Annotated in this window: 69 protein-coding genes, 2 tRNA genes, 1 rRNA gene, 1 pseudogene and 1 riboswitch (1 of these 74 cut by a window edge); of the genes and pseudogenes, 5 read left to right on the forward strand and 68 right to left on the reverse strand. The window is 33.9% G+C overall.

Going from position 1 to position 56512, the window contains the following annotated elements:
* Positions 1-105: 105 nt before the first annotated feature.
* The 6 genes from J2Z43_RS14040 to J2Z43_RS14065 all read right to left on the reverse strand — a co-directional run bounded on the left by J2Z43_RS14040 (position 106) and on the right by J2Z43_RS14065 (position 4253).
* Positions 106-182: transfer RNA gene (locus tag J2Z43_RS14040), tRNA-Ile, on the reverse strand.
* Between the two features lie 11 nt (positions 183-193).
* Positions 194-282: transfer RNA gene (locus J2Z43_RS14045), tRNA-Leu, on the reverse strand.
* A gap of 3 nt (positions 283-285) precedes the next feature.
* A 5S ribosomal RNA gene (rrf, locus tag J2Z43_RS14050) occupies positions 286-402 on the reverse strand.
* 288 nt (positions 403-690) lie between these two features.
* A complete protein-coding gene (gene cwlD / locus J2Z43_RS14055; RefSeq protein WP_051599151.1) occupies positions 691-1404 on the reverse strand; it encodes an N-acetylmuramoyl-L-alanine amidase CwlD in 714 nt (237 codons plus the stop codon).
* Positions 1405-1562: 158 nt separating this feature from the next.
* Positions 1563-2909 carry an FAD-binding oxidoreductase gene (locus J2Z43_RS14060; protein ID WP_209457740.1) on the reverse strand — a complete coding sequence of 449 codons (1347 nt, stop codon included), beginning with the start codon at positions 2907-2909 and terminating at the stop codon, positions 1563-1565.
* Between the two features lie 276 nt (positions 2910-3185).
* A complete protein-coding gene (locus J2Z43_RS14065) occupies positions 3186-4253 on the reverse strand; it encodes a zinc-binding dehydrogenase (protein ID WP_209457741.1) in 1068 nt (355 codons plus the stop codon).
* A 333-nt stretch (positions 4254-4586) separates the two neighbouring features.
* Between J2Z43_RS14065 and J2Z43_RS14070 the strand changes: the two genes are divergently transcribed.
* The 3 genes from J2Z43_RS14070 to J2Z43_RS14080 all read left to right on the forward strand — a co-directional run bounded on the left by J2Z43_RS14070 (position 4587) and on the right by J2Z43_RS14080 (position 6851).
* Positions 4587-5753 (forward strand): iron-containing alcohol dehydrogenase, encoded by a 1167-nt coding sequence (locus tag J2Z43_RS14070; RefSeq protein WP_209457742.1) that lies wholly within the window; start codon positions 4587-4589, stop codon positions 5751-5753.
* 247 nt (positions 5754-6000) lie between these two features.
* Positions 6001-6444: a LytTR family DNA-binding domain-containing protein gene (locus tag J2Z43_RS14075; protein WP_209457743.1), complete on the forward strand. Its 444-nt coding sequence runs from the start codon at positions 6001-6003 to the stop codon at positions 6442-6444.
* Positions 6438-6851 (forward strand): hypothetical protein, encoded by a 414-nt coding sequence (locus J2Z43_RS14080; RefSeq protein WP_209457744.1) that lies wholly within the window; start codon positions 6438-6440, stop codon positions 6849-6851. Before J2Z43_RS14075 ends, J2Z43_RS14080 begins: the two co-directional genes overlap by 7 nt.
* 152 nt (positions 6852-7003) lie before the next feature.
* Here J2Z43_RS14080 and ribH read toward each other — a convergent pair whose 3' ends face one another.
* The 56 genes and pseudogenes from ribH to rpoB form a co-directional block, all read right to left on the reverse strand.
* On the reverse strand, positions 7004-7477 hold the full coding sequence (gene ribH / locus J2Z43_RS14085; protein WP_027700883.1) for a 6,7-dimethyl-8-ribityllumazine synthase: 474 nt from the start codon (positions 7475-7477) through the stop codon (positions 7004-7006).
* 23 nt (positions 7478-7500) lie between these two features.
* Positions 7501-8202 carry a GTP cyclohydrolase II gene (gene ribA / locus J2Z43_RS14090; RefSeq protein ID WP_209457745.1) on the reverse strand — a complete coding sequence of 234 codons (702 nt, stop codon included), beginning with the start codon at positions 8200-8202 and terminating at the stop codon, positions 7501-7503.
* Positions 8203-8298: 96 nt separating this feature from the next.
* A pseudogene (ribB, locus tag J2Z43_RS14095) lies at positions 8299-8907 on the reverse strand (3,4-dihydroxy-2-butanone-4-phosphate synthase); the annotation flags it as partial.
* 35 nt (positions 8908-8942) lie between these two features.
* Positions 8943-9611: a riboflavin synthase gene (gene ribE / locus J2Z43_RS14100; protein ID WP_209457747.1), complete on the reverse strand. Its 669-nt coding sequence runs from the start codon at positions 9609-9611 to the stop codon at positions 8943-8945.
* A gap of 69 nt (positions 9612-9680) precedes the next feature.
* Complete coding sequence (gene ribD / locus J2Z43_RS14105; RefSeq protein WP_209457748.1) at positions 9681-10772, reverse strand: bifunctional diaminohydroxyphosphoribosylaminopyrimidine deaminase/5-amino-6-(5-phosphoribosylamino)uracil reductase RibD; 1092 nt, start codon at positions 10770-10772, stop codon at positions 9681-9683.
* A 217-nt stretch (positions 10773-10989) separates the two neighbouring features.
* Positions 10990-11105: riboswitch (FMN riboswitch) on the reverse strand.
* Positions 11106-11323: 218 nt separating this feature from the next.
* Entirely contained in the window at positions 11324-11689 is a 366-nt protein-coding gene (locus J2Z43_RS14110) for a DUF4180 domain-containing protein (protein ID WP_209457749.1), read from the reverse strand.
* A gap of 63 nt (positions 11690-11752) precedes the next feature.
* Entirely contained in the window at positions 11753-12220 is a 468-nt protein-coding gene (locus tag J2Z43_RS14115) for an HAD family hydrolase (RefSeq protein ID WP_209457750.1), read from the reverse strand.
* Positions 12221-12231: 11 nt separating this feature from the next.
* Positions 12232-12966: a phosphate ABC transporter ATP-binding protein gene (locus tag J2Z43_RS14120; RefSeq protein ID WP_209457751.1), complete on the reverse strand. Its 735-nt coding sequence runs from the start codon at positions 12964-12966 to the stop codon at positions 12232-12234.
* A 2-nt stretch (positions 12967-12968) separates the two neighbouring features.
* Positions 12969-13832 carry a PstA family ABC transporter permease gene (locus J2Z43_RS14125; protein ID WP_209457752.1) on the reverse strand — a complete coding sequence of 288 codons (864 nt, stop codon included), beginning with the start codon at positions 13830-13832 and terminating at the stop codon, positions 12969-12971.
* Entirely contained in the window at positions 13816-14694 is an 879-nt protein-coding gene (gene pstC, locus J2Z43_RS14130) for a phosphate ABC transporter permease subunit PstC (RefSeq protein ID WP_209457753.1), read from the reverse strand. The genes J2Z43_RS14125 and pstC overlap by 17 nt, the downstream gene beginning before the upstream one ends.
* A 200-nt stretch (positions 14695-14894) precedes the next feature.
* On the reverse strand, positions 14895-15815 hold the full coding sequence (locus tag J2Z43_RS14135; RefSeq protein WP_209457754.1) for a phosphate ABC transporter substrate-binding protein: 921 nt from the start codon (positions 15813-15815) through the stop codon (positions 14895-14897).
* A 288-nt stretch (positions 15816-16103) separates the two neighbouring features.
* The gene (gene rpsI, locus J2Z43_RS14140; protein WP_027700873.1) at positions 16104-16496 is read right to left on the reverse strand and encodes a 30S ribosomal protein S9; all 393 of its coding nucleotides are present in this window, start codon (positions 16494-16496) and stop codon (positions 16104-16106) included.
* Positions 16497-16523: 27 nt separating this feature from the next.
* Positions 16524-16955, reverse strand: coding sequence for a 50S ribosomal protein L13 (gene rplM, locus J2Z43_RS14145; protein ID WP_027700872.1), 432 nt, complete (start codon positions 16953-16955; stop codon positions 16524-16526).
* 120 nt (positions 16956-17075) lie between these two features.
* Positions 17076-17807 (reverse strand): tRNA pseudouridine(38-40) synthase TruA, encoded by a 732-nt coding sequence (gene truA / locus J2Z43_RS14150; protein ID WP_209457755.1) that lies wholly within the window; start codon positions 17805-17807, stop codon positions 17076-17078.
* Between the two features lie 9 nt (positions 17808-17816).
* A complete protein-coding gene (locus J2Z43_RS14155) occupies positions 17817-18614 on the reverse strand; it encodes an energy-coupling factor transporter transmembrane component T family protein (RefSeq protein WP_027700870.1) in 798 nt (265 codons plus the stop codon).
* Entirely contained in the window at positions 18608-19474 is an 867-nt protein-coding gene (locus tag J2Z43_RS14160) for an energy-coupling factor transporter ATPase (RefSeq protein WP_209457756.1), read from the reverse strand. The genes J2Z43_RS14155 and J2Z43_RS14160 overlap by 7 nt, the downstream gene beginning before the upstream one ends.
* Positions 19462-20295 carry an energy-coupling factor transporter ATPase gene (locus tag J2Z43_RS14165; protein WP_027700868.1) on the reverse strand — a complete coding sequence of 278 codons (834 nt, stop codon included), beginning with the start codon at positions 20293-20295 and terminating at the stop codon, positions 19462-19464. Before J2Z43_RS14165 ends, J2Z43_RS14160 begins: the two co-directional genes overlap by 13 nt.
* 183 nt (positions 20296-20478) lie before the next feature.
* Positions 20479-21255, reverse strand: coding sequence for an AAA family ATPase (locus J2Z43_RS14170; RefSeq protein ID WP_234926421.1), 777 nt, complete (start codon positions 21253-21255; stop codon positions 20479-20481).
* 115 nt (positions 21256-21370) lie between these two features.
* Positions 21371-21712, reverse strand: a complete 342-nt coding sequence (gene rplQ, locus J2Z43_RS14175; protein WP_024621787.1) for a 50S ribosomal protein L17 — start codon at positions 21710-21712, stop codon at positions 21371-21373.
* A 22-nt stretch (positions 21713-21734) separates the two neighbouring features.
* The gene (locus J2Z43_RS14180) at positions 21735-22688 is read right to left on the reverse strand and encodes a DNA-directed RNA polymerase subunit alpha (protein WP_024621786.1); all 954 of its coding nucleotides are present in this window, start codon (positions 22686-22688) and stop codon (positions 21735-21737) included.
* A 76-nt stretch (positions 22689-22764) separates the two neighbouring features.
* Positions 22765-23388 carry a 30S ribosomal protein S4 gene (rpsD, locus tag J2Z43_RS14185; RefSeq protein ID WP_209457757.1) on the reverse strand — a complete coding sequence of 208 codons (624 nt, stop codon included), beginning with the start codon at positions 23386-23388 and terminating at the stop codon, positions 22765-22767.
* Positions 23389-23418: 30 nt separating this feature from the next.
* Positions 23419-23817, reverse strand: a complete 399-nt coding sequence (rpsK, locus tag J2Z43_RS14190; RefSeq protein WP_024621784.1) for a 30S ribosomal protein S11 — start codon at positions 23815-23817, stop codon at positions 23419-23421.
* Positions 23818-23853: 36 nt separating this feature from the next.
* A complete protein-coding gene (rpsM, locus tag J2Z43_RS14195) occupies positions 23854-24225 on the reverse strand; it encodes a 30S ribosomal protein S13 (RefSeq protein WP_024621783.1) in 372 nt (123 codons plus the stop codon).
* A gap of 149 nt (positions 24226-24374) precedes the next feature.
* A complete protein-coding gene (gene rpmJ, locus J2Z43_RS14200) occupies positions 24375-24488 on the reverse strand; it encodes a 50S ribosomal protein L36 (RefSeq protein ID WP_024621782.1) in 114 nt (37 codons plus the stop codon).
* A 37-nt stretch (positions 24489-24525) separates the two neighbouring features.
* The gene (infA, locus tag J2Z43_RS14205; RefSeq protein ID WP_024621781.1) at positions 24526-24744 is read right to left on the reverse strand and encodes a translation initiation factor IF-1; all 219 of its coding nucleotides are present in this window, start codon (positions 24742-24744) and stop codon (positions 24526-24528) included.
* A 35-nt stretch (positions 24745-24779) separates the two neighbouring features.
* Positions 24780-25049, reverse strand: a complete 270-nt coding sequence (locus J2Z43_RS14210) for a KOW domain-containing protein (RefSeq protein WP_209457794.1) — start codon at positions 25047-25049, stop codon at positions 24780-24782.
* A 20-nt stretch (positions 25050-25069) separates the two neighbouring features.
* Positions 25070-25816 carry a type I methionyl aminopeptidase gene (gene map, locus J2Z43_RS14215; RefSeq protein WP_024621779.1) on the reverse strand — a complete coding sequence of 249 codons (747 nt, stop codon included), beginning with the start codon at positions 25814-25816 and terminating at the stop codon, positions 25070-25072.
* Positions 25817-26467 (reverse strand): adenylate kinase, encoded by a 651-nt coding sequence (locus J2Z43_RS14220; protein ID WP_209457758.1) that lies wholly within the window; start codon positions 26465-26467, stop codon positions 25817-25819.
* Between the two features lie 15 nt (positions 26468-26482).
* Positions 26483-27751, reverse strand: a complete 1269-nt coding sequence (secY, locus tag J2Z43_RS14225; protein WP_209457759.1) for a preprotein translocase subunit SecY — start codon at positions 27749-27751, stop codon at positions 26483-26485.
* A gap of 43 nt (positions 27752-27794) precedes the next feature.
* The gene (gene rplO, locus J2Z43_RS14230; RefSeq protein WP_024621776.1) at positions 27795-28238 is read right to left on the reverse strand and encodes a 50S ribosomal protein L15; all 444 of its coding nucleotides are present in this window, start codon (positions 28236-28238) and stop codon (positions 27795-27797) included.
* Between the two features lie 31 nt (positions 28239-28269).
* Positions 28270-28455: a 50S ribosomal protein L30 gene (gene rpmD, locus J2Z43_RS14235; RefSeq protein ID WP_024621775.1), complete on the reverse strand. Its 186-nt coding sequence runs from the start codon at positions 28453-28455 to the stop codon at positions 28270-28272.
* A 12-nt stretch (positions 28456-28467) separates the two neighbouring features.
* Positions 28468-28977 (reverse strand): 30S ribosomal protein S5, encoded by a 510-nt coding sequence (gene rpsE / locus J2Z43_RS14240; RefSeq protein WP_024621774.1) that lies wholly within the window; start codon positions 28975-28977, stop codon positions 28468-28470.
* A gap of 21 nt (positions 28978-28998) precedes the next feature.
* Positions 28999-29367, reverse strand: coding sequence for a 50S ribosomal protein L18 (gene rplR / locus J2Z43_RS14245; RefSeq protein ID WP_209457760.1), 369 nt, complete (start codon positions 29365-29367; stop codon positions 28999-29001).
* Between the two features lie 35 nt (positions 29368-29402).
* Positions 29403-29945, reverse strand: coding sequence for a 50S ribosomal protein L6 (rplF, locus tag J2Z43_RS14250; protein ID WP_027700860.1), 543 nt, complete (start codon positions 29943-29945; stop codon positions 29403-29405).
* A 29-nt stretch (positions 29946-29974) separates the two neighbouring features.
* Positions 29975-30373 (reverse strand): 30S ribosomal protein S8, encoded by a 399-nt coding sequence (rpsH, locus tag J2Z43_RS14255; protein ID WP_024621771.1) that lies wholly within the window; start codon positions 30371-30373, stop codon positions 29975-29977.
* Positions 30374-30404: 31 nt separating this feature from the next.
* Positions 30405-30590: a type Z 30S ribosomal protein S14 gene (locus J2Z43_RS14260; protein WP_024621770.1), complete on the reverse strand. Its 186-nt coding sequence runs from the start codon at positions 30588-30590 to the stop codon at positions 30405-30407.
* A 17-nt stretch (positions 30591-30607) separates the two neighbouring features.
* The gene (rplE, locus tag J2Z43_RS14265; RefSeq protein WP_209457761.1) at positions 30608-31150 is read right to left on the reverse strand and encodes a 50S ribosomal protein L5; all 543 of its coding nucleotides are present in this window, start codon (positions 31148-31150) and stop codon (positions 30608-30610) included.
* 25 nt (positions 31151-31175) lie between these two features.
* Complete coding sequence (gene rplX, locus J2Z43_RS14270) at positions 31176-31481, reverse strand: 50S ribosomal protein L24 (RefSeq protein ID WP_024621768.1); 306 nt, start codon at positions 31479-31481, stop codon at positions 31176-31178.
* A gap of 23 nt (positions 31482-31504) precedes the next feature.
* The gene (rplN, locus tag J2Z43_RS14275; protein ID WP_024621767.1) at positions 31505-31873 is read right to left on the reverse strand and encodes a 50S ribosomal protein L14; all 369 of its coding nucleotides are present in this window, start codon (positions 31871-31873) and stop codon (positions 31505-31507) included.
* Positions 31874-31898: 25 nt separating this feature from the next.
* A complete protein-coding gene (gene rpsQ / locus J2Z43_RS14280; RefSeq protein WP_024621766.1) occupies positions 31899-32153 on the reverse strand; it encodes a 30S ribosomal protein S17 in 255 nt (84 codons plus the stop codon).
* Positions 32154-32175: 22 nt separating this feature from the next.
* Complete coding sequence (gene rpmC / locus J2Z43_RS14285; protein ID WP_024621765.1) at positions 32176-32379, reverse strand: 50S ribosomal protein L29; 204 nt, start codon at positions 32377-32379, stop codon at positions 32176-32178.
* 1 nt (position 32380) lies between these two features.
* Complete coding sequence (gene rplP / locus J2Z43_RS14290; protein ID WP_024621764.1) at positions 32381-32812, reverse strand: 50S ribosomal protein L16; 432 nt, start codon at positions 32810-32812, stop codon at positions 32381-32383.
* A 36-nt stretch (positions 32813-32848) separates the two neighbouring features.
* Positions 32849-33664, reverse strand: a complete 816-nt coding sequence (rpsC, locus tag J2Z43_RS14295; RefSeq protein WP_209457762.1) for a 30S ribosomal protein S3 — start codon at positions 33662-33664, stop codon at positions 32849-32851.
* Positions 33665-33680: 16 nt separating this feature from the next.
* The gene (rplV, locus tag J2Z43_RS14300; RefSeq protein ID WP_038298868.1) at positions 33681-34055 is read right to left on the reverse strand and encodes a 50S ribosomal protein L22; all 375 of its coding nucleotides are present in this window, start codon (positions 34053-34055) and stop codon (positions 33681-33683) included.
* Between the two features lie 33 nt (positions 34056-34088).
* Positions 34089-34370, reverse strand: a complete 282-nt coding sequence (gene rpsS, locus J2Z43_RS14305; protein WP_209457763.1) for a 30S ribosomal protein S19 — start codon at positions 34368-34370, stop codon at positions 34089-34091.
* A gap of 30 nt (positions 34371-34400) precedes the next feature.
* The gene (gene rplB / locus J2Z43_RS14310; RefSeq protein ID WP_209457764.1) at positions 34401-35231 is read right to left on the reverse strand and encodes a 50S ribosomal protein L2; all 831 of its coding nucleotides are present in this window, start codon (positions 35229-35231) and stop codon (positions 34401-34403) included.
* 29 nt (positions 35232-35260) lie between these two features.
* Positions 35261-35551 carry a 50S ribosomal protein L23 gene (rplW, locus tag J2Z43_RS14315; RefSeq protein ID WP_024621759.1) on the reverse strand — a complete coding sequence of 97 codons (291 nt, stop codon included), beginning with the start codon at positions 35549-35551 and terminating at the stop codon, positions 35261-35263.
* Positions 35551-36174, reverse strand: coding sequence for a 50S ribosomal protein L4 (gene rplD, locus J2Z43_RS14320; RefSeq protein ID WP_027700854.1), 624 nt, complete (start codon positions 36172-36174; stop codon positions 35551-35553). Before rplD ends, rplW begins: the two co-directional genes overlap by 1 nt.
* 28 nt (positions 36175-36202) lie before the next feature.
* Entirely contained in the window at positions 36203-36832 is a 630-nt protein-coding gene (gene rplC / locus J2Z43_RS14325; protein WP_209457765.1) for a 50S ribosomal protein L3, read from the reverse strand.
* Positions 36833-36930: 98 nt separating this feature from the next.
* Positions 36931-37242: a 30S ribosomal protein S10 gene (gene rpsJ, locus J2Z43_RS14330; protein WP_027700852.1), complete on the reverse strand. Its 312-nt coding sequence runs from the start codon at positions 37240-37242 to the stop codon at positions 36931-36933.
* 454 nt (positions 37243-37696) lie between these two features.
* Positions 37697-38890, reverse strand: coding sequence for an elongation factor Tu (tuf, locus tag J2Z43_RS14335; RefSeq protein ID WP_209457766.1), 1194 nt, complete (start codon positions 38888-38890; stop codon positions 37697-37699).
* 103 nt (positions 38891-38993) lie between these two features.
* Positions 38994-41066, reverse strand: a complete 2073-nt coding sequence (fusA, locus tag J2Z43_RS14340; RefSeq protein WP_209457767.1) for an elongation factor G — start codon at positions 41064-41066, stop codon at positions 38994-38996.
* 52 nt (positions 41067-41118) lie between these two features.
* Complete coding sequence (rpsG, locus tag J2Z43_RS14345) at positions 41119-41589, reverse strand: 30S ribosomal protein S7 (protein WP_209457768.1); 471 nt, start codon at positions 41587-41589, stop codon at positions 41119-41121.
* A gap of 126 nt (positions 41590-41715) precedes the next feature.
* On the reverse strand, positions 41716-42138 hold the full coding sequence (gene rpsL / locus J2Z43_RS14350) for a 30S ribosomal protein S12 (RefSeq protein WP_024621752.1): 423 nt from the start codon (positions 42136-42138) through the stop codon (positions 41716-41718).
* A 235-nt stretch (positions 42139-42373) separates the two neighbouring features.
* Complete coding sequence (rpoC, locus tag J2Z43_RS14355) at positions 42374-45859, reverse strand: DNA-directed RNA polymerase subunit beta' (protein ID WP_209457769.1); 3486 nt, start codon at positions 45857-45859, stop codon at positions 42374-42376.
* 90 nt (positions 45860-45949) lie between these two features.
* Positions 45950-49681 carry a DNA-directed RNA polymerase subunit beta gene (gene rpoB, locus J2Z43_RS14360; RefSeq protein WP_209457770.1) on the reverse strand — a complete coding sequence of 1244 codons (3732 nt, stop codon included), beginning with the start codon at positions 49679-49681 and terminating at the stop codon, positions 45950-45952.
* A gap of 798 nt (positions 49682-50479) precedes the next feature.
* Here rpoB and J2Z43_RS14365 point away from each other — a divergent pair.
* Entirely contained in the window at positions 50480-51040 is a 561-nt protein-coding gene (locus tag J2Z43_RS14365) for an LOG family protein (RefSeq protein WP_209457771.1), read from the forward strand.
* A gap of 364 nt (positions 51041-51404) precedes the next feature.
* On the opposite strand, the gene J2Z43_RS14370 is transcribed toward J2Z43_RS14365, so the two are convergent.
* From J2Z43_RS14370 to J2Z43_RS14390, 5 genes are all read right to left on the reverse strand, one after another.
* Positions 51405-52610, reverse strand: a complete 1206-nt coding sequence (locus J2Z43_RS14370; protein WP_209457772.1) for an aminotransferase-like domain-containing protein — start codon at positions 52608-52610, stop codon at positions 51405-51407.
* A 115-nt stretch (positions 52611-52725) separates the two neighbouring features.
* On the reverse strand, positions 52726-52917 hold the full coding sequence (locus J2Z43_RS14375) for a DUF951 domain-containing protein (protein ID WP_027700846.1): 192 nt from the start codon (positions 52915-52917) through the stop codon (positions 52726-52728).
* Between the two features lie 16 nt (positions 52918-52933).
* A complete protein-coding gene (locus J2Z43_RS14380) occupies positions 52934-53197 on the reverse strand; it encodes a DUF3343 domain-containing protein (RefSeq protein ID WP_027700845.1) in 264 nt (87 codons plus the stop codon).
* Between the two features lie 113 nt (positions 53198-53310).
* The gene (yedF, locus tag J2Z43_RS14385; RefSeq protein WP_209457773.1) at positions 53311-53913 is read right to left on the reverse strand and encodes a sulfurtransferase-like selenium metabolism protein YedF; all 603 of its coding nucleotides are present in this window, start codon (positions 53911-53913) and stop codon (positions 53311-53313) included.
* 116 nt (positions 53914-54029) lie between these two features.
* Complete coding sequence (locus J2Z43_RS14390) at positions 54030-55322, reverse strand: tetratricopeptide repeat protein (protein ID WP_209457774.1); 1293 nt, start codon at positions 55320-55322, stop codon at positions 54030-54032.
* Positions 55323-55591: 269 nt separating this feature from the next.
* On the opposite strand from J2Z43_RS14390, the gene J2Z43_RS14395 reads away from it, so the two are divergent.
* Positions 55592-56215: a GerMN domain-containing protein gene (locus J2Z43_RS14395; protein WP_209457775.1), complete on the forward strand. Its 624-nt coding sequence runs from the start codon at positions 55592-55594 to the stop codon at positions 56213-56215.
* A gap of 138 nt (positions 56216-56353) precedes the next feature.
* Here J2Z43_RS14395 and J2Z43_RS14400 read toward each other — a convergent pair whose 3' ends face one another.
* Positions 56354-56512, reverse strand: partial view of an aminotransferase class V-fold PLP-dependent enzyme gene (locus J2Z43_RS14400; RefSeq protein WP_209457776.1) — the end only. It continues 987 nt past the right edge of the window; only the last 159 of its 1146 coding nucleotides appear in the window; its start codon lies beyond the right edge, outside the window; the stop codon is at positions 56354-56356.

A 56512-nucleotide genomic window follows, 5' to 3' on the forward strand; every position in this document is an offset into this window, starting at 1 on the left:
CAGATACTATCGTTATCTTTAATATCTGGCTTTATATGGTTTGTTTCTTGTTTTCTTATAAATTAACCTACTGTTTAATTTTCAATGTTCTTTTTATAATTACTGTGGTGGACCATCAGGGACTCGAACCCCAGACCTACCGGTTATGAGCCGGGCGCTCTAACCAACTGAGCTAATGGTCCAATAATTATGCTGGTGCCGAAGACCGGAATCGAACCGGTACGAGAGGTAAGTCCCGCAGGATTTTAAGTCCTGTGCGTCTGCCAATTCCGCCACTTCGGCATTAACTGGCTACGTCCTACTCTCCCAGGCAGTTTCCCACCAAGTACCATCAGCGCTAAAGAGCTTAACTTCTGTGTTCGGAATGGGAACAGGTGTATCCTCTTTGCTGTAGTAACCAGATTAATTATGGCTTATTCTTTTCTTAAGACAAGTATTATAGTATCATTTATTTTATTTATTGTCAATAATTTTTTAAAATAAATTTTTTCGAGATTTTAATTATCTCAAATACTTGAATTTTCAATAAAGTACCTACAATAATGTTTCTTAAAAACCTTCTGTATTTTTGGCACTCGTATATAATATCACCTGTAATATTTAAAGTCAATACTTTTTTAAATAAAAAAAATATCTAGACCGATATCATAGATAATCAGCCTAGATAAACCTTGGAATTTCAGTAGATTATTAGTTATTAATACTTAAATATTTTTGTATTCCTACATATATAGCCCATGCTATTTTTTCTTGGTACTCTTTATCCGTTAAAAGCTTGCTTTCTTTTTCATTGGATAAAAACCCGCATTCAATCAACATAGATGGTATTTGATTATCTTTTAATAGATAGATATCATCTCTAGGCTTTACTTCTCTATTATTTGTTTTATCAACTACTCTTTTCAATTCATCTTGAATACATTTAGATAGTTGCTTACTATCCTCCTTGTCTTTAGGGTAGAAAGTTTGAGCACCGTAATATTTAGATTGTTCAAATGCGTTTAGATGTATAGATACAAACATATCTGCTTTCGACTCTTCAATTATCTTTTTTCTATTTTTCAAATTCTCATTATACTTTTGTCTTATAGTTTTATTAGCTTCTTCTTTATATAAGCTACTGTCATCATCTCTTGTCAGTATAACTAACCCCCCACTAGATTCGATTAATTCTCTTAGCTTGAGTGTGATTGCTAAATTTACTTCTTTTTCATTTGTACTGTGATCTTTAGTTAAAGCTCCAGGATCTATGCCTCCGTGTCCTGCATCTAAAATTATAGTCTTTTTTGTTATAGGAGTATATTTCATGGCTTCTTCTGATACATTTTTTATTTCAAGTATAAATACAGAAGCCAAAACTAATAGAACCCCGCTAAAAATATAATACTTTATGTACTTCTTCACTATATCACCCCGTACATATATATTATATTTAAAGTAATAATATGAACTTTATTATATAGATAACATCATAAATCACATTAGCTACCTTATGGTTAACCCGATTTAAATGTAATTCATTATTTTTTTACCAAATCTACTTAAAGGTATAGGGATCTGCTTTATCGTATACTTTGTGGAAATCTAAACACATTATGTGGATCATACGTACATTTAACATCCAAAAGCTTATATTGATTATATCCATAGTACTCTTCCATATAATCGTAAAGCTCACTATAAGGAAAATTGACATACGAACCATAGGAAATACTACGTATAATGTTAGCCCTTCTGTCGATCCAGTCGAGGTTTCTTCCCTCGTATTTATTATCTTCCCATACTGTATCTAGCCATATTATATATTCTGATTTTCTATAATAAAATGCTGTATCAGTACTCTTCTTTCTTTTTATAGCTCCTCCCATTGCATACAATGATATTCCTGCATATATTGATCCAGCTGATCTATTCTGTATAAGATCTACTATTTCTGAAATTTCTTTATTGCTATACATATCTCCTACAAATCCGCTTACTGACTCAAACTTTTCATATGCTGGATAAGAGCTTTCAATTTGCTTTATTACATCTAAAAATGGAAGGTATTGAATATTTACCTGTACCCCTAGTATATTAGTAAGAGGCTTAATTAATCTTTTTGCTTCTTCTGGTGTTCCATAAAATATTCCTCTGCTAAAAACGGCCTTTCCCTCTGATTCCGAGTTATATATTCTTGCTCCAAGTGTAATTCTACTATCTAGTCCGACTAACCACTCCTGCCATACCTTTAAAAATTGGCATTGTAATTTAGAATTTGTATTCGGATAGTATAATTGTATAAATGTAACTTTATCTACCTTTTTAGGTAACTTAAATTTCATCGATACTATTATTCCAAAATTTCCTCCACCGCCTCCTCTTAATGCCCAGAAAAGATCGGGATTTATTTGACTGTTTGCAAGAGTCCTCCTACCGTTGTAGTCAATTAATACAGCTTCAACGAGGCTATCACAACCAAGACCCAAGTGTCGAGCTGAATAACCCCAACCCCCACCTAATACATATCCGCTTAGTCCTACTGATGGGCAACTTCCACCTGGAAATGGGTAGCCTCTAGAAGAAACAAACCTATATAGTTTCTCATTATTTACTCCCCCACCCACTACAAGGTATCCTTCTTCTTCATCCAACTTCAGTGTATTCAAATTACTCACATCTATAACTAATACATTATTTCCTGTAGAATACCCCGCATAATGATGCCTCCCATTTCTCACTCTGAAGCAAATATTATTTTCCTGACACCAGCAAACTGCGTTTACAACATCTTGATCACATTTGCAAAATACGATTGCAAGAGGAAATGTCTGTATTGCAAGGTTTCTTTCATGTCTTGCTTTTAAATAACCTTTATCACAATGAGTTACAACATTCCCGGTAAGTCCAGCAAAAAATCCGAAATTCATATCTATCACCTTTTCATATATTTATATTACAATATATGTTTTATAATTATTTTATTTCACTAATTTTTCATCCTATTTTAGGCTTAACATAATTCAAGATCGATTAAATGGCTGTATGTGTTAATTTTCCTAATCTTTTATCGTATTCGCAATTTATTTATTCCTTATAATATAAATAATATTTAAATGTTTTGGAGGTTTAATATATTAAAACGCATAATTAAAAACGGGATAGCATCTCTACAAATGCTATCCCGTAATTATATACATAAGATTTTATTTATCGTTCCAATCTATAAATACAACTGGTTTAATCAAATCCTTTGGTTTCTCTTCCATAAGTTTAAACGCATCTTCTATCTGATCAAATCCGTGGAAACGATGAGTTATAAGTTTAGAAGTATCTACCCTTTTATACTTAATCACATTAAGAAGTTTTTCCATTCTTACAGTACCGCCTGGAGCGAATCCGCAACGTATATCTTTATTGCTCATTCCAAGACCCCATAAGTAAGCAGGCATACTAAGTGTATCTTTTATATCAAAGAAGTTTACATTTGATATAACTCCACCTTCTTTAGTCATTGCTATAGCTTGAGGGAAAGTATTTTGATTACCCCCTGCTATTATAGTTGTATTAACTCCACCTGGTACTAGTCTTAATATTTGCTCAACTATATCTCCATCTTTATAGCTTATTACATCAGTTGCTCCATACTCTTTAGCTATTTTAACACAGTTTGGTCTAGTACCAACAACTATTATTCTTCCAGCACCACTAAGTTTTGCTCCTGCTACAGCCATAAGTCCAACAGGCCCTATTCCTATAACAACTACTGTATCTCCAAATCCAACTCTACCATTTTCTACTGCACTAAATCCTGTAGTCATCATATCTACTATCATAAGTGCTTCTTCTGGTGCAACACCTTCTGGCAATAATGCTAAGTTTGCATCTGCATCATTAACGTGAAAAAATTCAGCGAATACACCATCTTTAGAACTTAAAAATTTAAAACTCTTCATTAGACCCCAGTCATGAGCGTTGCTTACTTGCTCCTGAACTCCTGGAGCCATCCAGTCTGGTGTTGTACAAGGTACAACTACTATATCCCCTGGCTTAAAACGAGTAACTAATTCTCCTACTTCTACTACTTCCCCAATTGCCTCATGTCCTAATATTCTATCAAACTTTTCACCAGCACCACCATGTAATGCGTGTACATCAGACGTACAAGGTGCTACAACTGTAGGTCTTATTATTGCATCATATGGACCTGCAACTGGTTTTTCTTTATCTAACCAAGCAGCATTTCCTACTGAAGTCATTCCAAATCCTCTCATATCCATTCCTCCTTAATCCTAATTATTTAAAATATTTTTATTATTTTTAATTTAATATAACAATTGCATTCTATATCATATTTAACTATATATGACTAATACCATTTAATCCTCCTATTTAAACATTAGTATTCATTTTAGATATTTTTTTAAACAAATGTTAATTAATGATTTATTTATGACTTATCTCTTATAAAAATGCTTTTGTTTATTTAATCTACCTATCGAAAAGCACTTTATTAAACTTGATTTACTATGAAATTAGCGTTAAAATATTATCGATACAAGTTTTAAATACAAGCTTTACCAAAATTCTATGGAGGTGTTTTGTATATGTTTAGATTTACATTACCAAGAGATATTTACTATGGAAGTGGTTCAATTGAAAAGTTGAAAGAACTAAAGGGTAAAAAAGCAGTATTAGTACTAGGCGGAGGATCAATGAGAAGATTTGGCTTTGTAGATAAGGTGTTAGGATACCTTGCTGAAGCTGAAATTGAGACAAAGCTAATAGAAAATATAGAACCTGATCCATCTGTTGATACAGTAATGAACGGAAGCAAAGTTATGTTAGATTTCGAACCGGACTGGATTATTGCAATGGGAGGAGGATCACCAATAGATGCTGCAAAAGCTATGTGGGTCTTCTATGAATATCCAGATACGAACTTTGAAGAAATTACTCAACCATTCTCATTCCCAGAACTTAGACAAAAAGCTAAGTTTATCGCAATTCCATCAACATCTGGAACAGCTACGGAAGTAACAGCATTTTCAGTTATAACAGACTACAAAACTGAAATTAAATATCCGCTTGCAGACTTTAATATAACACCTGATATAGCAATCGTTGATTCGGACCTTGCAGAAACAATGCCAGCAAAATTAACTGCGCACACAGGTATGGACGCATTGACACATGCAATAGAAGCGTATGTTTCAACAATGGCAACAGCTTTTACAGATCCACTAGCATTAGAAGCGATAGAGATGGTAGATGAAAATGTAATAAATTCATACAAAGGCGATTCAAATGCACGTGAATTGATGCACTACGCTCAATGTATGGCTGGGATGGCATTTAGCAATGCTCTACTAGGTATCGTTCACTCTATGGCTCATAAGACAGGTGCAGTATTCCACATTCCACACGGATGTGCCAATGCAATATATTTACCATATGTAATTGACTATAATAAAAAAGAATGTGCCGATAGATATGTAAAAATCGCTAAGCGTCTTAATTTAAAAGGAAACAGTGATGATGAGTTAATAGATGCACTTACTGATAAAATTAAAGATCTAAATAAATCTATGGATATTCCAGCAACATTGAAAGATTACGGAATAGACGAAGCAAAATTCAAAGAAAAAGTTGAATTAATAAGTGAGCGTGCTCTTGAAGATGCTTGTACTGGTTCAAATCCTAGAAAAATAGATAAGGAAAATATGGTTAAGCTATTTAACAGCATATATTATGGAGAAAAGGTAGATTTTTAATATATAGATAGAAATAAATTCGAGTATATAGATTTTAAAAAAATGTGTAAAAGCCAATTGAGATTCTTATATCCCAGTTGGCTTTTTTGTATAATTCTTTAATTTTGAAATTTTAATTTAAATTATTCTTGTATATCTAACTAATCGGCTTTAAAATGTAAAAAAGTGACCAGAAAATGCAACAAAACGATAAATTATAGATAATCAGGCAATCAGATAGTATATTAATATCATGGAAGGAGGAATTATGAAAATAGATATTTTACTCGATAAACTTATGAGCAAAGAAGAATTAATAATCCAAGTTAATCCTGAAAATAGTGAACTAGCTCAAAATATAAAAGAACATCTTAATAAAGATCGCAAACTAACTGTTATTAATGCTAAAAATGATAGAAAACTTCAAGTAGACATTAATTCAGTATTAATCTTTCAATCTGAAGGCCATATGTGCTCTGTGAAAATGAAATCCGGAGAGCTATATTTAATTAACAAACGCCTTAAAGAATTGGAAAAACTCAACGAAAGTAATTTAGCGAAGATCAATAACCAAACTATTATTAATTTAGATGAAATAGAGGAATTTTCTTCTGCATCAAACGCAAGATTAGAAGTATTGCTAAGCGATCGAACGTCTTATTTTATAAGTAGAAATTATGTAAAAATAATTAAGGAGAGATTATCATGGTAAAACAACTTAAATCAAATTTTTTTCAAACTTTTTCTATAACATTTGTATGGATTTTAGGATTAATATCTATGTTTTTAAAAAATCTTACATTAACGCTTCCATATATTTGGAATTTAATAGGTATAAGCACAATATTTGCAATAATTTTCGGACTTATGTATCCAATATTATGGAATTTTTCTTCAATGAAAGTTCTTGGCAAAATTATTATTTCTTCAGTAATTAATATTTCTGGTGGAGTTGCATCAGTTTGGCTATTTTCTACTAATATGTTTGAAATTATTAAGCCTTGGATATTAATAATGATAATTATTACATTATTAGCTCATATAATTGTATTTTACTTTTATTCAAATTGGGAAAATCAGAAAAATTCTGATGAGTTAAATAAGCTTTTAAAAAAGTAACTCATTAGAAGTTTTAAAACTATAGTCTACCGAAATTAAGAAGCTCAGAATACAGCTTTATTCTGAGCTTCTTTTTTATCTTAATTTCCATAACTCATCATCTAAAAATTATAAACCCTTAGAGATAATACATATATATCAAAACCTACTAACTATTTCTGAGGTAATGATTTTATAAGATTGACCATCTCTATTGCCGCTGTTGCACTTTCAAAACCTTTATTTCCAGCTTTTGAGCCTGCTCTTTCAATTGCTTGTTCAATATTCTCGGTTGTAAGTACTCCAAATAATACTGGAATATCGCTCTTTAAAGATACATTCGCAATTCCTTTAGATACTTCGCTGCAAACATAGTCGTAATGGGTTGTAGATCCTCTAATTACTGCTCCTAAGCATATTACTGCATCATACATACCTGATTTAGCCATTTTCCCAGCTATCAATGGTATTTCAAATGCACCAGGAACCCAAGCTAAAGATATATCTTCTTCCTTTACATCATGTCGTCTCAATCCATCCAGTGCCCCTTCAATAAGCTTTCCAACAATAAACTCATTGAATCTGGCCGCTACAATACCAATTTTAATACTCTTATCTGCAACCAATCTTCCTTCATAAACGTTCATATTCATACCTCCTATTTTTATTTTTATTTATAAGTCTCTAAAATATGACCCATCTTTTCTTTTTTAACATACATGTAAAATTCGCAGTCTTTTTTATGTACAGTCTCTATAGGAACCCTCTCTACTATTTCAATTCCATACTTTTCTATTCCAGATATCTTATCAGGGTTGTTTGTTAAAAGTTTTAATTTATCTATATTCAAATCAAGTAGCATTTCAGCCCCCACAGAATAATCTCTTAAATCAGCTGGAAATCCCAAAGCTAAATTAGCTTCGACAGTATCAAGACCTTCATCTTGAAGAGAATAAGCTTTAAGTTTATTAATTAGCCCTATCCCCCTTCCTTCTTGTCTTAAATATATTAGAGCCCCTCTTCCTTCATCTGCAATAGCCTTCATAGCAGCATTATACTGATCGCCACAATCACATTTTGAGCTACCTAAGGCATCTCCAGTTAAACACTCTGAATGGACTCTAACAAGAACAGGTTCTCCATTACCTACATCTCCCATAACCAATGCTATATGATGCTCTCCATTTTCTTTATTTACATATCCATGTATATCAAATTTTCCGTATTTCGTAGGCATATTTGCTTTTACTACATGCTCCATTTTTTTGACTTCAAATTGCACATTATTTTTTTCCTTATCTGATCTTCTATATTCACATTTATCTTCTTTATCCTTATTTTCAGCTATACTGATGTTTTGTCCTGTGTTCATAATCTAATCACCACTTTACAAATATTTCATTTCTATACTTAGCAACTTATTTATTCGTCGATTATTTTTACTAACATCTTTGCTATATATTTACAAATTGTTGTTTTTTCTGTACTCGATCAAATCCTTTATAGTTACAAAAGTTAAACCATGTTCTTTAGAAAACTCTTTTAGTTCTTCGGTTCTCATCATAGTTCCATCTTCCCTCATGATCTCGCAGCATATGCCTATCTCTTTTAATCCTGCGATCTTTACGAAATCCACAGTCGCTTCCGTATGACCATTTCTCTCTATAACACCGCCATCCTTTGCTTTTAGTGGAAACATATGACCTGGTCTTCTGAAATCTTCAGGCTTTGCATCTCCTAAAGTACTCTTTACGGCTGTTACTGATCTCTCAAGCGCCGAAATTCCCGTAGTTGTATCTACATGATCTATAGATACTGTAAAAGCAGTTTCATGATTATCGGTATTTTTATCAACCATTTGTGGTAGTCCTAGCTTTTCTGTCATTCTCTCACTCATAGGCATACATATCAAACCCTTCGCGTGCGAAGCCATAAAATTTATTACTTCACATGTAGCAAACTCAGCTGCACAAATTAGATCCCCTTCGTTCTCTCGATCTGGATCATCAGTCACAACTATCATCTTACCCGATTTAATATCTTCAATCGCTTCTTCTATTGTTCCAAACACAGACATATCTCAACCTCCAAAATTATCTATTTTTATTTAAATTAAAAACCATTCATTCTTAAAAAACCTTCATCTATTTTTGTTTTTTCACAATTCCCACTTTGCTTTGCGTCCGAGCTACTTTCAAATCCAATCAACTTTTCTATGTGTTTACCTACAACATCGCACTCTAAATTGACATTATTTCCTACGCTCTTATCAAGAAGTGTTGTTTGATTTATAGTGTGCGGTATTATCGACACTTTAAAACACTCCATATCAATATGGGCTATTGTTAAACTTATTCCATCAATGGCAATTGAACCTTTATGAACTATATATTTAAGTATATTTTTATCAGTCTTTATCGTTATCCACACAGCGTTTCCATCTTCTTCTCGTCCCGTTATTGTTCCAACTCCATCAATATGACCTGAGACTATATGTCCACCAAATCTCCCATTAATAGGCATTGCCCTCTCTAAATTCACTTTCTCTCCCTGCTTTAGTAGATTTAGAGTACTTCTAGCCAATGTTTCTGACATAACATCTGCTGCAAATGTCGTCGTTGATATATCTTCTGCTGTAAGACATATTCCATTTACTGCAATACTATCGCCGAGTTTTATATCAGTTAATACTTTTTTGGCTTTGATAGTAAGTTTAAAAGAAGATCTGCTTTTAACTATACTTTTTATAGTTCCTATTTCCTCGACTATACCTGTAAACATAGTTTCCTCCTTGCCTACACAATTTTTACTTATTTGTACAATTTGCATATTTATTTAATAAATTTACCTCTAAGTCAAAACATCGTATTCAATTAATATATCCTCATCAAACATAGTTGTTTTTCTGTATTTCAACTTAAAAGCATTTTCAATATCTGATACCCCTTCTCCACCTATTGCTGATATACTCCTAGATCCTCCGAAAATCTTAGGAGCTATATATACATGTAATCTATCTACTAAACCACTTTCAAGAGCACTATAATTTAGTGTTGAGCCTCCCTCAAGCAAAATACTATCTATTTTCAGATCCCAAAGCTTTTTCATAAGATCATTTAAATCCAATCTCTCATTCAATTTTGGTACAGTTACAATTTCAACTCCAAGATTTTCTAAAATTTGTCTCTTATTTTGATCTTCGCTTGTAGTTGCAACTACTGTCTTTATATCTTTAGCAGTTTTTACAATATCAGAACTTATGGGCAATTTAAGTTGACTGTCACAAATTATTCTAATAGGGTTTTTACCATCTAGAGTTCTACATGTTAAAAGTGGATTGTCTTTCAAAACTGTTCCTATTCCAACCATTATAGCTGATAGGTCATTTCTGGTTTTATGTACGTTTTCTCTAGATTTTTCAGTAGTTATCCACTTTGATTCCCCTGTGACTGTTGCAATTTTGCCATCTACTGTCATGCCGTATTTCATAACCACAAACGGTTTATGCACCCTGTTAGAGTAAAAAAACACTTCATTTAGCTCATCACATTTTTCTCTCAGCACGCCTAACTCAACTTTTATACCATGTTTTTGTAGCTTTTCTATTCCCTGTCCGTTTACCAGAGGATTGTTGTCTACAGATCCAACCACAACTCTTTTTATTCCACTTTTTATTATTGCATCCGTGCATGGAGGTGTATTACCGTAATGGCAACAAGGTTCTAAGGTCACATAAATTGTTGAACCATAAAGATCATTTGAACAACTACTAATAGCATTTACCTCAGCGTGTAGGCCTCCATACTCTTTATGGTAACCAGAGCCTATTATTTCACTGTCTTTTACAATAACTGCGCCTACCATTGGATTTGGACTTACCTTTCCAGCTCCTTTTTTAGCTAATTCCAGTGCTTTTTTCATATAAAACAAATCTTCAACCATAAGTACCTCCTAACCTGATACTAAAATAAATTAAAAAACGCCTCAAAATAAGGGCGTTTTCATAGATATCTTAAATAAAAAAGCTCTGGAATAAAAATTCCAGAGCGTTATTATCTTATTAAAATAAATTACAGTAAATCGTTTAATACTAAATACACAAAAAGTATCCAGTATTAATAACAATTACTTAATATATCGCTTTACATAATTTATCTTAACTATTCTTCTTTCATCCAGACTATACTGTCGGCTTCGGAATCACACCGAATCATGCCATATGGCGCGTGGGCTATAACCACCGGTGGGGAATTACACCCCGCCCTGAAGAGTTTTTAATTTTAAAATCAGTATATATCCTAAATAGATAAATGTCAATAAGAGTTGTAAGTTTTAATTATTTTGATATAAATTTTATAGTTTATTATATACGATTTTTATTTATAATCTTTTTAAAAAAGCTTCTCAATCCTTTTTATCAGAAAAGTTATCCACATTGTTCACAGTTAATACACTAAAATATGCACATGCGATATATAAGTTATTTTAGACTTTTAAACACTATGTAACCTATCCAAAGCATCGTCTATATTTTCGACAAAGAAAATTTGTTTCCCATGATTACATTCATATATAAAATCTTTTAAGCTTTTGCTTTTGTATACGCTAAAATCGCCTACTACTGCGACTTTCACGCTATAATTAGTATACTTTTGAAGTATTTCTCCTGCAAGTCCAGTTTTTAAATCAAAAAATTCTTTGACAATATTCTCTTTTTTTATTACAAATTTTTGGCACTCATAATTGTAACTTATTGATGCCATAATATCCATTGCATCACCCACGTTTTTTATACACTTATCCACATTGTCCACAATTACTACTTTAGATTTATCTCTTTTATCTACTATAAATTCCATATAATCTTTATCCTTTTATTTTAACTATTTTTTATATAACACATACCATTTTCTAAAACTTATCTACCCTCTTAAATCTGCAATAATTCTAGCCGGCTTCAAAAACAAATCTAAACCATCTCCAATACATCCTACACATATATCAGCCACAGCTAATAAAGGAGCATAGATGCCCTCCTTTCCAACAACAGCTATAGATAGCTCTGATTCCATAAACATTAAGGCATCATTTCGTCCATTTCCTATACACGCGCAAACACCGCTACCTAGATTTTTTACAATATCTAATTTAGAGTTTGCTGCACATTCTCCAAGGAATGTCTTTATTGTAATTGGCAATCCCTCACATCGCTTTTCAGCATCACCATGTGTATCAGCAGTCAATATATAAATATTGAACTCTTCCGATAATTTTATCAATTTTTCTTTAATATCTTCAGGTATCGAACCATCAATTGCAACTGTTCCATTGTAATCCAATACTAAGTTTCTGATTTCTAGTGTTTTATATCCAGGAATTTCGATTTTCATATTTTTCCCCTCTACATATACTTAATATATTCTCGCGCCAAATCCGTCTTTGGTTCTTCAAAGAACATTTCTTTATCACTTACTTCGATAATTTTGCCTTTTTCCATAAATACGACTTGATCTGCAATTCTCTTTGCCTGTGCAAGATTGTGAGTTACTATAACTATTGAATAATCATCTTTAAGTTCCAATAACATGTTCTCAATCGCTATTGTATTTTTCATATCTAGGGCAGAACATGGTTCATCTAAAAGCAGCACTTCTGGCTCCACGCATAGACTTCTTGCAATAGCGAGCCTCTGCTGCTGTCCTCCAGATAATCTATTTGCAGGCATCATTAAATTCGCTTTAACTTCATCGTATAACTTTGCTACTTCCAAGTAATACTGTGTACGCTTTTGAACTTCTTGTTTACTTATATTAAAATGATAATTTAGAACATACGTAATATTTTTTTCAATACTGTAAGGAAATACTATAGGTTGTTGAAATACCAACCCTATATTTTTTCTAAGCTCCTCTTTTGGGATATCTGATGTATCTCTGCCATCTAATAAAATTTTTCCTTCGATCTTACCTCCATCTTCTTCTATAATTCGATTTATAGATTTGAGAAGAGTTGATTTACCACACCCAGATTGACCTACAACAGCTGTAATTTTCTTTGTTGGTATGTATAAAGATACATCGCTTAGAATTTGTTTCTCTCCATAGCCTACACCTAATTGTTCGATTTCTATATTCATAATTAATCCACCTTGTTCTTTCTAGACTTCCACTGCGCACCCTCTCTCAAACTTCCAATTCCTCTACAGATCAGGTGTATAAAGAGCAATAATATCATCAGTACAAATGCAGTTCCATAGGCGTATTCAAAAGAGGCTCCATCCGTGACTAACATGTATAAATGGTATGGAAGTGACATAAATGGTTTATTGAACTCCACTGGCATTGAAGATATCATAACTGCTCCTGTATACATTATAGGAGCTACTGCACCCATACCATATGCCATTCCAAGTGCTACAGCACTTATCAATTCTACAAAGCAAGATGGCAATATAACATTTAAAATTGTGTGCTCTTTTGAGATCCCTAAACATAAAGATTCATACATATACCTTGTCTCATTTTCTCTGAATACTTTTTGTACTCTTATAGCGACAAATGGTAGTATCATTACTGAAACTGTTATCCCTGCACTCAAAAGGCTTCTACCCATTCCGAATTTATAGACCAGTAATGTATATCCTACCAATCCAAAAATAATGGACGGAATTCCAGATAAAAAAGATACTGAAGCTCTAATTAAATTGGACAGTACACCCTTTGAAGCATAGAATGTTATATAAATTGCAGTCAAGATTCCAAATACACCACCTATTAAAGCAGAGAATGCTCCTAAAGAAATCGATCCTATAAGCGCTGGATATATCCCTCCCGCTGTACCAATAGGCATGCCCGATGGTGAATCTAGAATAAATGAGAGATTAACAACATCTTTTCCACGCCAAAATATATATCTAAATACAAGGAAAACTGCGCTTAGTGCTGATATACCAAGCGAAAATAATATAACTCTAACTACTATCTTACTAAATACTCTCTTCATCTATACGTAACCTCCTCTTAAATATATATCCTGTTCCAAACACAACTATTAGGATAATTATTAACACAAAATTGGCTGCGTATAGAGCCGACAGATGAAGACTTCCATATCCAACACTCCCCATCTCAAGTGCTGTAAGCGAAGGTATTGTCTGAGCTCGTCCAAATAATTTTGGATAAATCGGTGAATTTCCTATTACCATCATCACTGCCATGGTTTCGCCAAGTCCACGCCCAAATGCCATCATTATTGATGTTACGATACTAGTCTTCATAGACGGCAATAATATTTTTACAATAAATACCTCTTTAGAGAACCCTAAAGATAGTGCTGTAAGTTCGTATTTTTTCCTGGATGCCTCAATGGACTCACTGCAAGTCGATACTACAAATGGCAACAACATAATAGCTAGAAGTATCCCAGCTGCAAGTACACATTCACCCGATGTCATCCTCAAATCATTCTCAAAGAACTTAATCAGTGCTGATAAGCCTATAAATCCAAAAATTACAGAAGGGATACCAGCGATTAAATCAATAAATGAAAGGCACATATTTGATATTTTCTTAGCGGTATAAAAATTTAAAAATAATGCACATCCTATACCAAAAATTACCGCTATAGAAACAGCTATAGCTGGAACATAAATTGTTCCTGCAATTGCAGCCATAATACTGTATGATGGATTGTTGCTAAGGGGTCTCCATTCAGCATTTATATCAAAAAGTTCAAGCCCAATTTGCGAAAATGCCGGATAGCTCTCTTGAAATATATGACCTACCATAAGTATCATAAGAAAAAACGTAGATACGGCTCCAGCAAATACTACTGTTTTAAAAATAATTTTAACTGCTTTATTCACAGTTATTCCCCCTTTAAAGAATAAAACCTCCCATAACTAAATATGTCAGATAAACATGCAAAATCGGTAGGCAATCAGGTATCAATGAGCTCGATATAGCCAGCTGACTTTCATACTGGTCGATTCGAATTGATATCATATTACCTACCGTGTTTTACTACATCCATATTTTTATATTGAGACGCCTTCTTGTAATCAAATTACTTCATAGGGATGAATCCCATCTCTTTTACTACAGCTTGTCCTTCTTCTCCAAGTACGACATCAAGGAATGCTTGTTGTTCATCTGTTGCTTTTCCCGATCCAACTAAAAGTAAAGGTCTCTGAATTATGTACGAACCATCTAAAATATTAGCTTCATTAGCTTCTACTCCATCTACTTTAAGTACTTTTATCTTACCTCCGTTTTGGTTCGCAACACCGTAAGATGCGTAACCAATAGCGTATTTGTTATCTATAATTTTTTCAACTAATCCGCCCATTGTTGGAGCTTGAATAGCTTCTGATGTTACATCTGTATCCCCCATTATATTCTTTTGGAATACTTCATGAGCTCCACCACTTATATCTCTAGTTATTACAACTATCTTCTCTGCTGGAAGGGAAGCGTCAAGATCCTTCCAAGTTTTGAATTCTCCGGAGAATATTTTAACTATTTGATCTTTAGTAAGGTTGTCTAAAACACCTGTTACTGGGTTTTCTGGATTAACTGCTAGTGTTAAAGCATCAATCCCAACTTGGTACTCTTTTTCGTCTTTAATTGCCTTTTTCTCTTCGTCTTTCACTTCTCTAGCTACCATACCGAATGTAGTAGTTCCATCAATTATTGCCTTTGTACCCTGACCAGATCCACCTGCCGCTACATATATTGATATAGCTTCCTCTGGGAATTTTGAATCAACTTTATCCCACGTTCCGTGCTCCTCGTTGAAGTTGGTTGCAATTGTAGTTATTACTGGTGCTAAAGTTGAAGATCCATTAAAGTAAATTTGACTTGATGATACCGGTGCTTTTTTATTTTCTTCTTTAGAATCTGTCGATTTGTCAGGACTTGAACATCCGATAGCAAGTCCCGCAACCATCATCAAGGTCATACATAAAGCTAACAATCTTTTTTTCATAATATTGCTCTCCTTTTCCCTAAATATGTAAATTTTTGTCTTCTTCTCAATTATATCTAGAGGCTACATTAACTTCAAATTAGTATTATCTATTTAATTCATTTTATATATAGTTTTTATCTATGACACATTTAAATATTAATTTATCTAAATGTTAATCTCATTATTTATACATCTGAGTAGCAAAACATAACCTACAATATTAGATTTACTAAAAAAGTTTCTGCATAAATAAAAAATCCCAATGGAATAAATTTTCCATTGGGATCTTGAATATATCGTATATAACTATCTTTTTGAGAACTGTGGAGCTCTTCTCGCTGCTTTCAGTCCGTATTTCTTTCTTTCTTTCATTCTAGCATCTCTAGTTAAGAATCCTTCTTTCTTTAAAGCAGGTCTTAAATCAGTGTCAGCTTTTAGTAATGCTCTTGATATTCCGTGTCTTATAGCTCCAGCTTGTCCAGTGAATCCTCCACCTTCAACTTTTACTATAACATCGTATTTATTTTCATTACCAGTTAATACTAATGGTTGCTTAACATCTCTTATTAGTGTTTCGTAATCGAAATAGTTACTTAAATCTCTTCCGTTTACTGTTATGTTTCCTTCACCTGCAACTAGTCTAACTCTAGCTGTAGAATGTTTTCTTCTTCCTGTTCCATAATATTGAACGTTCGCCATGATAACTCCTCCTTTCACCGATTAACCTTATTTAAAGTCTATAACTTCTGGATTTTGAGCTGCGTGAGTGTGTTCTGCACCAGCAAATACTCTTAATCTAGTCATCATTCTGCTTCTTAATTTATTTTTAGGTAACATTCCGCTTACTGCGTGTGCTACTACTTCTTCTGGTTTAGTTTCCATCATATGTTTGTAAGATATTTCTTTTAATCCACCTACATAACCTGTATGATATCTGTACATTTTTTGATCTAATTTCTTTCCTGTTAATACTACTTTATCAGCATTTATTACAACAACAAAGTCTCCACCATCTACATGAGGAGTAAATGTTGGTTTGTGCTTTCCTCTTAATAAAGTAGCTATTTCTGTAGCCATACGGCCTAATGTTTTTCCTTTAGCATCAACTAAGTACCAATTTCTTTGTACATCAGCTGGCTTATCTATATAACTTTTCATCGTTATCCTCCTCAGCTCTTTTTCCTTAAAATTATTGTTCCGTCTATGTCAAGTCCGGGGCAAGTGGACTTATTAACACATGCTTATATATTTTAATACACTATGGGCTGTATGTCAATATTAATAGAAAACTTTTTTAAGAAATAATCCGCAAGCTGGAGCAGTGTGACCACTCATATCCCTATCTTTTGACTCTATCACTTCTGACAGAGGCTCACTGATTCTTCCTCTCCCAATATCTACTAATGTTCCAACTATAATTCTAACCATATTGTATAAAAAACCATTACCTTCAATCTCAAGAACAATCATGTCTTCATTTTTCTCTAATCTTAAATCATATATTGTTCTAACTGTGCTCTTCACCTGGGATCCGGAACTCATAAATCCTTTATAATCGTGGGTCCCTATTAGCGACTTTGATTCTCTTACCATTTTATCAAAGTCTAGATCGTATTTGACCTGATATGATATTCCACTGACAATTGGGTTTCTGTACCTGTTGTTATGAATCATATATCTATAACACTTTCTTTTTGCACTGTATCTAGAATGAAAATCTTCATCGACATCTTCAGCTTCTACAACTGATATGTCCTTAGGCAGTTTAGCGTTCAGTGCATTAGGTATTTTATCCGCACTGATGCTAGAATCTGTAGTAAAGTTTGCAACTTGTCCAAGTGCATGTACCCCAGAGTCTGTCCTTCCAGAACCTATTACTTTTATATTTTCTTTTGTAATTTCATAATAAGCATTTTCAATGGCACCTTGTATACCTACTGAGTCAGGTTGACTTTGCCAACCACAGTAGTTCTTGCCATTATACTGTACTGTTATTTTAATATTTCTCATAAAATACTCCTAAATAAATCTAGTAGCTATAATAGCTATAAGATAGATAAATTGAATAACCCACGCTATATAATCAGCCTTTGTCATTACAATCTCTCTCATTTTGGTTCTGTTCTCCCCACCTCTATAGCATCTGGCTTCCATAGCCATAGCAAGTTCATCTGCTCTTCTAAAAGCACTTACAAACAGTGGTACAAGAAGTGGAACTAAATTTTTAGCTCTATTTATTATGTTTTTACTTTCAAAATCTGCACCTCTAGACATCTGAGCTTTCATAATTTTATCTGTCTCGTCAAGTAGTGTAGGTATAAATCTGAGTGCTATTGTCATCATCATAGCAAGTTCGTGGACTGGTAGTCCCAGCTTATTAAATGGCTTTAAGAGCCTCTCTATTCCGTCTGTAAGCTCGATTGGAGATGTAGTAAGCGTAAGTATTGACGTGCCCGCTACTAAGAACACAAGCCTTGTAGCCATGAAAATCGCTTGATTTAAACCTTGTGTAGTTATCTTAAGTATCCCAAATGACCATAGTGTATCTCCCGGTATAAAGAATAAGTTTATTATAAATGTAAATAGTATAATCCACTTTAGGGGTTTGATTCCCTTGACAATTAATTTGACAGGTATATTTGATAGCTTTATCATTGCAAGCATAGAGATCAAGACTACGGAATAAGCCCAGTATTTGTTTATAACAAATATTGATACCATAAATATCAATGTTGCTATAAGCTTTATTCTAGGGTCCAATCTATGGATTGTGGAGTCAGATGGATAGTATTGTCCGATTGTTATATCTTTTAGCATTTTTCCCTTCCTCTCAACACTCTTAGTATCTCTTCTTTTGCTTCCTCTACTGTGATTATATCTTCCCTTACATCAAACCCTCTTTCTCTAAGTTTGATCGCAAGTTCAAGTACCTGTGGTATGTCTAGCCCTATTTCCTTTAGTCTTGCTGAGTTCGATTTAAATATCTCTCTAGGGCTTCCCATAAACTCTATTTGGCCTCTATTCATAACAATTATATTGTTCGCTAATTTAGCCATATCATCCATATTATGAGAAGACAGTATAACTGTCATATTGTTTTTTTTATGTAGAGTTTGTATAAGCTCAAATATCTCGTCCCTACCACCTGGGTCAAGCCCCGCTGTCGGCTCGTCCAATATCAATACTTCGGGGTTCATAGCTATAACCCCAGCTATTGCAACTCTACGCTTTTGCCCACCAGATAGATCAAACGGAGATTTATCTTTAAATTCTTCATAATCTAGTCCAACTGCCTCTATCGATTCTTTAACTCTTTTATTTACCTCTTCTTCTCCTAGACCTAAGTTATTCGGCCCGAAAGCAATATCTTTGCTTATTGTTTCTTCAAAGAGTTGGTACTCTGGGTACTGAAACACAACCCCCACTCTTTTTCTTATTTCTGTAAGGTTTAAATCCTTCTTAGTAATATCAAAATCATTTATATATATCTTTCCTGATGAAGGCTTCAGTATACCGTTAAGGTGCTGAATCAGTGTAGATTTACCAGATCCAGTATGACCTATAAGTCCAACAAAATCTCCATCCTTGATTTCAAAAGACACATCATCTAATGATTTATTAGCAAATGGCATACCTTCATCGTATATATGTGTTAAGTTCTCTACTATAATTGACATAAATTCATCACCATCTCATCCACTGTTAATATATCATCAGAAATGTCTACGCCTTCTTCTTTTAGTAGACTCGACAATTCTGTCATGCAAGGAACATCAAGACCTATTTGTTTAAGCTCTTTAATATGCCTAAACACCTCTCTTGGAGTACCTTCTAATATCTTTCTTCCTTTTTCCATAACTATTACTCTATCAGCCTCTACAGCTTCTTCCATAAAGTGCGTAATATGTAGAGTTGTTATATTTTCTTTGCTGTTCAGCTCTTTAATAGTCCTCATAACTTCTTTTCTACCAGATGGATCTAACATCGCTGTAGCTTCATCGAATATAATGCACTTTGGTTTCATGGCAATTATGCCAGCTATCGCAACCCTTTGTTTTTGGCCACCAGAAAGCAGATGCGGCTGTCTTCTTCTAAATTCATACATATTTACACTTTTAAGTGCTTTTTCAACTCTGTCTCTTATTTCTTTAGGCTCTATACCTAAATTTTCAGGTCCAAAAGCTACATCTTCTTCGACTATTGTCGCTACTATCTGGTTGTCTGGGTTTTGAAAAACCATACCCGCTGTCTGTCTTATATCCCAAAGCTGTTCTTCAGATCTAGTATCTATTCCATCTATAAGTATATTGCCTTCAGTAGGCAGTAATATTGCATTTAAATTTTTCGATAATGTCGATTTACCAGAGCCGTTGTGACCTATTATAGCTACAAATTCGCCCTCTTTAACATCTAGACTCAAATTATCTATAGCTTTGACTCTAGATTCTTCTGTAATGTATTCAAATGATATATCGTTAACCTTTACTATATTGTTCATAGCCAGCTCCTTCTGTATAAGCAGTCTCCTTAAGTATTTACAAACCTAGTTTACACATTATTATACCATATGTATACCTTAAAAAAATAAAGCTAAAAAATTATTTTTATGTAATTTCCAATTAAATTAAAAATATGCCATTTATTATTTAATTAAATCAAATTAATATTTAATTTAAACTCACTACTCATCTATAATTTTATTACAAATACTATTACTAGAAGTTATTCTTCTTAAAATATTCTTTCTATCTTCTATAAACATTTTTGTTATTTGATACGGCTCTGTCTCCTCATAATTCAACTTATCAATCTCATATCCATCAAAACTCAATATATCTGCATCTTCCATCGCTAGTAATATTGGCGAATGAGTAGCTATTATAAACTGAGATCCTTTTTTAATTAATTTATTTATAATAATCATAAGGGAGAGTTGTCTCTGAGGCGATAGTGCTGCTTCAGGCTCGTCCAATATGTATATACCTTCTCCAATAAATCTAGAATTCATTAGACTCATAAAACTCTCTCCATGCGATTGATCGTGAAGCGACTTGCCACCATATCTAGCATATTCTACTCGACTTCCGCTATATTTTTCCGTTTCCTCGATATAAGTAGCTACGTTGTAGAAACTCTCAGCTCTTAAGAAAAAACCGTCTCTAGGCCTCTTTAATCCCCTCATAATTGTAATATAGTCATGCAGCTCGGAGTGACTGTCCTTTGTATTGAAAATAAAATCTAAACTTCCACCTTCTGGGTTAAATCCAAAACTAACAGCTATAGCCTCAAGAAGCGTCGACTTACCTGTTCCGTTTTCACCTACGAAAAAAGTTATCGGCTTTCTAAACTCTATACTCGTTAAATGAGAAATTGCCGGTATACTCATAAAGTACTCTTCTGAGTCGTTTTCTTCTAATATTACTGCTTTTATGTAGTTTTCGTTTATATTCATCGACATATCGACCTCCAATTTATAGTTTTATATGAATATTAACAGGAATTTTTACATGTTTCAAGATAAAAAAAAGGAGCTACCCCTACGATATAATTCGTAGAGATAACTCCTTGGATTATTAAACTAATTCAATAATTGCCATTTCAGCGGCGTCGCCTCTTCTTGGCCCTTTTTTGATTATTCTAGTGTATCCACCATTTCTTTCAGCATATTTTGGAGCTATATCAGTAAATAAATTGTTTACTACTGTTTCGTCCATAACATAAGCTAAAACTTGTCTTCTAGCATGTAGATCTCCTTTTTTTCCTAAAGTGATCATTTTTTCAGCCATTCTACGAGTTTCTTTAGCTCTTGTAACTGTAGTTTCTATTTTACCATTTCTCAGTAAACTAGTAACTAAGTTTCTTAACATTAGGTTTCTGTGAGATGTCTCACGTCCTAATTTACGGTACTTAGCCATGCTATTTCCCTCCTTTGCGATCTTAGTCTTCGTTAGGTTTTAAACGTAAGCCAAGTTCTTCTAGTTTTTGGATAACCTCTTCTAGAGACTTCTTACCTAAGTTTCTAACCTTCATCATATCATCTTCAGATTTATTAGCTAGCTCTTCAACTGTATTAATTCCCGCTCTCTTTAAACAGTTGTAAGATCTAACTGATAGATCTAATTCTTCTATTGTCATTTCAAGAACTTTTTCTTTTTGATCTTCTTCTTTTTCTACCATGATTTCAACATTGCTTACATGCTCTGTTAAATCTATGAATAAGTTTAGATGTTCAACTAAAACTTTAGCTGCAAGAGATATTCCCTCTTGAGGGTTTATACTTCCATTAGTCCAAACTTCTAGAACTAATTTATCGTAATCTGTCTTTTGACCAACTCTTGTATTTTCAACATGGTAGCTGACCTTTTCAACAGGAGTATATATTGAATCCACAGGTAATACGCCTATTGGCACATTATCTGATTTGTTGTCTTCTGCAGAAACATATCCTCTACCTCTGTCAATATATATGTCCATATTAAGCTTAGCGTTGTCATCAAGTGTTGCAATAACTAAATCTTTGCTTATAACTTCAACATCTGGAGGGCAAATTATATCTGCACCTGTTACAGTACATGGCCCTTGAGCTTCTATTCTAATTGTTCTTCCTTCTTCAACATCTTCATCGATAGTAGCAGAAAGTTCTTTTAAAGTTAATATTATCTCTGTTACATCTTCTTTTACACCTGGTATAGTTGAGAACTCATGAAGTACACCATCTACTTTTATTGCATTAACTGCAACACCTGGTAAAGAAGATAATAATATTCTTCTTAAAGCATTACCTATAGTAATACCATATCCTCTTTCTAGAGGCTCGATTACAAATTTACCATATCTGTAGTTTTCGCCTATCTCGACGATGTCTACTTTTGGTTTTTCTATTTCTATCATGGACAAAACCCTCCTTAAAATTTAGTAATCCACTGAGGGCAAACAAAATTTTAAAATAATATTTAATATATGTTAATTATTTAGAGTAAAGTTCTATGATTAGGTGTTCAGCGATTTCAAGATCTATATCTTCTCTGTCTGGAACACCAACTACTTTTGCAGTCATTCCTTCTACATCAGCCTCTAACCATTTTGGAGCCACTCTTGTGTTTCCTTCAACTAGTGCTTTAAACTTCTCTGAAGATCTAGATTTTTCTTTAACTGCTATAACATCTCCAACTTTAACTGATAATGAAGGTATATCTACCTTATGTCCGTTTAAAGTGAAATGAGCATGAGTTACTAATTGTCTAGCTTCTTTTCTTGATGAAGCAAGTCCCATTCTATAAACTGTATTATCTAATCTTCTCTCTAATAAGCTTAATAGGTTCTCCCCTGCTTTACCTTGCATGTTTTCTGCACGCTCATAAAGGTTTCTAAATTGAGTTTCTAAAACTCCATATATTCTCTTAACTTTTTGCTTTTCTCTCAACTGTAATCCATAGTTAGAAACTTTCTTTCTCCCTTGACCATGTTGTCCTGGGGCATAGTTTCTTTTAGCTATAGCACATTTGTCTGTATAACATCTGTCACCTTTAAGGAATAATTTCATTCCCTCTCTACGACACTGTCTACATGATGCACCTGTATATCTTGCCATTTATATTACACCTCCTATTATCTATATCAATTAAACTCTTCTTCTCTTTGGTGGTCTACATCCATTATGAGGAATTGGAGTAACGTCTTTTATCATTGTTACCTCTAGTCCTGTAGCTTGTAAAGCTCTTATTGCAGCTTCTCTTCCAGAACCTGGACCTTTAACAAATACTTCAACACTCTTTAAACCGTGTTCCATTGCAGCTTTAGCAGCAGTCTCTGCAGCCATTTGAGATGCAAATGGAGTTGATTTTCTTGAACCTTTGAACCCTAATTGTCCTGAACTAGCCCAAGATAAAGCGTTCCCGTGAACGTCTGTTAGAGTTATTATTGTATTGTTAAAAGTAGATTGTATATGCGCATGACCGCGTTCTATGTTTTTACGTTCTTTTCTTCTAACACGTGTAACTTTCTTTTTTGGTTTAGCCATTTTTCATTTTCCCTCCTTCATCCAGTTATTGTTTAATTATTTTTTCTTTTTACGAGATACTGTCTTCTTAGGACCTTTTCTAGTTCTAGCGTTAGTCTTAGTCTTTTGTCCTCTTAGCGGAAGACCTTTAGCGTGTCTTATACCTCTATAGCATTTGATATCTCTTAATCTCTTTATATTTAAAGCAATTTCTCTTCTTAAGTCACCTTCAACTAAGAAATCGTCATCAATTATTTTTCTTAAGCTATTAACTTCGTCTTCAGATAAATCTTTTATTCTTGAATCAGGATTTATTCCAGCCTTAGCTAATATTTCATTAGAAGTCGCTCTACCTATACCGTATATATAAGTTAAGCCAATTTCTGCTCTTTTTTCTCTAGGTAAATCTACCCCAGCTATTCTTGCCATTAATCGCACCTCCTACACTTAGTTTTTAATGTTAAAATGTTTATCAAATAATCTGAAATCATATTTTTTTAAACGCTTTAGCACCATTTCGCAAACATCACAATAAAATATTATACTATATGTTTTAACAAAATGCTAGAAACAATTTATTAACCTTGTCTTTGCTTATGCTTTGGATTTTCACAGATTACCATCACTTTACCATTTCTTTTTATTAATTTGCATTTTTCGCATATTGGTTTTACTGATGATCTTACTTTCATTATTTAATCCCTCCTTAGACTAATATCTAATAGTCTACTACTTCTTACGCCAAGTGATTCTTCCTCTTGTAAGGTCATATGGAGATAGTTCAACATTAACCTTATCGCCTTCAAGAATTCTTATAAAGTTCATTCTTAATTTCCCAGATAAATGGCAAAGTACTTCGTGCCCATTCTCTAGTTTTACTTTAAACATAGCGTTAGGTAAATTTTCTACGACTGTACCTTCTAATTCTATAACATCTTTTTTGGCCATTAAATAACCAGACCTCCATTTCAATAAGTCAAACATTAGTTTAACTTAGTAAGTTCAGCTCTTAAAAAACAATCTGTTATTTCCTGATCAGATATTATTTTTCTTTTAACCTCATCATTTATGAAGTTGTATTTTTTTAAGTGCTTTACTTTCTTTAGTTTAGGTTTGACAAGTTTTCTTTTTTTCCCATCAGCAATCAAAACATATTCATCATCGACTATCTTTACTATAAAGAATAATCTACCTTTGTCTCGCCCAGATGAAACTTTTACAACTTGACCTACACTTAAATCTTCTGATAGCACTATTTTCACCTACTTTTAAACTACAGCTTCGTCAATATTAAAGGTTCATCAGAAGTCAATGCTATCGTATGCTCATAGTGAGCTGATTTCTTTCCATCTACTGTTATAGTCGTCCACCCATCTGCTAGAGTCTTAACTTGGTAACGGCCGGCATTTACCATAGGCTCTATAGCTAAGACCATTCCTTCTTGAAGTCTTGGTCCTTTTCCCGGTGGTCCATAATTAGGAACTTGAGGATCCTCATGTAGGTCGGTTCCGACTCCGTGACCTACTAAATCCCTAACCAATGAATACCCATGCTTCTCAGCATGAACCTGAACAGCATGTGAAATATCGGATAATCTATAGCCAACTCTGGCAAATTTAATTCCTTCATAGAAGCTTTCTCGAGTTACTTCTATTAGTTTCCTATCTTCTTCAGATATCACTCCTACTCCGTGAGTCTTTGCAGAATCACCGTGATATCCTTTATAATAAGCTCCGATATCCAAACTTATAATGTCTCCATCTTTTAGTACTCGATTACCAGGAATACCATGCACAACCTCTTCGTTTATAGATGCGCATATACTTCCTGAAAAACCTCCGTATCCTTTGAAAGACGGTGTAGCATTATATTTTTTTATGTTTTCTTCAGCTATTTTATCTAGCTCCATAGTTGTTATGCCAGGAGCAACAGCCTGTCTAAGGACTTCATGAGTGTCAGCGACAATCTTGCCTGCTTCTCTCATAAGCTCTATTTCTTGTTTTGATTTAATTATAATCATTTATTTTTCACTTCCTAAAGAATTAGAAATATCTTCAAATACTTTATCTATCGACTGATCGCCGTTTATAGAGGCTACTACTCCTTGTTTAGAGTAATAGTCTACTAGAGGCTTAGTTTCATCTAGATAAACTTGTATTCTTTTAGAAACAGTTTCTTCATTGTCATCTGCTCTTTGATATAATTCTCCTTGGCATACATCACATACGCCATCCTCTTTAGGAGGATTGAACTCAACATGAAAAGTTGCACCACATGATTTACATATTCTTCTTCCCACTGCTCTAGAAACTAAAAGCTCTTTATCAACTTCTATGTTGATCACTTTTGAAAGCTCTATGCCAGTTTGTTTTAAGAAATCATCTAGTTGTTCAGCTTGTGCTAGATTCCTTGGAAATCCATCTAACATAAACCCAGCTTTACAATCATCTTGAGATATTCTGTCTGTCACCAAACCTACAGTCAACTCATCCGGAACTAACAGTCCTTGATCCATAAACTCTTTAGCTTTTGTTCCAAGTGGAGTTCCTTCTTTGATATTCATTCTGAATATGTCTCCTGTTGATATATGAGGTAGATTGTAATTCTCTACTATTTTAGCCGCCTGAGTACCTTTACCAGCACCAGGAGGTCCAAGTAATATTATTCTCATTTACCCATCTCCAATTTATTTAAGAAAACCTTGGTAACTTCTCATAACTAAATTTGATTCAAGTTGTCTCTTAAGCTCTAAGGCAACCCCAACAACTATTAGTAATGATGTACCTGCTAAACTCATATTAATTTGCATATAATGTGTCATAAACGCAGGAACCATAGCTACTAAAGCTAAGAATGTTGCACCAGCCAAAGTTATTCTTGATAATATTCTGTTTAAATAATCTATTGTTGGTTGTCCTGGTCTTATTCCAGGTATGAAACCACCATTATTTTTCATATTCTTAGATATATCTTCTGTATTAAATGATACAGCAGTATAGAAATATGAGAAGAAAACTATCAGTAATACTTCAAGAGATCTAGTAATCCAAAAACCTGGTTCAGTAGCTGTAGTCATATATTGGTTAACAAAAGCTTGCGCCTTTGGACCAGCAAACAATGCTATTGTCTGAGGGAATGCCAAAAGTGAACTGGCAAAGATTATCGGAATAACCCCTGATTGGTTTACTTTCATAGGTATGTGAGAACTTTGTCCTCCATACATTTTTCTTCCTACTACTCTCTTAGCATACTGTACGGGTATTTTTCTAGTTGACTCTTGTATAAATGTTACAGCCAACATTGTGATTAAAACAACCACAACTAGGATTATAGTCATCCATAATGCTATTTGACCAGATTTAACCTGACCAGTTATAGATATAATATCGACTGGAACTCTAGATATAATACCTACAAATATAATTAATGAACTCCCATTTCCTAAGCCCTTCTCCGTTATCTTATCACCAATCCACATAAGTAACATACTGGCAGAAATAAGTGTTATTATTACAGTTACTATAAAGAATAGACTATCTGTAACTAACGCTTTTTTAACTATACCAAGTGTTATACCTATCGCTTGTAAAGTGGCAAGAGCTAGAGCTATATACTTAGTATATTTACCTATTTTTTTCTTACCTTCTTCTCCTGATTTTTGAAGTTCTGCTAAATTCTCAAAACCTATTGTCAAAAGTTGAATTATGATAGATGCCGTAATGTATGGACTTATACCAAGCGCAAATAACGTAAAGTTACTAAATGCTCCACCTGTAAACATATTATACAGAGAAAGTAGATTATTTCCGCTAACCATCTGTTGTATAATTTTTGTGTTGATTCCTGGGACTGGTATAGTTGCACCTATTCTAAAAACAAGTATCATCAGAAATGTAAATATTATCTTATTTCTTAACTCTTTGATTTTAAAAGCTTGTTTTATATTTGACAGCATACCTAATCACCTCGCCTGTGCCAGCTGGTAAATAAGCAGGTTATTAAACTAACTCTGCTTTACCGCCAGCCTTTTCTATTTTTTCTTGAGCTGATGCTGTAAATTTAGCTGCCTTAATAGTTAAAGCTTTTTCTAAATTACCTTCACCTAAAATCTTTATACCATCTTTTTCTATCTTCTTGATAGTTTTAGTAGATTTTAAAAGCTCGGCTGTTACTTCTGTTCCGTTCTCAAATTTATTTAAAACATCAACGTTTATTTCGTTGTATTGTTTTTTAAATATATTAGTGAACCCTCTCTTAGGTATTCTTCTTGCTAGTGGCATTTGACCACCTTCGAATCCTACTCTAACTCCACCGCCAGAACGAGAGTTTTGACCTTTTTGTCCACGACCTGAAGTCTTCCCTTGACCAGTTGCAGTACCTCTACCTAATCTTTTCTTAGCTTTCACTGCACCTTCAGCAGGTTTTAACTCATGTAGTTTCATGGATTACACCTCCTTACATTGATTTAAAAAATTATTCAGCTATTTCAGTTACTTCTAATAAGTGACTTACTTTATTTATCATTCCTCTTATTTGAGGGCTATCTTCTTTTATAACTACTTGCTCTCTTTTTCTAAGACCAAGTGCTTCAACGTTTTTTCTTTGTTTCTGATTAGTTCCTATAACGCTTTTAGCTAATTTTATCTGTAATTTAGACATTGTATTACCTCCTTACCCTAGAAGTTCTTCAACTGATTTACCTCTAAGTTTCGCGATATCTTCAGCTGTTTTAAGAGACTTTAGACCTTCTATAGTAGCATTAACCATGTTTCTAGGGTTATTAGTTCCTAGTGATTTAGCTCTAACATCTTTAAGTCCAGCCAACTCAAGTACGGCTCTAGCAGGTCCCCCAGCTATTGTACCTGTACCCTCTTTAGCAGGCATTATAAGTATCTTACCAGCTCCGAAGTGTCCGTGAACTTCGTGAGGAATTGTAGTTCCAACCATTGGTACTACTATAAGGTTTTTCTTAGCGTCTTCAACCGCTTTTTTTATAGCATCTGGTACTTCCATTGCTTTTCCAGCACCGATACCAACGTGTCCGTTTTCGTCACCAACAACTACTAACGCTGCGAATCTAAAGTTTCTACCACCTTTAACAACTTTAGTAACACGTCTTATTTCAACAACTCTCTCTTGTAATTCAAGTTGAGATACATCTATAAGTTTACGACGTTGCATGTATTTTTCCCTCCTTCTTTATTAGAACTTAAGACCAGCTTCTCTAGCACCTTCAGCCAATTCTTGTACTCTACCGTGATATATATATCCACCTCTGTCAAATACTACATCAGTGATTCCTTTTTCTATTGCTTTCTTTGCAACTGCTTCTCCAACCTTTTTAGCAGCTTCTTTGTTACCTGCATAATTAACAGCACCTTTAACATCCGCGTCTAAAGATGATGCTGATACTATAGTAACTCTGTTAGTATCGTCAATTATTTGAGCGTATATATTCTTAGAACTTCTGAATACACATAATCTTGGTCTAGCAGCAGTTCCAGTAACTTTCTTACGAACTCTCTTATGTCTTTGAAGTCTATTTTCGTTCTTATTAATCTTTTTTATCATCAGGCCCACTCCTTTCTAACGTTTAAAGTCCGGTATTATTTCTTACCAGTTTTACCCTCTTTACGTCTGACTACTTCGTTATCGTATTTTATACCTTTACCTTTATATGGCTCAGGCTTTCTCCAAGCTCTAATCTTAGCAGAGTAGTTTCCTACTAATTGCTTATCCATACCTTTAACTATTAACTCAGTTTGGTTTGGAACCTCAACAGTGATTCCTTCTGGATCTTCCATTTCTACTGGATGAGAGTATCCTAAGTTCATAACAAGTTTCTTTCCTTGTTTTTGAGCTCTATATCCAACACCCTTAAGTATTAATTTCTTTTCATAACCAGTACTTACACCAACAACCATATTGCTGATTAATGTTCTAGTTAATCCATGTAAAGATTTATGTTTTTTATTCTCAGTTGGTCTTTCAACCACGATAATATTATCTTCTTTTTTAATGTTCATTTCATCGCTTAATTTTTGAACTAAGCTTCCTTTAGGTCCCTTAACAGTAACTAAGTTTCCTTCAGCTATTGTAACCTCAACTCCTGCTGGGATTTCTATTGGCTTTAAACCTATTCTAGACATGGTCGCACCTCCTTACATCGTTATATTAATTACCAAACGTAGCAGACTACTTCTCCACCAACATTTTCTTTTCTTGCTTGTTTATCAGTTAATATACCTTTTGAAGTAGATATAACTGATATTCCTAATCCATTTAATACTTTAGGTATCTCATTGTTACCAGCGTAAACTCTCATACCAGGCTTAGATATTTTCTTAAGTCCTTGTATAACTCTCTCGCCCTCTTGCCCGTATTTTAATTGGATTCTTATTATTCCTTGCTTTCCGTCTTCTATAACATCATAACCTCTAATGAATCCTTCTTCTAATAAGATTCTAGCGATTTCTTTCTTCATATTAGAGGCAGGAACATCAACAGTTTCATGCTTAACCATATTAGCGTTTCTTACACGAGTCAGCATATCTGCTATCGGATCTGTCATTGTCATATTGTAACCCTCCTTCCATTATAATCAAACTCTACCAGCTTGCTTTTCTTACGCCAGGTATTTCGCCTTTGTAAGCTAATTCTCTAAAGCATATACGGCATATACCGAACTTTTTAAGTACTGCATGTGGTCTTCCGCATATACTACATCTAGTATACTCTCTAGTTGAGTACTTTTGTTTTCTTTGTTGTTTTACAACCATTGCTTTTCTAGCCATTGGAATCCCTCCTTTACCTACTTAGAAAATGGCATTCCTAATAATTTTAATAACTCACGAGCTTCTTCATCTGTTTTAGCTGTAGTAACAAATATTATGTCCATTCCTCTAACTTTGTCTATCTTATCGTACTCTATCTCAGGGAATATTAATTGTTCCTTTATACCTAAAGCATAATTTCCTCTACCGTCGAATGAATTAGGGTTTACTCCTCTGAAGTCTCTAACTCTTGGTAATGAAACAGATACTAACTTATCCATGAAGTAGTTCATCTTGTCTGCTCTTAAAGTAACTTTCGATCCTATTGGCATCTCTTCTCTAAGTTTAAAGTTTGCAACTGATTTTCTGGCTTTTGTTATAACTGGCTTTTGTCCTGTTATTAACTCTAGCTCTTCAACAGCTTTCTCTAATCCTTTTGGATTTTCTCTAGCATCGCCTATACCCATATTTAATACTATTTTATCTAATTTAGGTATTTCCATTACGTTTTTGTATCCAAATTTCTCCATTAAAGCAGGAGCAACTTCTTTATTGTATTTTTCTTGTAATCTAGAAGCCATTTAAGGTCCCTCCTTTCAAGCTATATTATATTTCTTTTCCGCTCTTAACTGATACTCTTACTTTTTTACCATCCTTAACTTCGTGTTTAACTCTTGTACCTTTTCCAGTTTCAGAGTCAAATGGCATTACGTTAGATATATGAATTGGAGCTTCTTTATTTATTATTCCACCTTGTTGGTTAGTAGCGCTTGGCTTTTGATGTTTAGTTATTACGTTTACGCCTTCTACTAAAACTTTATCGTTTTTAACGTCTATGTTTAAAACTAAACCTTTTTTACCTTTATCCTTACCTGCTATAACAACAACTGTATCACCTTTTTTAACACGCATCATGTCCTATTGCACCTCCTTAATTATAGTACTTCCGGAGCAAGAGAAACTATTTTCATAAATTCATTGTCTCTTAACTCTCTAGCAACAGGCCCGAATATACGAGTCCCTACTGGAGTCTTGTCATCTTTTATTATAACTGCTGCATTCTCGTCGAATGAAATGTAGCTTCCATCATTACGTCTTACGCCTGATTTTGTTCTAACTATAACAGCTCTAACAACCTTACCTTTTTTTACAACTCCACCGGGTGTTGCACTTTTAACACTTGCAACAATTACGTCGCCTATATTAGCATATTTTCTCTTAGTTCCACCTAAAACACGTATACACAATATTTCTTTTGCACCTGAGTTATCAGCTACTCTTAGACGTGATTCTTGTTGTATCATATCGTAATCCCTCCTTCTTCAAAAACTATTTAACCTTCTCTACAACTTCAACTAATCTAAATCTCTTATCTTTAGATAAAGGTCTAGTTTCCATTATTCTTACTCTATCTCCGATGTTACATATATTCTTCTCATCATGTGCTTTAAACTTTTTAGTTCTCTTAACACGTTTATTGTATAATGGATGACGTACGAAGTCTTCTACAGCAACAACTATAGTTTTATCCATTTTATCACTAACAACACGGCCTACTCTAACTTTTCTACTATTTCTTTCCATGTTTAAAAGCCTCCTTTCCAATTTAAGCTCTAGTTTCGTTTAACTTTCTTTCAGCAAGAACAGTCTTTACTTTTGCTATATCTTTCTTAACAAACTTTATTCTAGATGTGTTCTCTAATTGACCAGTAGCTAATTGGAATCTTAAGCTAAATAGTTCGCTTTTGAAGTCGTCTAATTTGCTTAGAAGCTCTTCACTTGTTAAATCTCTTAGTTCTTTAGCTTTCATCCTATTCACCACCCTTTACTTCTAAATCTTCTTTTTTAACGAATTTACATTTTATTGGTAACTTGTGCATAGCAAGTCTCATAGCCTCTCTAGCTTTGTCCTCTGGTACACCTGCTAATTCAAACATTACTCTTCCTGGCTTAACTACAGCTACCCAATATTCTGGTGAACCTTTACCGGCACCCATACGAGTCTCTGCAGGTTTTCTTGTTACTGGTTTGTGAGGGAATATCTTTATCCAAACCTTACCCCCTCTTTTTATATATCTAGTCATCGCTATTCTGGCTGCTTCTATTTGGTTAGAAGTTATCCATGAAGCTTCTAAAGCAACTAAACCATACTCACCGTAACTAACTGTGTTACCTTTTTGAGCTTTACCTGCTAAGCTTCCTCTATGAACTCTACGACGCTTTACTCTTTTTGGCATTAACATGAGTATCTTTCCTCCTTCCTCGAACCTTACTTATTATTAGTTTCCTTTGTTTTCAGTTCTTTGTCCTTGAGGTCTTGATCCTTGAGGTCTTTGTCCTTGAGGTTTTTGTCCTCTGTAGTTACCTCTATCATTTCCTCTAGTGTTTCTTTTATTATCTCTTCTGTCGTTTCTTCTGTTGTCTTTTCTTTCTTCTTTAACTCTTGGGTTAAATCCGTCTTTGCTTGGTAATATTTCACCGTGACATATCCAAACTTTTACACCGATTTTTCCGTAAGTTGTATTAGCTTCAGCAAAACCGTAGTCTATGTCAGCTCTTAAAGTATGCAGTGGCACATTTCCTTCACTGTATCCTTCAGTTCTGGCCATCTCAGCTCCACCAACTCTTCCTGAAGTAGATACTTTTATACCTTTTGCTCCAGATTTCATTGCTCTTTGTATAGCTTGTTTCATCGCTCTTCTGAAGGCTACCCTTCTTTCTATAGCTAATGCAACATTTTCAGCAACTAATTGTGCGTTTTTGTCTGTGTTTCTAACTTCGATTATGTTAACTATAATAGTTTTCTTAGTCATTTTTTCAAGTTCAGCTTTTAACGCCTCTATTCCAGCTCCAGCTTTTCCTATAACTACACCTGGCTTAGCAACGTGTAAATCCATTTTAATTTTGTTAGCTGATCTTTCTATTTCTATTTTCGCAACTCCAGATGAATATAATCTCTTCTTTAAGAATTTACGTATATTGTGGTCTTCTAATAACAAGCTTCCGAACTCTTTGCTATCATTTGCGAACCATCTTGAATCCCAATCTTTAATTACACCGACTCTCAGTCCGTGTGGATTAACCTTTTGACCCATTTACTATCCCTCCTATCTACTTATTATTCTTTTCCTTAACAACTACCTCTATATGAGAAGTTCTTTTTCTGATTGTAGTAGCACGACCCATAGCTCTAGGCATGAATCTTTTCATAGTTGGTCCTTGGTTTGCAACTATTGATGCTATATATAAATTATCCACGTCCATTTCGTGGTTGTTTTCTGCATTAGCCTTTGCTGATTTAACAGCTTTAGCTATTATTGTAGCAGCTTTTCTTGGAGTATACTTTAATATCGCTAAAGCTTCGTTTACGTCTTTCCCTCTTACAAGCTCACATACTTCACCAGCTTTTCTAGCAGTTACTCGTACGTATTTCGCAGTAGCTATTGCTTTTTTTTCTACTTCCACTTCTACTTGCTTTTTAGCCATTTTTGAATTCCTCCTTTCTCAAATCTAACTTAATTATTTTCTTTTATTAGACTTTTCGTCGTCTTTATGTCCTTTGAAAGTTCTTGTAGACACGAACTCGCCTAACTTATGTCCAACCATATCCTCAGTTACGAAAACTGGAATGTGTTTTCTTCCATCGTGAACAGCAATTGTATGCTCAACCATTTGTGGGAATATTGTTGAAGATCTTGACCAAGTCTTGATAACTTCTTTGTTACCGCTAGCGTTCATGTTTTCTATTTTTTTTAGAAGTCTCGCATGGACAAAAGGTCCTTTTTTAGTTGATCTTGACATTTAAAGTCCTCCTTTCCGGTAAAAATATTATTACTTCGTTCTTCTTGATACGATTGACTTATTAGAAGCTTTATTTTTCTTTCTAGTTTTGTATCCAAGAGCTGGTTTACCCCATGGAGTAACAGGAGACGGTCTACCTATTGGAGATCTACCTTCCCCTCCACCGTGTGGATGGTCGTTAGGGTTCATTACAGATCCTCTAACTGTAGGTCTGATACCCATATGTCTTTTTCTACCGGCTTTACCGATTACTTCGTTTCCGTGCTCAGTATTTCCAACTTGTCCTATAGTAGCTTTACATTCAACACTTACGTATCTCATTTCACCTGATGGTAATCTAAGAAGTGCTTTTTTACCTTCTTTAGCCATGAACTGTGCAGAAACTCCTGCAGATCTAACTAATTGGGCACCTTTACCAGGTTTTAACTCTATATTGTGAACAACAGTACCAACTGGTAGGTCTTTGAATGCTAAACAGTTCCCTGGTTTAATATCCGCACCTTGTCCTGATAATAATGTGTCTCCAACTTTTATTCCAACTGGAGCTAGTATATATCTCTTTTCACCATCTGAGTAGTTTAAAAGTGCTATATTAGCTGTTCTGTTTGGATCGTATTCTATAGTGGCTACCTTAGCAGGTATTCCATCTTTATTTCTTTTAAAATCTATTATTCTGTATTTTCTCTTTTGTCCTCCACCTCTGTGACGGATAGTTATCTTTCCGTGAGCATTTCTACCAGAATTCTTTTTTAGCGAAACTAAAAGAGATTTCTCTGGTTGATTAGTTGTTATGTCATCAGAAATTACAACTGTCATCTGTCTTAAGGCAGGAGAAGTAGGTCTAAACTTTTTAATAGCCATATGATTTCCCTCCTTTTTTTACTAGGATATTACATTCCTTGGAAAAACTCTATTTCTTTGCTCTCTGCAGCTAACTTAACAACTGCTTTCTTGAATCCTGTTGTTCTTCCTTCTGTTTTACCCATTCTTTTCATTTTTCCATCGTAGTTAAGTGTGTTTACTTTATCAACGTCAACTCCGAATATTTTTTCTACTGCTTTTTTTATTTCCGTTTTGTTTGCAGTCTTTGCAACAACAAAAGTATATTTCTTTTCGCCCATCTCTTCCATACTTCTTTCAGTAACGACAGGTTTTATAACTATATCATGTGGATTAGTCATTATGCGTACACCTCCTCCACTTTTTTAACTGCATCTGTAGTGATTATAAATGAATCATACTTTAATATATCATAAACATTTAGTGTATTTACTAAACTAGTTTGAACACCCTCTATATTTCTAGCTGATTTTATAATATTTTCATTTTTCTCAGCTGTTACAACTAAAGCTTTTCTGTTAGCGTTTATATTTTTTAATATTTGTACAAACTCTTTAGTTTTTGGAGCGTCCATGTTTAATTGATCAAGTATTATTATTTCGCTATTTTGAACTTTAGTTGTTAAAGCACTCTTCATAGCTAATCTTCTTACCTTCTTAGGTAAAGTGTATCTGTAACTTCTTGGCTTAGGTGCAAAAGCAACTCCTCCACCTACCCATTGTACAGATCTAGTAGAACCTTGTCTTGCTCTACCTGTTCCTTTTTGTCTCCAAGGTTTTCTTCCACCGCCTCTAACTTCTGATCTTGTCTTAGCTGATTGGTTACCTTGTCTCTTGTTTGCTAATTGATTTTTTACAACTTCGTATAATATATGCTCATTAACTTCTACATTAAATATAGTATCAGTTAATTCTATTTCTCCAACGTTTTGCCCAGCAACATTAAGTACGTTTAATTTTGGCATTGTTATTCCTCCTTTCTCTTTTAGTCAATTAATTAGAGCTTTTTATAGCTTTTTTTATAGTTACTACTGAACCTTTTGGTCCTGGTATAGCACCCTTAACTAAGATTATATTCTTGTCAGCATCTACTCTTACAAGCTCTAAGTTTTGGATTGTTACTCTAACACTACCCATGTGTCCAGCAAGTTTTTTGTTTTTAAATACTCTACCTGGATAAGAAGCCGCTCCCATAGATCCTGGTCTTCTGTGGTATCTAGAACCATGTGATTCTGGACCTCTACTTTGACCATGTCTCTTTATTGGGCCTTGGAACCCTTTCCCTTTAGATATACCACATACGTCTACTTTAATTCCTTCTTCTAACACATCAGCTTTAAGCTCTTGACCTACTTCAAATCCATCAACTGAATCTACTCTGAATTCTTTTAGGTGTTTCTTTAAAGTATTAGCAGCAGCTAAGTGACCTTTTTGTGGTTTGTTTAAAGATTTCTCTTTAGCTTCTTGATAACCAACTTGTATAGCGTTGTAACCGTCTTTATCAACAGTTTTGATTTGAGTTACAACTACTGGTCCTGCTTCTATAGCAGTTACTGGTATTACAACTCCACTCTCAGTGAATACTTGTGTCATACCTATTTTTTTTCCTAATATTCCATTCATATTAGCACCTCCTATAATTCTTACAGCGGATTACCTTTATAAGTAATCATTCTAAGATTATTACCTTATAGGATAATATCTTAGGTGTCTCTCGTGTCTTACAGTTTAATTTCTATATCAACACCTGCTGGTAAATCCAATCTCATTAATGAATCTACAGTTTTTGGTGTTGGGTTAGCAATGTCTATTAATCTCTTGTGAGTTCTAATTTCAAATTGCTCTCTAGAGTCTTTGTACTTATGTACAGCTCTTAGTATAGTAACAATTTGTTTCTCTGTTGGTAGTGGCACAGGTCCTGAAACTTGTGAACCAGCTTTTTTAGCAGTATCTACTATTTTGCCAGCTGAAAAATCTAATAATTTGTGATCATATGATTTTAGCTTTATTCTTATTTGTTCCTTCTTAGCCATTTTGTTTTCCCTCCTTCTTCGATTGTTTGTTTCCGTCTCGAGCAATTCTTCCCGATAAACTGATCCGGGTGTGTTGTAATTTCTTAAACACAATTTTTTAAAATTGCATCTTACCGGTGCTGCTTAACATATTGCCTCTTTTTAGCATACCATTATATTTTAAACGAAAACTGACAATATTACAACCTTTTTTTAATCTTTTTTTAAATTATTATAATCGAGCAACAAACTCGACTTTATCCGTTTTAAACACTAAATAAGTATAAACGTTTTAAAGATTATTGTCAACAATAATTAAATCCTAGGATCTACCTTTACCAGATACATACATAAAATAAAAAGGGATCGAACTCAAAAGCAAAATTCATTACTTCCAAGTCCAACCCCCTCTATATTATATACTTAGCAGTATATTGTTTTAGTTTAATTGGCTAATCAATTATTTAAAATTGAATTATTCCATTATAGAAACAACAACTCCTGAAGCAACTGTTCTTCCACCTTCTCTTATCGCGAATCTTTGTCCTTCTTCTACCGCGATTGAGTTGATTAAGTCTACTTCCATTGTTACGTTATCTCCAGGCATTACCATTTCTATTCCATCTGGTAATTTACAAGCACCTGTTACGTCTGTTGTTCTTAAGTAAAATTGTGGTCTGTATCCATCAAAGAATGGAGTATGTCTTCCACCCTCTTCTTTTTTAAGAACGTATACTTCTGCAGTAAATTTAGTGTGAGCTTTTACAGAACCAGCTTTACAAAGAACTTGTCCTCTTTCTATCTCATCTCTTTGGATCCCTCTTAAAAGAGCTCCTATGTTATCTCCAGCTTGAGCTTGGTCTAGTAATTTTCTGAACATCTCTACTCCAGTTACAACTAACTTTCTTGGAGCTTCTGAAAGACCTACTAGATCTACTTCGTCTTGAACTTTAAGTATTCCTCTCTCAACTCTACCTGTAGCAACTGTACCTCTACCTGTTATAGAGAATACGTCCTCAACTGGCATTAAGAAATCTTTGTCTATATCTCTTTCTGGAGATGGTATATACTCATCTATTTGCTCGAATAAGTCAACTATTTTGTCTCCCCACTCGCTATCTGGATCTTCAAGAGCCATTAAAGCTGATCCTTTAACTATTGGAGTATCATCTCCTGGGAAGTCATACTCTGATAATAGATCTCTAACTTCCATTTCAACTAACTCTAATAATTCTTCGTCGTCTACCATGTCGCATTTGTTTAAGAATACAACGATGTATGGTACACCAACTTGTCTTGAAAGTACTATATGCTCTCTAGTTTGAGGCATTGGTCCATCAGTTGCAGAAACAACTAGTATAGCACCGTCCATTTGTGCTGCTCCTGTGATCATGTTTTTAACGTAGTCAGCATGTCCTGGGCAGTCAACGTGAGCGTAGTGTCTGTTTGGAGTTTCATACTCAACGTGAGTTGTAGATATTGTGATTCCTCTTTCTCTTTCTTCTGGAGCTTTATCTATATTAGCGAAGTCTACTGCTTCTCCTAATTGATATCTAGCATGTAATGTTTTAGTTATAGCTGCAGTTAAAGTAGTTTTACCGTGGTCAACGTGACCTATAGTTCCTATATTAACGTGCGGCTTAGTTCTTTCGTATTTAGATTTAGCCATTTTTTACTTTCCTCCCTTTATTTACATGCTAGGTGGTTTTGACCACCTAGCTATTGTTTTTAGATTTTTATCTATATTTTATATTAAAAATTTAATAACTTTATTATCCTTGTCTTCCTTCAGCTATTTTCTTAGCTACAGAAGATGGAACTTGCTCATAATGGTCGAATATCATAGTATATGTTGCACGACCTTGAGTTGCAGATCTAAGATCTGTAGAGTATCCAAACATTTCTGAAAGTGGAACGAATGCGTTTATAACTTGAGCACCGCTTCTAGCTTCCATACCTTGGATTAATCCTCTTCTTGAGTTTAAGTCACCCATAACGTCTCCCATGTAATCCTCTGGAGTAACAACTTCAACCTTGAAGTAAGGCTCAAGAAGTACTGAATTACCTTTCTTAAGGGCGTCTTTGAATGCCATAGAACCTGCCATTTTAAAGGCCATCTCTGAAGAGTCAACCTCATGGTAAGATCCGTCGTATAGTTCAACACCAATATCAACAACTGGATATCCAGCTATAACACCTGCGTGCATTGCTCCTTGGATACCTTGATCAACTGGTCCAACATACTCCTTAGGTACAGATCCTCCAACAGTTTTGTTTTCGAATTTGTATCCTTCACCTGGCTCAAGTGGATTAACTCTGATCTTAACGTGTCCGTATTGACCTCTACCACCTGATTGTTTAGAGTACTTATGCTCAACATCAACTGGTTGAGTAATAGTTTCTCTATAGGCAACTTGTGGATCACCAACATTGGCTTCAACTTTGAATTCTCTAAGAAGTCTATCAACAATAACCTCTAGGTGAAGCTCACCCATACCACCGATTATAGTTTGTCCTGTTTCCTGATCACTTCTAACTCTGAAAGTTGGATCCTCTTCAGCAAGCTTTTGAAGAGCAACACCCATTTTTTCTTGAGCAGCTTTTGATTTAGGCTCTATTGCAACATCTATAACTGGTTCAGGGAATTCCATTGATTCAAGTATTATTGGTGCAGAAGCATCACATAAAGAGTCTCCTGTTGTAGTATCTTTAAGACCAACAGCAGCTGCTATATCTCCTGCAAATACTTTTGTTATTTCTTCTCTAGTGTTCGCATGCATTTGTAGTATACGACCAATTCTTTCTCTTTTGTTTTTAGTTGAGTTAAGAACATAAGATCCAGATTCTAGAGTTCCAGAGTAAACTCTGAAGAATGCTAATTTACCTACGAATGGGTCAGTCATTATTTTGAATGCAAGAGCTGAAAACGGCTCTTCATCAGAAGAATGTCTTTCTGCTTCTTCTCCATCTGGTAATATACCTTTTATAGAAGCTATATCAGTTGGAGCTGGTAAATAAGCTAAAACAGCATCTATAAGTAACTGAACACCTTTATTTCTGTATGCAGTACCACAGAAAACAGGATTCATTTCACAAGCTATTGTAGCTTTTCTTATAGCAACTTTTAATTCATCGTTAGTGATTTCTTCACCTTCAAGGTATTTAAGCATTAAGTCTTCATCAGTCTCAGCAGTAGCTTCAACTAATTTCTCTCTATACTCAGCTGCCATATCTTTTAAGTCTTCAGGTATCTCAGTTATTTCCATATCAACACCTAAGTCGTCTTTGTATATAACTGCATTCATTTCTATTAAATCAACGATACCTGTAAAGTAATCTTCTTTACCTATTGGCAATTGTAGTGGAACAGCATTTGATGCTAATCTATCCTTCATCATATCTACAACGTTTAGGAAGTCTGCACCTGTTCTATCCATTTTATTTACAAACGCTATTCTTGGTACTCCGTAAGTTTCTGCTTGTCTCCATACGTTCTCAGATTGAGGTTCAACCCCACTCTTAGCACAGAATACTGCAACTGCACCATCAAGAACTCTAAGAGATCTTTCAACCTCAACTGTAAAGTCAACGTGTCCTGGAGTATCTATAACATTTATTCTATGGTCTTTCCATGTAGCAGTAGTAGCGGCAGAAGTAATTGTTATACCTCTCTCCTTCTCTTGCTCCATCCAGTCCATTTGAGAAGCCCCTTCATGAGTCTCCCCTATTTTATGAGTTTGCCCAGTATAAAACAGGATTCTTTCTGTAGTCGTTGTTTTACCTGCATCTATATGAGCCATGATTCCTATGTTCCTTGTTCTCTCCAAAGGAAATTTTCTTTCCATGGTCCTTCCTCCTTATGATATCCTTAATCAATTTATAAGATATCTGTATATGCTACCATCTGTAATGAGCAAACGCTCTGTTAGCATCTGCCATTTTATGAGTATCTTCTTTCTTCTTAACTGAAGCTCCCGTGTTGTTAGCTGCGTCCATTACTTCTTTAGCAAGCTTTTCAACCATGCCTCTTTCTCCACGATCTCTCGTGTATTTTACTAACCATCTTAAACCTAAAGTTTGTCTTCTTTCAGGTCTAACCTCGATTGGCACTTGATAGTTAGCTCCACCAACTCTTCTAGCTTTAACTTCTAGAACTGGCATTATATTTTCCATAGCTGCTTCAAATACTTCTAGAGCATCCTCTCCTGTACTATCTGCTACTATTGCGAAAGCGTCATAAACGATCTTTTGAGCTTTCCCTCTTTTTCCATCTATCATTAAGTTATTTATTAACTTAGTAACTACCGTACTTCCATACATTGGATCTGGTAAAACTTCTCTCTTTGGAACATTACCTTTTCTTGGCATTCTGCTTCCCTCCTTAAATATTAAATATTAAATCATAGGTACTCGATATGCACTGACATATCGTGATGCCATAAATATATTTCTCTATATTTAAAGCACCTAAACTATAATTAATTTAAACAGTTATTATTTCTTTGCTTCTTTAGGTCTCTTTGCACCATATTTTGATCTAGACTGCATTCTTTTTTCTACACCTGCAGTATCAAGAGTTCCTCTTAATATGTGGTATCTAACCCCTGGAAGGTCTTTAACTCTTCCTCCCCTTATAAGAACAACACTATGTTCTTGTAGGTTATGTCCTTCTCCTGGTATATAAGCTGAAACCTCTATACCATTAGTAAGTCTAACTCTGGCAACTTTTCTTAACGCTGAGTTAGGTTTTTTAGGAGTAACTGTTTTTACTGATGTACAAACTCCTCTTTTTTGTGGAGCTTTTATTTCTGTAGCTCTCTTATCAAGTGAGTTATATCCTCTTTGTAGTGCTGGAGAGTCTGATTTTTTCTCAATAGCTTTTCTACTCTTACGGATTAACTGGTTAATTGTTGGCATTAATCTGCACCTCCTTCTTTTAATTTTCGATCTAAAACAGATCGCCAACCGGTTCAAAGCTTAGACACATTTACTGAGTCTAACATAGTTTGATGCTTTTAGCTTTAAATAATATTGTAGCATTTAAAAGCCACTAAGAACCCCGTAGGATCCTTAGTGTACTCTTAATTACACACTTAAACATTTTATCATCAGGATAAATGATTGTCAAGATTTCTTTTAAACTCAAGCTTTCTTAGGCTTCTACCTTTTCTACTGCTATATTTTTGTATTTCTTCATACCTGTACCAGCTGGTATAAGTTTTCCTAATATAACATTCTCTTTAAGTCCAATTAAGTTATCTTCTTTACCCTTTATAGCAGCTTCTGTTAATACTCTAGTTGTCTCTTGGAATGATGCCGCTGATAAAAATGAATCCGTAGCAAGTGATGCTTTAGTTATTCCAAGAAGTACTCTTGTAGCATTAGCAGGTCTTAACCCCTTAGCTTCAGCTTCTTCATTGCACTTATTGAATACTAATACATCTTCATATCCTCCTGGAAGTAAATCTGTATCTCCAGGATCTTCAACTTTAACTTTTGATAACATCTGTCTAACTATTACTTCTATATGCTTATCGTTTATATCAACCCCTTGAAGCCTATAAACTCTCTGCACTTCTTTAACTATATATTCTTGAACTCCTATGATTCCGTTAACTCTTACTATATCGTGAGGGTTAATTGAACCTTGAATCAACGGCTCTCCTGCTTTAAGCATTTGACCGTGTTTAACCCTAAGTCTTGAACCATAAGGAATTGCATATACTTCTTTTTCACCTTCACTAGGTATTATTGTTACTTCTTTTTTCTTGTCAGAGTCGTTTATTTCTACTCTACCTGCAATTTCAGTTATTACAGCAAGACTCTTTGGTTTTCTGGCTTCAAATAACTCTTCAACCCTTGGAAGACCTTGAGTTATATCTCCACCGGCAACCCCACCAGTATGGAATGTACGCATTGTAAGCTGTGTACCCGGCTCACCAATTGATTGGGCAGCTATGATTCCAACCGCTTCACCAATATGAACTTCCTTACCAGTAGCCAAGTTTTTACCGTAACACTTAGAACAAACTCCATGGTTAGTTCTACAGTTAAGAACTGTTCTAATGTGTACCAATTTGATTCCAGCGTCTATTATTTTGTCAGCTTCATCTTCTGTTATTCTAGTGTCGGCTTCTACTATAACTTCATCAGTTTCCGGATGAACTATAGCATCAACTACATATCTTCCTACTATTCTATCGTAAAGTTCTTCTATAACTTCGTTCCCATCTTTAATAGCTAGTATCTCTGTAGTATCTGTTGTACCACAGTCGATTTCTCTAACTATAACGTCCTGGCTGACATCAACAAGTCTTCTTGTTAAGTATCCAGACTCGGCAGTACGAAGCGCTGTATCAGAAAGTCCTTTTCTGGCACCGTGAGAAGATGTAAAGTACTCAAGTACTGATAAACCTTCACGGAAGTTCGATTTAACTGGGATCTCCATAGTCTTACCTGAAGCATTGGCCATAAGTCCACGCATACCTGCAAGCTGTCTTATCTGGTTTTTAGATCCTCTGGCTCCAGAATGCGCCATTATATATAAGTTATTTAATCTGCTAAGTCCATCCATTAGAGCGTCAGTTACCTTTTCAGTAGTTTCTGTCCAAGTCTCTATAACTCTTTCATATCTCTCTTCATCAGATATAAGACCTCTTCTGTATGCCTTTTCATATTTATCAACTTTCTTTTCTGCCTCTCCTATATAGATTTCCTTTTCTTTCGGAACATCCATATCAGATACGGCAACTGTTATACCTGCTATTGTAGAGAACTTAAATCCTAGAGCTTTAATGTAGTCTAGAAGTTCAGCAGTTATAGTATTTCCATGTCTTATAAAGCATTTATTTATTATTTTACCTAGAGATTTCTTGTCAACTAGGAAATCAACTTCCAGTCCGCTCGGATCTTTTTCTCTATCAACAAATCCTAAGTCTTGAGGTACGCCTTCATTGAATATAAATCTACCTACAGTACTTTCGATAATGCAACTTGTTCCATCTTCATGAACTCTTCTCATCTTAACAAGAGCGTGAAGATCTACAGCTTTATTGAAGTACGCTAGTAACAACTCATTGAAGTCTTTAAATACCATACCAGTTCCTCTTACACCTTCTTGAGCTTCTATTGTTAAATAGTAACTTCCAAGAACCATATCCTGAGATGGAGTAGTTATAGGTGTACCGTCTTTAGGAGCAAGTATATTGTTTACAGAAAGCATTAAGAATCTAGCCTCTGCTTGTGCCTCCACTGATAACGGAACGTGAACGGCCATTTGGTCACCGTCAAAGTCAGCATTGTAAGCCGTACATACAAGTGGATGTAGTTTTATAGCTTTACCTTCAACTAAAATAGGTTCAAATGCTTGAATACCTAATCTGTGTAGTGTCGGCGCACGGTTTAGAAGTACTGGATGACTCTTGATCACGTCTTCTAAAACGTCCCAAACTTCAGGCTTAACTTTTTCTACTATCGATTTTGCACTCTTAATGTTGTGTGCATAACCCTCTTTAACTAATTTATCCATTACAAATGGCTTAAATAGTTCTAGTGCCATCTTCTTAGGAAGACCACATTGGTAGAATTTAAGCTCTGGTCCAACAACGATAACTGAACGTCCTGAATAATCAACACGCTTACCAAGTAAGTTTTGACGGAAACGTCCTTGCTTACCTTTAAGCATATCTGATAAAGACTTAAGTGGTCTATTACCAGGTCCAGTTACTGGTCTACCTCTTCTACCATTATCTATAAGAGCATCTACTGCCTCTTGAAGCATTCTCTTTTCATTTCTTACGATGATGTCAGGAGCTCCAAGTTCTAGTAATCTCTTCAATCTATTATTTCTATTTATAACTCTTCTATACAGGTCGTTTAGATCCGAAGTTGCAAATCTTCCACCATCAAGTTGAACCATAGGTCTTAAATCAGGTGGTATAACAGGAATTGCATCAAGTATCATCCACTCTGGCTTATTTCCAGATTTTTTGAACGCCTCTACAACTTCCAGTCTTCTTATTGTTCTGATTCTCTTTTGTCCTGTACTATCTTTAAGTTCTGCTCTTAAATCTTTACTCTGTTGATCTAAGTCAATAGCCTTTAGTAATGATTTTACAGCCTCAGCACCCATTCCAACTTCGAATGTATTGCCATACTTTTCAAGAGCATCTCTGTATTCTTTTTCAGTTAGTAACTGTTTCGCATTAAGTCCAGTCTCTCCTGGATTTACAACTACATACGATGCAAAGTAAAGAATTTTTTCTAGGAACCTAGGAGACATATCAAGTAAAAGTCCCATTCTACTTGGTATACCTTTAAAATACCATATATGTGACATTGGAGCAGCTAGCTCTATATGTCCCATTCTCTCTCTTCTTACTTTAGATTTGGTTACTTCAACACCACATCTATCACATACCACACCTTTGTATCTTACTCTTCTGTATTTACCACAGTGACACTCCCAGTCTTTTTGTGGTCCAAATATTCTTTCGCAGAATAGACCATCTTTTTCTGGTTTTAAAGTACGGTAGTTTATAGTTTCTGGTTTTTTTACTTCTCCTCTAGACCATTGTCTTATTTTCTCCGGAGAAGCTAAAGCTATTTTTATCGACTCAAAATTGTTTAATTCAAACAAGGAGTTCTCTCCCTTCTATTTGATTTTTTCGAAGCATTTATAGCGGAAATTGTACTTACAAAAGCACAATTTCCTATGTGCTATAAAAAATTATACATCAAAGTCCTCATTGTCATAATCTATGACCTTATCATATTCATCATCTTCAACAAAGCCTTTTAATTCTTCTTCAATTATTTCTTCTGGCTCTTCTTCAGTTTCGTCTTCTGGTTCTCCATCAGCATCCTCAATAATATGTGCTTCTTCTATCTCTCCCATATTATCTATCATGTCTAACTCAAACTCTTCTATATTAATATCATCGTCATCTAAAGACTCTTTAACTTCTATTTCTTGATCTTCATCAGTTAATACTTTTACATCTAAACATAAACTTTGAAGCTCTTTTATTAGAACCTTGAACGATTCAGGTATTCCTGGTTCTGGAATATTTTCACCTTTTACTATTGCTTCGTAAGTTCTAACACGTCCTGAGACATCATCAGACTTAACAGTAAGTATCTCTTGAAGTATGTGAGCAGCTCCATAAGCCTCAAGTGCCCAAACCTCCATCTCTCCGAATCTCTGTCCACCAAATTGTGCTTTGCCACCAAGAGGTTGTTGAGTTACTAGAGAGTAAGGTCCTGTACTTCTTGCATGTAGCTTATCATCAACCAAATGGTGAAGTTTAAGCATGTACATATAACCTACAGTTATCTTGTTGTCAAATGGACTTCCTGTTCTACCATCATATAGATCAAGTTTACCATTTCTTGGATATCCTGCATCTTCAAGAGCATCCATGATATCGAACTCATTAGCTCCATCAAATACTGATGTCGCAACATACCAACCTAGTTTCTTAGCTGCAAGACCTAAGTGCATCTCAAGAACCTGACCGATATTCATACGAGATGGTATACCTTGTGGGTTAAGAACTATATCCATAGGAGTTCCATCTTCCATAAACGGCATATCTTCTTCAGGTAATACTCTAGAGATAACCCCTTTATTACCATGACGACCAGCCATCTTGTCTCCTACTTTTATCTTTCTCTTCTTAGCTATATAACATCTAACAAGTTCATTAACTCCTGGAGATAAATCATCTCCGTTTTCTCTAGTGAATAGTTTAATATCTACTATTATTCCTGATTCACCATGAGGAACAGTTAAAGATGTATCTCTAACTTCTCTTGCCTTCTCACCGAATATAGCTCTTAAAAGTCTTTCTTCGGCAGTAAGCTCAGTCTCTCCTTTTGGAGTAACTTTACCAACTAGGATATCTCCTGAATCAACTTCAGCACCTATTCTGATTATACCTCTTTCATCTAGGTTCTTAATTGCACTATCCCCTACATTAGGTATATCTCTAGTGATCTCTTCAGGCCCTAGTTTTGTATCTCTAGCCTCACACTCATATTCTTCTATATGAATTGTAGACAATCTATCTTCTTTAACTAATCTTTCATTTATTAATATGGCATCCTCGTAGTTGTAACCTTCCCATGTCATAAATGCTATAAAGCAGTTTCTTCCAAGAGCAACTTCTCCAAGATCTGTCGCTGGTCCATCAGCTATAACATCTCCTGCTAGAATTTGTTCTCCCTTGTCTACGATAGGAGTTTGGTTTACACAAGTACCAGAGTTTGAACGTTTAAATTTAAGAAGATTGTATCTATCTCTGTTTCCATCTTCTCTCTTTATAACTATTTCATCAGCTGTTACTCTCTCAGCTACACCAGGGTTTTTAGCAACAACAACGGCTCCTGAGTCTTTAGCTGCTCTGTACTCTATACCAGTACCAATGATCGGTGCCTCTCTTCTAACTAGCGGCACCGCTTGACGCTGCATGTTTGATCCCATAAGGGCACGGTTGGCGTCATCGTTCTCTAAGAAAGGTATCATTGCAGTCGCAACTGATACAACTTGCTTAGGAGATATATCCATATAATCAACTTTATCTTCAGACACTAGTTCAACAGCACCATTTATAGTTCTACAAACAACTCTGCTGTTTACAAATTGATTGTCATCAGTTAGAGTCTCATTTGCTTGGGCTCTAACGAATAAATCTTCTTCATCAGCAGTTAAGTAGTGTATCTCATGCGTAACTGTCTTTGTCTCTTTATCATATTTTCTGTACGGTGACTCGATAAAACCAAATTCATTAATTTTAGCGTAAGTACCAAGTGAGTTTATAAGCCCTATATTTGGCCCCTCTGGAGTCTCTATAGGACACATTCTTCCGTAGTGAGAGTGGTGAACGTCACGCACCTCAAACCCAGCTCTCTCTCTTGAAAGACCACCAGGCCCTAGGGCTGATAATCTTCTCTTATGAGTAAGCTCAGACAATGGATTTGTTTGATCCATGAACTGAGACAACTGAGAACTACCAAAGAACTCTTTTATTGCAGCTGATACAGGTCTTATGTTAACTAACGCTTGTGGCGTTATAGCTTCCATATCCTGAACAGTCATTCTCTCTTTTATAACTCTTTCCATTCTTGAAAAACCAATTCTAACTTGGTTTTGTAACAATTCACCTACAGATCTTATTCTTCTATTGCCTAGGTGGTCTATATCATCTATATTCCCTACCTCGTAGAATAAGTTGAATTCGTAATCTATAGAAGCTATTATATCGTCTAACAGTATGTGTTTAGGAACTAATTCTTTTGATCTTAGTTTTAAAGCTTCTTTTATTTCTTCTTCATCTGTATAGCTGTCTAATATTTCTTTAAGAGTTGGATAATGTACCTTCTCTTTGATATTTAATTCATCTATGTCAAATTTAATATGCGATTTGATATCTACGAAATTGTTACCAGTGACCTTAACATTTTTATCCCCATCAAGTAAAATAGTCACCACGTTAATACCTGAATTTTGTATGTCTTTGGCAACTTCATAAGGGATCTTTTCTCCAGCTTTAACGTATACTTCACCTGTTTCAGGATGTATAACATCTTCTGCTGATATTCTGTTCATAATTCTGTAGCATAGAGATAACTTCTTGTTGAATTTATATCTACCTACTTTCGCTAAATCGTATCTCTTTGGATCAAAGAATAATGATTTAAGTAGTGAAGATGCACTTTCAACAGTTGGTGGCTCTCCTGGTCTTAATTTTTTGTAGATTTCAACTAACCCTTCTTCAACAGAACTTGTACTATCTTTCTCAAGAGTAGCGATAAGTCTCTCGTCTTCGCCTAATAGATCTATTATCTCAGAGTCCGAACCTATTCCTAATGCTCTAAGCAATACTGTAACTGGTTGTTTTCTTGTTCTATCAACTCTTACAGATATTACATCGTTAGAATCAGTTTCATACTCTAACCAAGCACCTCTATTAGGAATTACAGTAGAAGATATAAGTCTCTTACCGTTTTTATCTCTCTCGTCTGCATAATATACACCTGGAGATCTAACCAATTGACTTACTATAACCCTCTCAGCACCATTTATTATGAAAGTACCTTTGTTAGTCATAAGAGGGAAATCTCCCATAAAGACTTCTTGTTCTTTTATTTCTCCGGTTTCCTTATTAATAAGTCTTACCTTAACTTTTAGAGGCGCACAATATGTAGCATCTCTCTCTTTACATTCTTCTATATCGTACTTAGGTTTTTCGTCTAAAGAGTAGTCAACAAATTCCAATATAAGATTTCCAGTGTAATCTTCTATTGGTGATATATCTTCAAATACTTCTTTTAGACCTTCTTTTAAAAACCACTTATAGGAATCCACTTGAATCTCTATAAGATTTGGCACATCAGCTATTTCCTTTATTTTGGAAAAGCTCATTCGCGTTCTTTTACCTATTGTGACAGGATGTGGCATTCACTTTTCACCTCTCATATAATTAAAAATAAAACAAAAGTTCATTCTAACACATCTAATAATTTTATCATATTGTCAAGTACTTTTCAATAAATATTTTATTTTCTTTGTAAAGTATGTCCTTAAATTCAATTTTTACAGTATTTTACACGTATAATAAGTATTATTTACAGTTTTATAAATTTAAACCCTATTTTTTATAAAACATATACATCTTTCAAATTCTTAGCTAATTTTACCTTTTTCTACATTCTACACACCCATGATATCAATGTTTTAATAAAATTATGTCCCATATTTTTTTAATTTTTCCTTCATTATATATGGAGTTTATATAAATAAAAAGGAAATAAATCTGATTTGTTATATTGATATATATAGCAAATCAGATTTATTTCCTTCTTTTAATCTTACTTATATTTATAACCCGTATCTAAATTTCCCCTGGCTTTCTCTACCTTTCATCTTCATGATTTGTAGAGTTACCTAACTTTAAATTGATATTTTTAATACATCTAAATTCTTCCGAATCGTTGTCTAAAATAATATCATAAGTTTAATAAAGTTTTACTACAAATGTTGTGAAACGTTGTTTTTTTGTAGTAAAATGCGATTTTTGGACCTTTGCATAAATAATAATCTTTAATTCTAAAATAAATGTCTCTACTATAAAGATAATAAACATAGGGTGTTTTCTATAATATTCTAATAAAATCTACACCTTTTCATTCTACATTGTTTTTTAACAAAATATATGTTACTCTATATCAAAACGCTAAGCAGAAAGGAATTATAAATATGAATATAGCTGTTTATTGTGGTGCGAATGCCGGAAATAATAAAATAAATACTGATAATGCTATTAAGCTGGCCAACTGGATTTCTTATAATGAGAATACTCTGATTTACGGAGGGGGTAATGTAGGGCTTATGGGTTTAATCGCAGATAAAGTTTTAGAAAATGGGAGCCATGTCATTGGTGTAATGCCTAAATTTCTTATAGATAGAGAAATCGCTCATCAAGGATTAACTGAGCTACATACTGTAGATACAATGCATGAGCGGAAAGCTAAGATGATTTCATTATCTGATTGTTATATAGCACTTCCCGGAGGTCCTGGAACTCTTGAAGAGATAACAGAAGTTATTAGTTGGGGAAGACTTGGTCAACATTCTAATCCATGTATACTATTTAATGTAAATGGATATTACAATTTACTTGCATCTCAGTACGATTTAATGGTATCAGAAGGATTCTTATCTAAATCTGATAGAGATAAAATACTTTTCTCTGATTCATTTGAAGAAATTAGCGAATTTATTGAAAACTACGAAGCTCCATTAGTTAGGACTTATTAAAATAATTTTTAAAAAAAGATAGGACTCTCAATTCTAGAGAGTCCTATCTTTTTAAGTAAATCTGAGGAAATCTTAAATTCTGTAGTGAATTAAATCTATATCATATTAGTTAGGTTTCATGTCAAACGTCTTACTTCATTGACAATTAAATCTACCGTATCATGTTTTTCTTGTCCAGATAACCCTCTTATAAATGCCTAACATCCAATGTGAAATTTAGTTGTTAGTCATTTCTCTTTATTTAATCTATTAATTTTATCATTTGTTTATTCTTTAATTTAAAACAGTATTCTTTTTAATTAATATAAAAAGAACATTATATGTCAATATATTCACATACAATGTCCCTTTTGCTAATTGCTTATTATTTTGTAGCTCCTGCTAATTGCATAGCTTCTTTAAGAACTTCACCAATACTCTTAATTCCTATTTTTATTTTATCTTCAGGCATATTAGAGTAGTTAAGTCTAAAAGTATTTTCTCTGCCACCGTTTGGGAAGAATCCTCCTCCTGCAACATAGGCAACATTTTTTTCTAGACATTTAAGAAGTATTTCTCTTGCATTTAAATGACTTGGTAATTCAACCCAAGTAAATAATCCTCCCTCGGGATGTGTAAATTTAATGCCTTCAGGGAATTCATCTTGCATTGTTTTTAGCATTACATCTCTACGCTTAACATAAACTTCCTTGATACTTTCGACATGCTCATCTAGGCTGTACATGTCCATAAATTTAGATACTTCCATCTGTGATATAGTAGAAGCCTGTAAGTCTGCACCTTGCTTAGCAAAGTTAAACTTAGAAAGTATTTCCTCAGAAGCACAAGTCCATCCTAATCTGTACCCTGGACAGAATATTTTAGAGAAAGTTCCTAAAAATATTACAAGACCTTTAGTATCTAGCGCTTTAAGAGAAGGTAATGACTCTCCCTCAAACCTTAAGTCTCCGTATGGGTTGTCTTCTAAAACAGGTATTTCATATTTATTTATTATTTCCATAAACTTTTTACGTCTTTCTAAAGACCAAGTTCTTCCTGTAGGATTTTGGAAATCTGGTATTACATAAACCATTTTAACTTTATCAGTTGTAGCTAGTATCTTATCTAATTCTTCCATAATCATTCCACCATCATCAGTTGGAACATCTATAAAATTAGGTAGATAAGATTTAAAAGCATTGATAGCTCCAATGTACGATGGGCTCTCGCATAGTATTACATCGCCTTCATCGATGAATACCTTTCCTGCGAAATCAAGTCCCTGTTGTGAACCACTAGTAATTAGTATGTCATCTTTGTCCACATTAGTTTGATTTTTATCATTCATTCTTTGAGCAATTTTCTCCCTTAAAGGTTCATATCCTTCAGTTGTAGTGTACTGCATTGCTGCCCTACCATTTTCCTCAAGCACTGCAACTGAAACTTTCTTCATTTCCTCTACAGGGAACATCTCTGGAGCAGGCATTCCTCCAGCGAAAGATATGATTTGAGGCTGTTGAGTAAGCTTCAAAAGTTCACGAATTTCTGATCCTTTTAATCCTTGCATTCTTTTTGCAAATTGTACTGCCATTTAAAGCACCCCCATGAAAATGCTTCTTCATTTTGAAGAAACTATTTTTCATACAATAGAACACAGCTGATAAAATCTAAATGATTTATATATTAAGTTATAATTGTATGCTAGATTATTCTTCTTTTCTAATTAACTTTTTAACCCTTTTCTCTAATGTTTCTCTATCCAACATTATGAGTCTAGAACAGTTCATACATTTAATTTTTATATCCATACCTATCCTGGTTATTTCAAACTCCTTGCAACCACACGCATGCTGTTTTTTTAATTCTACGATGTCACCTATCTTCAAATCCATCGGCATAGATATTTTCCTCCTACTATATAATTTCATTTACTTCTTTAGTTCCATCTTCTTTCTTATCTATGTGGTAAATTCCTTTAAAATCAATCTCATTGTCTGTAAGTATTTTTTTTATAGCCTCTAAATCATCTTTTGAGAATTTAACAGAAAGCCCACAACTAGCAGAAATTTCTCTTGGTGTGGGCAACATTGTGATAGCAACTTCGTGCTCTTTTATTAGTTTTTCTGATCTTATAGCATGATGAGTTGAATTAAAGGACACAATATACATTTCTTTCATAGTAATTTCCTCTCTGACATTATATTGTTTCCTATAATATTTTATTTTTATATAATCACTTTTATTATTTTAAAATCTATTTATTAATAGCTTCTTTATACTTAATCGTCTATTTATATTGTTATAGTATTTGATGAATTTTTTAAAGCTTCGACTATGCTGTACATATTTGTAACACTTCCAACTTTAAGTTCATCTTTTAAGTCATAGTAATCTAAACACGCTCCACATGAAAGAACTTCAACCCCTGCTTCTTCAAGAATTTTAAGATTTCCGATTGTGTCTTCATTTACTGTACTTAATTTTACACCACCATTTACAAGGAGTATGCTTTTTGGATATGGTTTTGACTCTGTAAGAGTATAAACAAATCCTTTTATAAGAACTTGTCCTAATTCATCACTTCCTGAACCCATTGAATCTTTAGTTATAAATATACATCTATTTTCTAAATCATCATTTTCTTCAATAACAGCTTCTGCTAAGTCACAAGTTTCTCCATTTTTAAATATCTCTATAGTTATCAAATCTTCCTCATCTTTAACTATATTTGACTCTAAATTTAGGGATTTTGCCAATTTTAGCAAATTCTCTTTTGCCATTTTATTGTCTACAGTTGTAACTACAATACCATCACTTAGTTTTTCTAGCTCTTTTTTAGTATTTATAACTGGTTTAGGGCATGCTAACCCTCTAGCATCTACTTCTACTCTCATGTTAAAATCTCCTCTATATTAAAGTTTAAATCACATTTTTCTATACATAATAATAGTATCATATATACGAACTTAGTGTTATAGATTGTATCTATACATGTATAGATGTATCTTTCTTAAATAATTCCGAGATCTTTGTACATATCTAGTCCTTTTTGATAGTATTCAAGTTCACTTTCTTTTGATATATTAGAATATATTTTGCCCATATCTATATACATTCCAGCAAGCACCTTACGATCTCCTAGAGAAGATACTATATCAATACTCTTAGCTAAGTATTCGACAGATAAGTTAGATTCTCCTTGCTCTTTACAAATATCAGAATATTTTTTCAATACCGTGTATTCACTTATTTTATCTTTATTTTTTATTGATGCAGCCAATGCAATTTTACAGTATTTTTTTGCAAGCGAATAGTCACTCTTTTGTATATATGCAGAGATAATTTTAAATAAACCTTCCATCATATGATCGCCACCAGAATCTGTTTTTATATCATACGCCCTCTGAGAATACTCTATAACTTTATCTACATTTCCTAGGTGTGTATATACATCTGAAATATTTAAATATACATCAGCAAGTATATTTTTATCATTATCACCTTCTAATAATTTCAATGCCTTTTTAAACAAAATCTTAGACTCTTCTAATTTTCCTAATTTAAATAAATTATTAGCTTTTAGAACTAATAGATCCACTTCGCTATCTACACCATTTCTACAGTCCAATTCATTTACTTTATCTACATAAAATAAAGATTTATCTGGTTTATTTGTTTTTATGTAACATAGTGCTATTTTACTGTACAAGTCTTTATAAGTATTGTAATCACCAAATTTATTTTCAGCTATCAATTCCTCAGCAAAATTAAAATGTGTAATTGCAACTCCGTAAAGATTTTGTTTCATATAAACCATACCTATATTTAAATAACAGTTAAAAATATTAATTTTATCATTCTTTCTTATAAAGAAATATAAAGCCTTTTCAAAATTTACAACCGCCAAATCGTACTGTTCTTGCTTTAATCTAATATTTGCCAATAAAAAACTACATCTACCGTAATTTTCTACTAAATCGTATTTTTTACAAATATCTAATGTCTTACCTATTGTGTCCTCAGCTTCAGCTAATTTTCCTGTATTTATGTAAATTTCTATTTTTAAAATTAGGTTATCTGTCAATTTCTTCGACTGCATCTCTTTATTTTCAAGCAAGTATTCAACGCTAACTCCTAATTTATCACTCAAATATTCCAGTAAGTCATAACTAGTATGAGACTTATCTCTTTCTATATGGCTTATCTGAGCTGCAGTTATTCTATCTCCTGCAAGTTCTTTTAATGTCATGTTCTTTTCTTTTCTTAGTTTTTTTATTTTTTCACCAAGACTTAATATTTCCATATTATTATCACCTCATTGAAGACGTTTTTTATAATATAATTATAACTTATATTATTTTAAAACACTACTTTATTTGATAATATTGTAAATTTTACATAAATTTATGAATGTTAAAAGTATTTTACAAATAAATTGACCCCATTTTATTACATTTTCTTAAATTGATAATTTGTATACATGTATACTTTACATTTTGTTCCATTTTTGTATTTTATTATATAACCGATTAATTTATGATATAATAGATAAAAAGAAAGAGGTGTTAAAACATGTTAAAAAAGAAAATATTATTAATATTAAGTATACTATCTGTTGCGGTATTTGTATTTGGATGCAGCAACAAAAATACTGAAAATGACCAAACTGATAACAACAATAATTCAAGTGTAGAGGAACCTGCTTCAGATGAAAAAGACGCTGAACAAGATGATACTTCAACTAATGAAGATTCTAAAGATAAAGAAACTAACAAAAACAATACTAGTTCAAAAGGCAGTGAAAATAAAAATACTGATACTTCTAAAAAAGAAAAGACTAACGCATCAGTATACACTATAGACTTAGACAATGGTTCTCTAGTTAAAAAAGATGTTGCAATAGCTTCAGTAGATGCAAATTCTTTATACAGCGAACTAATCAAACAAAAAATAATACCAAGTTCAAGCATTAATTCATTCGAAAAGAAAGACGTTGAAGGATCTACAGTAGGGTTCTTAGACGTAAGCTCAAGCTTTATGAACAGCAATCTAGGAAGTGACGCAGAAACACTTACTTTAGATGCAGTTGCTAAAACTTTCAAAGAGAATCTTGGTATAAGCAAAATAAAACTTACAGTTGATGGTAAAAACTATGAGAGTGGTCATACGGTACTAGAAGAAGAAGATTATTTATAGGTACATTGGTGTAGTATACATAAAATAGTCGAAAAGAGAAACAGGTGATAGCAAAATAATGTGAGCTAGCAGTCGAGGCGTGCTAGCTCACATTATTTTGCTATCATTTACATATGTCTCTTTCTGATTTTGCCTGATTTATTCCCTATTTTCAGATATATTTTTCAAAGCTTTTATTGCTTTATCTATTTCATATGTTGTATTGAAGTACCCCATACTAAATCTAACTGCGCCCTGATCTATTGTACCAAGTGTAGAATGTGCTAGTGGTGAACAGTGAATACCCGATCTTGTAGC

This window comes from Metaclostridioides mangenotii (assembly GCF_017873185.1).
Classification (GTDB): Bacteria; Bacillota; Clostridia; order Peptostreptococcales; family Peptostreptococcaceae; genus Metaclostridioides; species Metaclostridioides mangenotii.

Bases quoted from the DNA above. Each gene is read 5' to 3' on its own strand.
- J2Z43_RS14060 (WP_209457740.1), bottom strand. From the start codon at position 2,909: ATGAATTTCGGATTTTTTGCTGGACTTACCGGGAATGTTGTAACTCAT.
- J2Z43_RS14065 (WP_209457741.1), bottom strand. From the start codon at position 4,253: ATGAGAGGATTTGGAATGACTTCAGTAGGAAATGCTGCTTGGTTAGAT.
- J2Z43_RS14070 (WP_209457742.1), top strand. From the start codon at position 4,587: ATGTTTAGATTTACATTACCAAGAGATATTTACTATGGAAGTGGTTCA.
- J2Z43_RS14075 (WP_209457743.1), top strand. From the start codon at position 6,001: ATGAAAATAGATATTTTACTCGATAAACTTATGAGCAAAGAAGAATTA.
- J2Z43_RS14080 (WP_209457744.1), top strand. From the start codon at position 6,438: ATGGTAAAACAACTTAAATCAAATTTTTTTCAAACTTTTTCTATAACA.
- ribH (WP_027700883.1), bottom strand. From the start codon at position 7,477: ATGAACGTTTATGAAGGAAGATTGGTTGCAGATAAGAGTATTAAAATT.
- ribA (WP_209457745.1), bottom strand. From the start codon at position 8,202: ATGAACACAGGACAAAACATCAGTATAGCTGAAAATAAGGATAAAGAA.
- ribE (WP_209457747.1), bottom strand. From the start codon at position 9,611: ATGTTTACAGGTATAGTCGAGGAAATAGGAACTATAAAAAGTATAGTT.
- ribD (WP_209457748.1), bottom strand. From the start codon at position 10,772: ATGGTTGAAGATTTGTTTTATATGAAAAAAGCACTGGAATTAGCTAAA.
- J2Z43_RS14110 (WP_209457749.1), bottom strand. From the start codon at position 11,689: ATGGAATTTATAGTAGATAAAAGAGATAAATCTAAAGTAGTAATTGTG.
- J2Z43_RS14115 (WP_209457750.1), bottom strand. From the start codon at position 12,220: ATGAAAATCGAAATTCCTGGATATAAAACACTAGAAATCAGAAACTTA.
- J2Z43_RS14120 (WP_209457751.1), bottom strand. From the start codon at position 12,966: ATGAATATAGAAATCGAACAATTAGGTGTAGGCTATGGAGAGAAACAA.
- J2Z43_RS14125 (WP_209457752.1), bottom strand. From the start codon at position 13,832: ATGAAGAGAGTATTTAGTAAGATAGTAGTTAGAGTTATATTATTTTCG.
- J2Z43_RS14135 (WP_209457754.1), bottom strand. From the start codon at position 15,815: ATGAAAAAAAGATTGTTAGCTTTATGTATGACCTTGATGATGGTTGCG.
- rpsI (WP_027700873.1), bottom strand. From the start codon at position 16,496: ATGGCGAACGTTCAATATTATGGAACAGGAAGAAGAAAACATTCTACA.
- rplM (WP_027700872.1), bottom strand. From the start codon at position 16,955: ATGAAAAGTTATATAGATAAGCCAGCTGATGTACAAAGAAATTGGTAC.
- truA (WP_209457755.1), bottom strand. From the start codon at position 17,807: ATGAGAAATATTAAAATAACAGTACAGTATAATGGCAAGAACTACTGT.
- J2Z43_RS14155 (WP_027700870.1), bottom strand. From the start codon at position 18,614: ATGCTAAAAGATATAACAATCGGACAATACTATCCATCTGACTCCACA.
- J2Z43_RS14160 (WP_209457756.1), bottom strand. From the start codon at position 19,474: ATGTCAATTATAGTAGAGAACTTAACACATATATACGATGAAGGTATG.
- J2Z43_RS14165 (WP_027700868.1), bottom strand. From the start codon at position 20,295: ATGAACAATATAGTAAAGGTTAACGATATATCATTTGAATACATTACA.
- J2Z43_RS14170 (WP_234926421.1), bottom strand. From the start codon at position 21,255: ATGTCGATGAATATAAACGAAAACTACATAAAAGCAGTAATATTAGAA.
- rplQ (WP_024621787.1), bottom strand. From the start codon at position 21,712: ATGGCTAAGTACCGTAAATTAGGACGTGAGACATCTCACAGAAACCTA.
- J2Z43_RS14180 (WP_024621786.1), bottom strand. From the start codon at position 22,688: ATGATAGAAATAGAAAAACCAAAAGTAGACATCGTCGAGATAGGCGAA.
- rpsD (WP_209457757.1), bottom strand. From the start codon at position 23,388: ATGGCAAGATATACAGGTGCATCATGTAGACAGTGTCGTAGAGAGGGA.
- rpsK (WP_024621784.1), bottom strand. From the start codon at position 23,817: ATGGCTAAACCAAAAAAGAAAGTTACACGTGTTAGAAGAAAAGAACGT.
- rpsM (WP_024621783.1), bottom strand. From the start codon at position 24,225: ATGGCAAGAATAGCTGGGGTAGATTTACCTAGAGAAAAAAGAGCAGAA.
- rpmJ (WP_024621782.1), bottom strand. From the start codon at position 24,488: ATGAAAGTAAGATCATCAGTAAAACCAATATGCGAAAAATGCAAATTA.
- infA (WP_024621781.1), bottom strand. From the start codon at position 24,744: ATGGCCAAAAAAGATGTTATAGAATTAGAAGGTACAGTCGTAGAAAAT.
- map (WP_024621779.1), bottom strand. From the start codon at position 25,816: ATGATTATAATTAAATCAAAACAAGAAATAGAGCTTATGAGAGAAGCA.
- J2Z43_RS14220 (WP_209457758.1), bottom strand. From the start codon at position 26,467: ATGAGAATAATATTACTTGGACCTCCTGGTGCTGGTAAAGGTACTCAG.
- secY (WP_209457759.1), bottom strand. From the start codon at position 27,751: ATGCTGTCAAATATAAAACAAGCTTTTAAAATCAAAGAGTTAAGAAAT.
- rplO (WP_024621776.1), bottom strand. From the start codon at position 28,238: ATGAAACTACATGAGTTAAAACCTGCTGAAGGTGCAGTGAAAGCTAAG.
- rpmD (WP_024621775.1), bottom strand. From the start codon at position 28,455: ATGTCTAAATTACAGATAAAATTAGCTAAAAGCGTTATAGGAACTAAT.
- rpsE (WP_024621774.1), bottom strand. From the start codon at position 28,977: ATGCAACGTCGTAAACTTATAGATGTATCTCAACTTGAATTACAAGAG.
- rplR (WP_209457760.1), bottom strand. From the start codon at position 29,367: ATGATAAAAAAGATTAATAAGAACGAAAATAGACTTCAAAGACATAAG.
- rplF (WP_027700860.1), bottom strand. From the start codon at position 29,945: ATGTCTAGAATAGGTTTAAAGCCAATAGAAATCCCAGCAGGAGTTGAG.
- rpsH (WP_024621771.1), bottom strand. From the start codon at position 30,373: ATGACAATGACAGATCCGATAGCAGATATGCTGACTCGTGTAAGAAAC.
- J2Z43_RS14260 (WP_024621770.1), bottom strand. From the start codon at position 30,590: ATGGCTAGAAAAGCAATGGTTGTAAAACAACAAAGAAAACAAAAGTAC.
- rplE (WP_209457761.1), bottom strand. From the start codon at position 31,150: ATGGCTTCTAGATTACAAGAAAAATACAATAAAGAAGTTGCTCCTGCT.
- rplX (WP_024621768.1), bottom strand. From the start codon at position 31,481: ATGCGTGTTAAAAAAGGTGATACAGTTGTTGTTATAGCAGGTAAGGAT.
- rplN (WP_024621767.1), bottom strand. From the start codon at position 31,873: ATGATACAACAAGAATCACGTCTAAGAGTAGCTGATAACTCAGGTGCA.
- rpsQ (WP_024621766.1), bottom strand. From the start codon at position 32,153: ATGGAAAGAAATAGTAGAAAAGTTAGAGTAGGCCGTGTTGTTAGTGAT.
- rpmC (WP_024621765.1), bottom strand. From the start codon at position 32,379: ATGAAAGCTAAAGAACTAAGAGATTTAACAAGTGAAGAGCTTCTAAGC.
- rplP (WP_024621764.1), bottom strand. From the start codon at position 32,812: ATGTTAATGCCAAAAAGAGTAAAGCGTCGTAGAGTTCATAGAGGAAGC.
- rpsC (WP_209457762.1), bottom strand. From the start codon at position 33,664: ATGGGTCAAAAGGTTAATCCACACGGACTGAGAGTCGGTGTAATTAAA.
- rplV (WP_038298868.1), bottom strand. From the start codon at position 34,055: ATGGCTAAAAAGCAAGTAGAAGTGGAAGTAGAAAAAAAAGCAATAGCT.
- rpsS (WP_209457763.1), bottom strand. From the start codon at position 34,370: ATGTCAAGATCAACTAAAAAAGGACCTTTTGTCCATGCGAGACTTCTA.
- rplB (WP_209457764.1), bottom strand. From the start codon at position 35,231: ATGGCTATTAAAAAGTTTAGACCTACTTCTCCTGCCTTAAGACAGATG.
- rplW (WP_024621759.1), bottom strand. From the start codon at position 35,551: ATGACTAATCCACATGATATAGTTATAAAACCTGTCGTTACTGAAAGA.
- rplD (WP_027700854.1), bottom strand. From the start codon at position 36,174: ATGCCAAAATTAAACGTACTTAATGTTGCTGGGCAAAACGTTGGAGAA.
- rplC (WP_209457765.1), bottom strand. From the start codon at position 36,832: ATGAATGGAATATTAGGAAAAAAAATAGGTATGACACAAGTATTCACT.
- rpsJ (WP_027700852.1), bottom strand. From the start codon at position 37,242: ATGGCTAAGAAGGAACAAATAAGAATAAAGCTAAAATCATATGATCAC.
- tuf (WP_209457766.1), bottom strand. From the start codon at position 38,890: ATGGCTAAATCTAAATACGAAAGAACTAAGCCGCACGTTAATATAGGA.
- fusA (WP_209457767.1), bottom strand. From the start codon at position 41,066: ATGGAAAGAAAATTTCCTTTGGAGAGAACAAGGAACATAGGAATCATG.
- rpsG (WP_209457768.1), bottom strand. From the start codon at position 41,589: ATGCCAAGAAAAGGTAATGTTCCAAAGAGAGAAGTTTTACCAGATCCA.
- rpsL (WP_024621752.1), bottom strand. From the start codon at position 42,138: ATGCCAACAATTAACCAGTTAATCCGTAAGAGTAGAAAAGCTATTGAG.
- rpoB (WP_209457770.1), bottom strand. From the start codon at position 49,681: ATGCCACATCCTGTCACAATAGGTAAAAGAACGCGAATGAGCTTTTCC.
- J2Z43_RS14365 (WP_209457771.1), top strand. From the start codon at position 50,480: ATGAATATAGCTGTTTATTGTGGTGCGAATGCCGGAAATAATAAAATA.
- J2Z43_RS14370 (WP_209457772.1), bottom strand. From the start codon at position 52,610: ATGGCAGTACAATTTGCAAAAAGAATGCAAGGATTAAAAGGATCAGAA.
- J2Z43_RS14375 (WP_027700846.1), bottom strand. From the start codon at position 52,917: ATGCCGATGGATTTGAAGATAGGTGACATCGTAGAATTAAAAAAACAG.
- J2Z43_RS14380 (WP_027700845.1), bottom strand. From the start codon at position 53,197: ATGAAAGAAATGTATATTGTGTCCTTTAATTCAACTCATCATGCTATA.
- yedF (WP_209457773.1), bottom strand. From the start codon at position 53,913: ATGAGAGTAGAAGTAGATGCTAGAGGGTTAGCATGCCCTAAACCAGTT.
- J2Z43_RS14390 (WP_209457774.1), bottom strand. From the start codon at position 55,322: ATGGAAATATTAAGTCTTGGTGAAAAAATAAAAAAACTAAGAAAAGAA.
- J2Z43_RS14395 (WP_209457775.1), top strand. From the start codon at position 55,592: ATGTTAAAAAAGAAAATATTATTAATATTAAGTATACTATCTGTTGCG.